The sequence below is a fragment of the Aggregicoccus sp. 17bor-14 genome, from assembly GCF_009659535.1.
Classification (GTDB): Bacteria; Myxococcota; Myxococcia; order Myxococcales; family Myxococcaceae; genus Aggregicoccus.
Genome location: NZ_VJZZ01000023.1, coordinates 1 through 57,671 on the forward strand (window position 1 = coordinate 1; position 57,671 = coordinate 57,671).

The window sequence follows — 57,671 nt, forward strand, 5'->3', positions numbered from 1 at the left end:
GGCGACGAATGGGTGTTTGGCGACTCCATCCGTAGCCTTCGGCGGTGTGGCTCGCTGCGCTCAACCCGCCGGCCCCTCGTCAGACCGACGGCCCCCCTTCAAAACTGCGAAACTCGAACTAAGAGCTCCTTTCAAAAATAGTCCCCGCCACGCTCGGCGGTGCGTTCGCCTCTGAGCGTGCGCACCGTCTGGGGCATGAGGCGGGAACTGGTCACCGATGCCCTCTGGAAGCGCGTGGAGCCGCTGCTGCCGCGCAAGCGGCGCAAGTCGCGGCGCGGCCGCCCGCGGTGCGATGACCGGGCGGCGCTGCGCGGCATTCTCTTCGTGCTCAAGACGGGCATCGCCTGGGAGGACTTGCCGGCGGAGGTCTTCGCGGTGAGTGGCATCACTTGCTGGCGCCGGCTGGATGCGTGGACGCGGGCACACGTCTTCGAGCGACTGCACGAGAAGCGTAACCGCCCGATTGCCGGCGTCCTGAGGCGGGGCGTGCGCGTGCGTTCTTGGGCGCATGCGACGACCTGGACCTGAGGAGTGGATGCAGCTGGTGGCCGAGTTTGCGGCAAGTGGCCTCGAGCAGAAGGAATTCGTGGCCAAGCACGATGTCTCGCTCGGCACCTTCCAATACTGGCTGTACGAGAAGTCCAAACGCGCCTCGGTGCAGCTGTCCAATTCGGAAGCCACGTCGCGGCCCGCCTTTCTGCCGCTGGAAGTCGTAGCGTCGCCCGCGCCGAAGGCGCGGGAGGAGATGGCGGGCCTCCTCGAGGCGCGCTGCGCGAGTGGCCTCGCGGTGCGCTTCGCCGTGGGCACCGACGTGGGCTACGTCGCGGCGCTGCTGCGGGCCCTCGCCTGATGCTGCTGGGCCTCTCCTCGGGCGTGCGCATCCTGCTCGCGCGCGAGCCCATCGACATGCGCAATTCGATTGATGGGCTCGCCGCCATTGTCCGCAACGGCTGGCAGGAGGACCTCTACGCGGGCCACCTCTTCGTCTTCGTGTCGCGCCGCGGAGACCGGCTGAAAATCCTCACCTGGGACGCGGGCGGCTTCGTCCTCACCTACAAGCGCCTGGAGAGGGGGCGCTTCCGCATGCCGCAGCTGAAGGAAGGCGTGCTGGGGGCGCAGCTGGACGCGACCCAGCTCGCGCTACTGCTGGACGGCATCGACCTCTCGCACGTGCGTCGGCCGAGCAAGTGGAGCCCACCGGACGCCCCGGCAGCGCCGCCGCACGGCGGCCTGTTGAAAGGGCAATGGCAGCGCTCCCCGAAGACCACACGTGCCCCTGGCGCGAAGAAGCCGAGAAGCTCAAAGACGAGCTCGGCGAGCTCCGCGCTCAGCTCGAGCAACTGCGCCGTCATGTCTTCGGGCGCAAGAGCGAGAAGATGCCGCCCATCTCGGAGGAACTGAGGAAGGAGCGCCCCGCACCCTCGCCCGAGGCGGTGAAGAAGACGCGGGCGGTTGCGCGCGAGGCCCTGGCCCAGAGTGCCATCACCGAGGTGGTGCACCACCGGGTGCCCGAGGAGGAGCGGCGCTGCCCGGCGTGCGGAGGCCGGGACTTGAAGCCGCTGGGCGAGGGCAAGAAGACTGTCGTGTACGAGTACGTGCCGGCGCGCCTGGTGAAGCAGGTGCACGTGCAGGAGACGCTCGCGTGCAGGTGTGGCGCGGGCGTCGTCACGGCCGCAGGCGCCCCCAAGGCCGTGGAGGGTGGCCACTATGGCCCGGGCCTCATCGCCCACGTCGTCACCGCCAAGGTGGCCGACAGCATCCCGGTGTACCGCCAGGCGAAGGCGCTGCGCCGCGCCGGAATTCCTCTGCACCGCAACACGCTGGGCGACTTGCTGCACACGGCCGCGCGTCAGCTCGCGCCTCTCTCCGCGCGGCTGCTGAAGCTGATTGCCCGCGAGGACGTGGTGCGCGCGGATGAGACGTACGGGCGCGTCCTCGCCGAGGGCAAGACGCGCCGCGGCTTCCTCTGGACGTTTCGCACGAGGTGGCTCGTGGGCTTTCGCTTCAGCCCCACGCGCAGCGGCGAGACGCCGCGCGAGGTGCTGGGCGAGACGAAGGGCTACCTCGTGGTGGATGGCTTTACCGGCTACAACGCCGTCACCCTGCCCGAGGGGCGCGTGCGCGTCGCGTGCTGGGCCCATGCGCGCCGCAAATTCTTCGACGCGCGTACCACCGCGCCGGCCGAGGTGGACGCGATGCTTGCCCTCATCCGCGCGCTGTACCGCGTCGAGCAGGAGGCGAAGGAGGCCGGCGTCAGCGGCACGCCCGTGCACCTGCAGATGCGCCTGCACCAGAGCGCCGCGGTGCTGCGCGACATCGACGCGTGGCTTGCCCGCGAGGCGCCGCTGCACCCGCCCAAGAGTCCCCTGGGCGAGGCCATCCGCTACACGCGCGGCCAGTGGAGGGCGCTTTGCCGCTTCCTCGAGCGCGCGGACTTGCCCCTCGACAACAACGAGTCCGAGCGCGCGCTGCGGCCCGCGGCCCTCGGGCGCAAGAACTACCTCTTCTTCGGCAACGACGAAGCTGGAGAGCACCTCGCCGACCTCTACGCCCTGGTGGCCACCTGCGAGGCGAACGGCGTGGACCCCCAGCGCTACCTCACCGACGTGCTGGTGCGCATCGGCACCACGCGCGCCTCGCGAATCGACTCGCTGCTGCCGCACCGCTGGTCGCCGAACACCTCGTAACTCGCGCCAAGCCCCCACCCGACTCCAAATCTCACGCATCTGGCCGAGCTGCTGCTCAGGTCGCGGCAGAGGAATGCGCGAAGGTCACGTCAGAGATCGGGCGGTTACCGAGAAGCTGCTCGACGAGTTGGGGGCACGCGGCCGCATCGACTGGAAGCGCGCAGCGTTCGACTCGGGCAGCGTCCGGGCGAAAAAGGGGGGCCCGAAACCGGGAAGAATCCCACCGACAGAGGGAAGAAGGGCTCCAAGCACCACGTCGTGACGGACCGCAAGGGCAGCCCGCTGGCCGTGCTCCTGTCGGCCGCCAACGTGCACGACATGAAGCGGGCGCTGCCTCTGCTCGACGCGATCTCGCCCGTCCATACCGGGCGCCGCGGGCGGCCGCGCAGGCGCCCCACGAAGGCGCACGGCGACAAGGGCTACGACTTTCCCATCATCCGCCGCGAGCTGCGCAGGCGCCGCATCATCCCGCGCATCGCCCGGCGCGGAGTCGAGTCCAGCCAGAAGCTGGGACGCCACCGCTGGGTGGTGGAGCGCACCCTCTCCTGGCTTCACAACCTCAAGCGCCTGCGCATCCGCGAGGAGCGCCGCGCCGACATCCACCTCTCGCTGATGCACCTTGGTTGCAGCCTCATCCTGCTGAGGCGGCTTACCAGGCATTATTGAAAGGAGTTCTAAGCCGCTGGGATCCACGGAGGGCCTGCGCACGCTCCTTCGCGGCGTGGCGGGCCCTTCGCGCTTCGTCCGGCGGCCTCCACCCAGGTGGGCGCCTAGAAGCGTGCAGCCTGCCAACCTTGTTCCGCGTGACCAGAATCCGCCGCACCGAGTATTTCGACGTCTGGGCCGGAGAGATGCCCTCCGCCGCTGAGTGCTGCGCACGGCGCGCACACCTGCGCGCCATGGGATGGCGGATCGTGGACGTTTCCGAGAGCTGGCCAGCATTCGAAAGCTGCGGCGCAAGAACACCACTCAAGACGAACATCGGCATCTACCTCAATCACGTCTTCGACTTCATCGAACTCGGTGACGTGCTCTGGGTTGGTGACCTCCTCACCGTGTGCCAGACACAGAAGTGCGCATGAGCGCGCCCTCTGTGAACGCGATCTACATCCGCACCTCAACGGCGGACCAAGATGGCGCCGCTCAGATTCACGCTCTGCGGCGGGCTTCTAAGGCTCGTGGATGGACGGCTCCGCGCGAATTCATCGACCTCGGGCACTCTGGGGCGAAGGCCAGCCGCCCGGCCCTCGATGCCCTCAAGCGGGCGGCACGCGCTGGGGAGGTGCGTCAGGTGATGGTCTTCGGGCTCGACCGGCTCGGACGCAGCCTGAGGGACCTACTCGTGCTCCTCGACGAGCTGGCGGCAGTCGGCTGCGCCGTCTCAGCCTGCGCGAGAGCATCGACCTCACCACGCCCACGGCCGGCTGCTGGTCCACATGATTGCAGCCCTCGCGGAGTTCGAGCGCGAGCTGATTCGTGAGCGCGTGCGCTCGGGCATCGCCCGGGTGAAGGCGACAGGTCGCACGCGGAGCGGCAAGGCGGTGGGCAGGCCGAGGCGCGAGGTAGACCTTGCCGCTGTTCACCTCCTCCGTGAGCAGGGGCGCTCGTGGCGGGAGATCGCCATCGCCCTCAAGGTGCCGAGCCGAACGCTCCGCAGGGCGTGCGGCTCCGCTGGGGCATAACCTGAACCTTTCGCCTCACCTACCTGCTCCGAAGGAGAAGCGAGCGCGAAATCGGACCAGGGTTTTGCCCCGGTACCGCCTACCCGCGACCTGCGGCACGACCCGGTGTTCTCTCCTGCTCGCGGAGGATCTCGACCGCCGAAAGGAACGGCTCGCCCGCTAGATTGAGCCGGCTCACCTTCGCGTCGAGCAGCGCAGGCAAGGTCAGCTCACCACTCAGGACAGTCCGAAGGTCCATCCCGTCAACGAGCACAATTGTCTTGTCAGGGTTCTGCTTGAGCACCGGAACGACGTTCTGGGTCCATCCCTCCATCGACAGGAAGAGGCCCATCGTCTGCCGCCCGGATCGGTTCACCTGCCCGAGGAGTCCATCGAGGTCCCGACCATCCGCCGGTGTCTGCCGCCAGCGGCACTCCACCAGGTAGAACCAGCCCTTGTAGTCGAAGGCGCCGTCGATCTGCTCCGCCCCATCGTTTCTCGTGAAGCTCTTGGTGGGACGGACCTCGTAGAGCGCTAGCAAGTCCGCTAGGAGCGTTTGCAGCTCGTAACCGCGCCTCTGACGGTCGGCCGAGGTGGCCATTTGGTCGAACCGAGTGAGGAGCCCTTCGCGCTGACGCTCGAATTCGCGGCGCCGGGCTCGCTCCTGCTCAACGCGCCGCTCCTCTGCTCCTGAGTCCGAGACTGCCGGCCGGGCGACTTCAAAGCCCGCTCGTCGCAGGGCATCGTCAAGCTGTGCGCAGAGATCGGCCTTGTTGTGCGCGAGCTGGTGCAGGAAGAGCCGTACCCGTTCGGTCCTGACGGCAGGAGCCATCTCCTCGCGACCAACGGAGCAGAGCCAGTCGTAGATCCTCCGCGCCCGCGCAGAGCTGATGGACTCCACCGGAAATGAGTCCACGCGAATGCCCAGGACCGCATTTCCGTAGCGCTCGATCTCCTTGAGAACCGTTTCATACTTGAGCAGGTCCCCACTCTCGACTGCGAGGAGCCGGATGTTGGGCGGCATGAGATGCGGACTCCTCAGCAGTTGGGTGGCGGAGCACACGGCTGCAACGCCGCACAGTCTAGCTCCACCACTCCATGCCTGGCGCCATCAACACCGTGCTCGGACTGGACCGCCTCGGCGTGCCGGTGGTGTCCGTGCGCGAGCCCTGGCTGGACAACACGGGGCCTGTGCGCTCGCTGCTGGTGGCGATCTTCGGCTGGGTCGCGGAGCAGGAGCGCAGCCGGCTCATCGAGCGCACCCGGGCAGGGCTCGCCCGAGCACGTGCACAGGGCAAGCGGCTGGGGCGTCCACGGGCGTCGCAGTTCGCGCTCGCGAGCGCGGCGGATCTCGTCACCCCAAAGGAGTGGTCCGCCCGCGCGCTGAAGGTGCCCCACGGCAGGTGGGAGCGTACCGCCCTGCGTTCAACCCTCCAGCCGCTTAGGGTTGAACAGGGTTTTGGAGCATTGGCATCCCACACACACAAAGTTGAAGCGCTCTACGGAGTGCGTGCGCAATGGAATCCCTGCGGGCCAGGGTCGCCATGAATGCAACTATAACCATCTGCACATCCACCGACTCCCGGACCGCACCGTTTGGCGCAAACCGTAACTGCCGCGGGCATTCCGCCTCGCGTGGTCGCACCATGCGACCATAAGCACGATTCACCATCGGCGCATCCAAAACTGAAGGCGCAAGCTAGTCGCACAATCCCAATGGCCCACAGGGAACCAACCAAGGCGACAATTAGCAATAACGCCGCAATCCAAGCCCGCTCCCAAGGGCGACGCCTACCCACCAAAGCACTCGCTCGTAAGCCGTTCAGCATTGTTGCTCCAAACTGGCCACCAGTTGTCAGTCATCCACTGAGGGAAGCTGTCCGAAAACGGATCTGCGGCATACAACTTGTAAGCATGAAACGACTCATGGAGAATCGACTTTGCGAGCGTTTGGACCGCTAGGTCGCTTCCGCCCCAGCAAGCGTCGTCTCGGACTTCTATCCACGCGATGATTGGTCCCGCCGCGTACTGTCCAGGTGGCCCCAAGGGAGTCTGGGCGAAAGTATAGCCCCAGTGAACACCATTCTCGGTCGGCCGGGCCGTTGGGAACGGATTGCCGTTTGACTGATTTGTAGACAGGCCCGGATCCTTGACAATGAGGATTGGCAAGCCATCTCTGTCCCTCATAATCTCACACACTTTTTCCGGCACCTTCCCAGGGCACCCGCATTTTCTGAAGCCGCCTACGGCACATCCCGCGGCCTCCTTCGCTCGCTGAAGTGCCTTTGGCCAGTTAGGACACACTTCCTCTGGCGGACCTTGCAGCGTGTGACGCCCATTCGGGTCAGTATTTCTTAATGGGTTGTTTTTACCGTATCCATATACTGGCAGTGCGGCTGCCCTTGCTGCCGTCATAGCCAACGGCTCCGGCTGCAGGTACCGCCCGATGCTCGGGTCGTAGTAGCGGTTCCAGTTCTCGAAGAGGTCGGTCTCGGCGTCGTGGTACTGGCCGGGGAAACGAATGGGCGTGAAGAGAGGCTGCGCCCCCGTCTGGTATCGCCGGTACTCGTAGGCAGAGAACGCTGCGCCCATCCCCTTGCGGTCAGGCCCGCGTGCGTTGGCATCGCAAGAGCACGAGCAGGCACCAGGCTGCACTCCACAGCCACCCAGGCTCTTCAGGTAGAGGGAGACGCCGGAAGTGCCCGGCGTAACCCATGACGTCCATCCGTGTCGCTGGCGGGCCCCCAAAGAAGTCAGGACACCATTGGTTGCCGCATCACGCACCTCGATCGCGTCCGAGGGCGCGCCGGAGCACGCCTCTTTGGCGCAGCCGGCCTCGCAGTCGGTAGCGAGTTCCACCGCTTCGTAAAGCAGGCGCATTTGCAGTTGCGTTGCGGGCGTGCTCGCCACGGTGGGCTGCTTCAGGGTTCCACCGAAGGCGCCGCGGAACGTTCCATAGGGATGAGGGGTCTCGGCGCTGATCGCCACACGATTCACATGACCAAAAGCGTCGTGCTCGCCCACGCCAGTCACCCGCGCATTGGAATCAAGTGCGAGGACAGGCTTCCCCATCCAATCAGTGGCAAGCGCGTAGATTCCGCATGCCGCTCCTTCGCCAAGTCGAACACAGTCGGTCGTAGCGTCGGACTGACGGGCGTAGGAGCTATCGAGCAGGCCCCGAACAAGCGCGATCGGACGTCCACTCAGCCAGACGTACTCATCGGTAGGATGATTGGTCGCGCCAACGGCCGAGGTATTGCCAACATCCACGAGTAGGTCGTGCACGGTGTCGTAGAAGAACTCGTCGACCGCGCCGCTCGGATACACCTTTGCGCGTCGACGATTTTGCGCATCGTAATAGTAGCTGTATGCAGCTCCACCAATGGACGCCGTGCGGAACACGGTGTCCGATCCGCCGTTAGCGAGGTTGCCAGAATTGTTGAAGCTCAGGTCATTGAAGGGAATGCCCTGGCTATCGCGCGGACCGCCGATCCCGCTGAGGCGTCCATCCGCGTCGTAACTGTACTGGTAGTTGAGCCAGCCACTGCTCTGCGGGGCGCGAGCCGTGAGCCAATCAGGGTGGCTGACATCCGAACGCGACAGGGTCCAGGAGCGGGACTCCCCGCTCTCTGAAGTGCGGTTGCCACGTGCGTCGTAGGAATACGCTCGACTGCCGAACGAACCGCCAGCAGCCGACAGGGTACCGGTCGCTGCAGTCAAACGGAGCAACTTGTCGTAACTGTATGTCTCGGTCCGCGGAGTGGTCGCTCCGAGCAGGTGCGTGTCGGAGCGCACCACCTGGTCCGCCGTCCACGTGTAAAACTGGCGAAGGATATTGCCACTCCCCGAGCCCGGCACAAATGTCCCACCGACCCCAAGGTTGGTGACCCAGAGCGCCCGGGTGCGGCCGGTCGTGTCGGGCACCAACTGGCTCGCATCTGAGAGGGCCGTATAGGCCGGAGGCGTGTTCCCCGCCTGGCCGAGGGCGTACTCAACCCCGAGGACGTTGGTGCCCAGGTGGAGCTGGTAGCCGCGCAGGTCGCCGTAGGGCTCCCAAGCGAGGTGGCTGATGACGGTCACCGTTGAGGTGGCTCCGGCAGCGCCAAACGTCGTCATGCGGACCGCCTGTACTCGGTTGAAGAGCTCAGGGTTGGCACCGTAGTCGTAATTCACAACACGCCCGTACGGGTACTCGATGGACAACAAGTTCCCGTTGACGTCGTAGGCATAGCTCGTGTTCGGATTGTTGTACGCCGACGCGGAAGACCCAACCACGCTGCACCCAGACATCGCACCGGTCCGGATGCGAACCTCCCTCGTTGTACGTCCAGAAGCGTCGTAGCTGTACCAAGTGCGCCCGAAAGAGTCGTCTCTCCAGAGGAGGCGTCCCTTCGTATTCTCAAGCACGCCGCAGCCTGCAGGCATCGTCGCGGACGCGTCGTACGCCTGAGCGTAGAGAACTTCGCCGCCAGTTGTGAGGTTGGGATTCCGGTGCGTAAGCGCCGTAAGGCGGCCGAGAGAATCGTAGCCATACTCGAGGTAGTCTCGCGCCGACGTCGCCGCCATCGTGGGCGTCTGCTTGATGGTCGTGTTCCCCGCGGCGTCGTGAGCGTAGTTGACGGCCCCGCCACTTCCCCCAGGGATGCCCATGGCGGGGCTGGTCACCTTCACCAGCCCACCGAAGTCATCGAACTGATAGGCCGTGCTCGGCTGCGTGCAACTGGCGTAGGTATCGCTTCCACTGCAGCCGACCTTGACGCCAGACACGTTTCCTTGAGCGTCATACGCGAATAGGGTGCGCTGCGTGGGTACCTTATCCGACGGATACTCCTCGACTTGGACGAGTCGGTCCGCGCGGTCATACAACATCGCAGTGCAGTTGCCGCCTACCGCGGGCTGACCATTGGGGCCCGTCACCGCACACCACGAGGGGGGTGAATTGAAAGACGCACCGATGGCCGAGAGATTGTCGGCCGCGTCATAGCCCTTCTTGGCCGAGTAGGCCCCACTGCCCTCGCCCCATCCCTCGAGCGTCCGTCGACGGTGAGCATCGGCAGCGTAGGTGCGGACGCGACGCACCTCCCCATTCGACGCGATAAAGCTCTCCTTCTGCAGGGTGCCGTCTGGCCAGTACGCATACAGCACCTTCTCGCTGAACTGGGCACCCGCGGCGTCTGCTGCACGGGCCCGCCACTGCACCTTGTCGGTGAGCGTGCCCCCCACGCAACCCCAATTGTCGGTACCGGCTCGGTAGCACGTCACCTCGAAGTCGCCCTTAGGATGCTTCTCGGCTTCGATGTGCCCAGCGCTGTCGTAACTGTAAACGGTAAAGAGGGATGGAGCTCCTACCTGCGGGAATGGCTCACTCCTCCGCAGCAGCCGTCCGTTGGCCACGTAGCTGCTCACGCTCTGGCCATTCGGATCCGTCGTGGTCGTGACCTCCTCACCATTCGCGCTCGAATACGCATAGGCGGTGATGAGTGGGGACGGGAGATCCGTTCCGCCCACAGCGACGGACTGCAGCTTACCAGCGGAGGGCCATCCCGCGCTGTCAGGGAAATATGTATAGAGAGTCTTAGCGAAAGGCGCGGCCGTGCAGTCCGTATCCGCAGTGCTACCGACCCAGCATGGACCATGCATTTCGAGCGTTCGCCCATGAGGATCGTCTGTCCCACCAGGCAGCTGGCGCTTGAAATAGAAGGTGGCTCGCACCTTGGGAACCACGCTCCAAACGCCGCTGGTCGGGTCGAACGTCTGGGAGAAACCTGAATCGTACCTGGCCGCCAAGCGCCCATCCGCGTCGTATCGGTAGGTCGTGGCAGCATCGCCGCCAGGGACCAGGACACTATTCCGTGCGGCGCTCGAGACCTGCTGTGTGGTCTCCGGCGCATACACATATTGGTAACGGGTTTCCTCGAGCGCCGAGCCCCCGTCGGCATCCAGCGCGCCGCGCTTCTCACTGCGACGTTCCAGGGTCTGAACGCCCCCGTCCAGCGTCACCGCGACGTAGTCATAGGTCGTCCAACTGTTCCGTTTGTCCTTCTCAGCTACTACCGCGACCGAACCGGCATCCGCGAGTCGGGCGTACTCGTACCGTTGGGTGCCCGGACTACACGCGCCGGACGAAAGGCAGGAGTCCGTCACCTGATACAATTGACCGGATTCACCGCTACTGGCGAGCACATCGTACTCATGTGTCAGCTGCGCTTGTTGCGGATTGCCATTGCCAACACCCGCAATCAGGTCCGTCACGGTGTGCCGGACCACGCCACTGCCCGCACAAGTCCCGGGCACAGCACACGGAACATAACTCGGTGCGCTGATGGTGACGTTTTCCCCAGGGCCTGTGACGCTGGTCACATCTCCGCTGGACGAGTCGGTTCCATGACTTACAACTGGGAGCCCGCCCAGCTTCACGTCGATGCCGGCATTGCTGGCACCTCCATTGGTTGGGTAGCTGTACTCCTCGGAGCGACCGTCCGAATACGCTACAGTCAGGAGTCGGCCCGGGCGCTCAGAGCCCTGTTCCACCGTGTAGGAATAAGTGGCCAGCGGAGTGGACTCGACACCGCCTGCGTTAGGCATCCGCTTCAGGGCCCGCAGGACGCACTCCGGGCCCGAACCATCCAGACGGTCTAGCTGAACGTAATCAAAGCCAAGCGACTCGCCGAGAGGCAAGTCCACTCGCGAGAGGAAGGGGGCGACTGCACCGCCCGTGGAGCCAGCACCGCAACTCACGGAGGGAGGAGTGGCGGGGGGAGGAGTAGCATACGAAAGGGTGGCCAATTGCGCCCCCTTCGAGGACTTGATGCGCGTGAGGAAATACGCCGCTCCGGTCTTCCACTGAGCTGCATATTCGCGCTGCTCCCCGTTGGACAGGATGGCACGGAAGCCCTGGTTACCGAGGTATTGCAGGCGAACACGTTCGCTCAGGGCGGGCCCGCTGGCGACCGCCCAGCAGTTGACCGTCGAGCAGGGCCCGAAGGTCCATTCCGAGCCGCTCCCGAGCCGCAGTCGCCACGAGCCCGTCGCGACTTCGACGCGCTCGTACAAGCTGTGCGTCCACGCAGCTACCGTGCTGTTTCGCGGGTCCGAACCAAAGGGCTTCGGCATCAGCGCAGCGTTGGTGCTCTTGTCTGCAGGCAACTGCGAATGATACGTGCGGCTGAAGACGACCGACCCCTGCGCCATCGACGCTGTGTAATCGTCACGCCACACCACGCTTTTGCCGCTCGCCAAGTCAACGGGATCCCCATAGATCCCCCGCGGGCTGCCGTTCACTAAGCACTTATTGGCAGGACGCTCACGCTTGCAATCATCCTTCGGCTTGCAATAATTTTGCGGCGATCCGGTCTGGTACAAATGCCACATGTTATCAGCTTCAAACTTCGAATAAGTGCCGTAGGCACCCCTTTGCCAGACTCCTGGGCAGCCATCCGCCGTAAAACAATCACCGCCCTCAGGGGACGACGCATTGCAGAGGTCTCTACTGATGCCCGGATTGACAATTCTACAATATTGGTTATCAGGGTTGTTCCCGCAAAGAAAGACACCGCCGTTGCACTCTGACCCATCGCAGGGGCAGCTCCAAAAAAAGTACCTGCTCCCAATCTTTGGCCCAGTCGACGGGGATTTGCTTCCAATCGTCGGGTCGACGCTGGTCAGGTTTTTGTCGTAGTAGCAATCGTCATACCGGACTGCACACCACTCCGTTTGTGCGTGGGCGGCCCCCCCGGACAGTGCTACCAACGCCAGCGCGCAACGGAAGATCGGGGCAGCGAAATCAAAAAGTCTTTTGAGCGAGCGCACGCGAGACCCATCTTGATGTGAAGGCGAAGGAACCATCGAGGTGTCGGTTGGACGCGAAAACTTTTCGAGCAGGCTGGGCCGTGTCACTTTGCGCCCCCTGTCGTCGGTGTGCGCCAGGTGGCGGGGCGGGGCTGCCAGGATTGAGGCGGTACGCAGAGGCTGCCTCCCTCCCCCGGCACGACCTGCACACAGGTCCAGTCGTCGGCGCAGTCGCGAGGGAATTGACACCGCGCGCTACAGACATACCCTCCAGCGCGTCCAGGCGCGGCGCCAACAGCATTAGGCGTCTGAAGACAGACGCCTGAGGCGCAATCGCTCTCGCCTCCTGAAGAACATTCCTCCCCCATCTGCCGGGCGCGGCTTCCCGCCTTCAGCTCACGAACCTCAGAGACCACGGGGTGCAGGTGCTCTTCTCCTGTCGACCCAAGAGTGGACGACCCAACATTTGAGGTGCCCGAGCCACAGGCGATAAATGCACCCGCCAGCAGGCTCCCACAAATGATTGCACCAGTGCGGCTCAGGCGGCGGATGAGACTCTTCCTCTGAACTTGTCCGGACATCATCGCGGGCCTCACTGACAGGGCTTGCATGACAGACCCTCGTCTGCCGCACCGTTGTTGTTGTCATCACAGCCGTTGCACACTTCGGCGGATGTGCAGACGTTGGTCGTCGGCTGGCAGCTGCTGTTGCAGGCCAGGGTCGAGGGCACTCCGCACGAGGTGGTGCAGGCGATGGTCCCACTGCACCCTGCACAAGCGCTCCACTGGCCTGCGCCGCAGGTCTGGCTTCCTGCTCCGCTGCAGCCGTTGCTGCAAACCTGGGTCAGCGTATTGGGCGCTCCATTCCCAGGTGCGTTATCGACGACACCGTCCCCATTGTCGTCGCAGTTGTTGCAAACCTCAGCGCCCGTATTGCAGCCGCTAAGAGTTCCTGCGCTACAAACCTGGGTACCGCCCTTGCCGCATGCACTGCAGCTCTGGATGAAGCTGTAGGGAACATTGCTGCCGGACGCGTTGTCGACGACGCCGTCGCCGTTGTCGTCGCAGTTGTTGCACACCTCGGGTCCGGCGTTGCACGTCCCCAGCACGCCTGCCTTACAGGCCATCGCGCCGGTCTTGCCGCAGGCGCTGCAACTCACTGTGAGGCTGTAGGCGACGTTGCTGCCCGAGGCGTTGTCAACGACGCCGTCGGCGTCGTCATCACAGTTATTGCAGGTCTCTGGGACGGGATTGCAACTGCAGCTGCTGATGTATTTCCTCAGCTCCGGGTCGAAGACCCGGGTGCAGACCTGAGTTCCCTGGCAGCCATTGCTTTGCGTACAGCTCGCCGCTTCTGCGACGGAGCTCGCGAACATGGCAGATAAGACGACGGCCCAAAGGGCGCTCCACAAGCCACGGCTCATTCGTGCTCCGTGCAGCGACGGCCACGCGGGCACGCAAGGCCGCTCGCACATCGAGCGGGCGGTCGCTGGCGTCGGGAAGCTGACATGGAGAAACTGCGCAGGTCAAGCAAGACTGGATAGTCCAGAAACACGGACTAGGCCGTTATTGATGGAAAAAATTCGTACCGCTGCACTCGGAACCGCTTCTGGTCCCGCGGGGCGCAGGTCCGCGCTGCGCGCAGGCGTGCTCGCGGCGCGAAGTTCCACTGGCGGCCGGCCAGAGAGGGGTTCCCGCGCGACGGAAGGGACGGAGTAGCCGTTCGCCCCGCGGCTGATGCTTCTGCATCCTCGTTGCGAGGAGCTCAGCTGCTCTTGCGCCGCTCGGCCTCGTCCGCGGCGAAGAGCTGCTCGAGCTCCTGGCGGCCGCGCTGTGAGATCTCGGCGAGCTTCTTCTCATCCCCCTGGTGGCGGTAGGCGCGCAGCAGCATCGCCTCGTCCAGCTCGCGGAAGCGCTCGATGGACTCGCGCGCCTCGGAGTAGCCCATCGTGAGCTCCTCGAGCACCTCCTGCGTCATCTCCAGGCTCGCCGCGAAGGTCTCGCGCATCACGTGCACCACCCCCAGGTCCAAGAGTGCGTAGGCGTGCTGGCGGTTGCGCGCCCGGGCGATGATGGTCAGCTGCGGGAAGTGCTGCTTCGCCGTCTGCACGATGTGCACGCTGGCCTGCGCGTCGTCCACCGCCACCACCAGCACCTTCGCCTTGTCCGCGCGCGCCGCGCGCAGCAGGTCGAGGCGCGCCGCGTCCCCGTAGAACACCTTGGTGGTGCCGAAGCGGCGCAGGAAGTCGATGTGCTCGGAGTTGATGTCCATGGCGGTGAAGCCGATGCGCTTGGCCGCGAGCACGCGCGCCACCACCTGCCCCACCCGACCCATGCCGGCGATGATGACCGGGTTGTCCTCGGTGGCCGCCACGTCGAAGTCGCGCTTCTGCTGCCGGCGCGCGCGCAGGCGCGGCCGCACGAGCCGCTCGTGCACCAGGTAGAGCAGCGGCGTCACGCCCATGGAGAGGCTCACCACCACCACCAGCAGGTCCGCGAGCGCGCGGTCCATCACGCGCTGGGCCACCGCGAGGCTGAAGAGCACGAAGGCGAACTCTCCGCCCTGGCTGATGACCACCGCGAGATCCAGCCCGGACTCCTTGCTCCGCAGGCTCCAGCGCCCCAGCCCGTAGAGCACCACCCCCTTGAGCAGCACCAGCAGCAGCACCAGCGCGGCCACCCCCAGCGGCCGCGCGGCGATGAGCCCGAGGTTCACGCTCATCCCCACCGAGAGGAAGAAGAGCCCGAGCAAGAGCCCCTTGAAGGGCTCGATGTCCGCCTCCAGCTCGTGCTTGAACTCGCTGTTGGCCAGCAGCACGCCGGCGAGGAAGGCGCCCAGCGCCGGGGACAGGCCCACCTGGCTCACCCCCACCGCCGTGCCCAGCACCACCAGCAGCGCCGTCGCGGTGAACAGCTCCTGGCTGTGCGTGTTCGCCACGATCTTGAAGAGCGGCCGCACCACGAAGGGCGCCCCCAGCACCACCGCCGCGAGCACCCCCACCACCTTGAGCCCCACCACCCAGCCCGGCGCGCTGCTGGGCGCCGCGGCCCCCGCGCCGCCGTCCGCGAGGAAGGGCAGCAGCGCCAGGATGGGGATGACCGCGAGGTCCTGGAACAGCAGGATGCCGAAGGCCGCGCGCCCGTGGTCCTGGGTGAGCTCGTTCTTCTCCGCGAGCAACTGCAGCGCGAACGCGGTGGAGGAGAGCGAGAGCCCCAGCCCCGCCACCAGTGCCGGGCGCCAGGAGAGCCCCAGCGCCATGCCCACTGCGCCCAGGAGCAGCGCGCTCAGCAGCACCTGCGCGCCGCCCAGCCCGAACACCCCGCGGCGCAGCTCCCACAGGCGCGAGGGCTGCAGCTCCAGCCCGATGAGGAAGAGCAGCAGCACCACCCCGAACTCGGAGATGTGCATCACCGCCTCCACCTCGCCGATGAGGCGCAGGCCCCAGGGGCCGATGACCGCGCCGGCCGCGAGGTAGCCGAGCACCGAGCCCAGCCCGAGCCGCTTGAAGAGGGGCACGGACACCACGGTGGCCGCGAGGAAGATGAGCGCCTGCTGGAGCCAGGACATGCCGCCCTCATTGCACGCCCGGCCCCGCGGCCACAACGCTCGCGCGGCGCGCCTAGAGCGTGAGCACCAGGGTCGCGCGCTCCTCGCCGCCCTCCCGCGTGCACTGCAGCACGGGCTGACCGAGCCGGCGCACCCAGTCCGCCCAGTAGGGCTCCTGCAGCAGCGGGTCGTCCGCGAACACCGCCTGCAGCCGCCGCTCCGGGAGCCCCGGGGCCTGGATGTCCAGGTGCACGTGCGCGGGGATGTGGCGCGCCTGGCCTCCCAGGGTCACGGTCCACGGATAGCGGCCGGGATGGATGGTGCGCAGGACGAAGGCTCCCTGGGCATCCGAGCGCAGCCAGGCGGAGAGGCGCGCGTGGGGTTCGTCCATGGGGCGCTCGCGCGTGTAGTGCCCCTGCGCGTCGGTCTGGTAGGCGTGCACCTGCGCGCCCGCCACCGGCCGTCCGTCGCGCGTCCTCAGGCGCACGGTCAGCTCGAGCCGCACGCCGGGCTCCGTGGCCGGAGCGAGCTGCACGGGCGCAGGCGCGCGCGCCGCCGCGAGCAGCAGCGCGCCGAGCAGCAGGACGGGGCTGGACATGGGGCGACCCTCCTGGGGAGACGTAGGAGCGTAGCGCGAGTGCAGGTACGCTCGGGCGCGTGAACGTCACGCCCTCCCGCCCCTACTCCCTGTCCCGCGGCCGCGCCGTGTGGATGGGCCTGCTCGCCTTCCTGCCCCTGGCCTTCCTCGGGCTTTTCTTCGTGGCCTTCTTCGGGATGGCGCTGAGCGACTTCGCGCGCGCCCAGGGACACGGCGGCCCGCAGCCCGAGCTGCCGCTCTTCTTCCTCCTCGTGTTCTTCCCGCTGCAGTGCGTGTTCATGGTGGCCTGGGTCACGAGCATCGTGCTCTACGTGCTCGACCTCTTCCGCAACCCGCACGTGCCCGACAACCTGCGGCCGGTGTGGGCCATCCTCTTCTTCTTCATGGGCATGCTCACCCTGCCCGTGTACTGGTTCCTCTACCTGTGGCAGCCCTCGGGCCGGCCGCCGCTCGTGCCCGGACCGGAGGCGGTTTGATGCTCGACCGGAGGTAGTCCCGATGGACGCGAACCTGCAGCTCATCCAGGAGGCCTACGCGGCGTACGCGCGGGGCGACGTCGCGGCGGTGTTCTCGCTGCTGCACCCGGACGTGGAGATCCACCAGACGCCCCTGCTTCCCTGGGGCGGAGACCACCGCGGGCACGCAGGCGCGCGCACCTTCTTCCAGCGGCTGGGCGAGCACACCCAGGCCGTGCCCCAGCCCGAGCAGTACCTCGCGGCCGGCGACGACGTGGTGGCGGTGGGCCGCCTGCGCGGGCGGGCGCGCGCCTCGGGCCGCCCCATCGACCTGGCCATCGTGCACGTGTGGACCGTGCGCGAGGGGCGCATCGTGCGCTTCACCGCGTACATCGACACGCCGGCGATGCTGCAGGCGCTCGCCCCCTGACTAGGGGCGCCTCGGAGGCAGAGGGGGATCAGCCGTCTCGAGCGCCCGCTCTGCGACTTCGTGGATACCCAGCGCCCGTTCATAGGTATCCGGCCCCTGAGCGCCCCCCGTCGATGTGGCTCCCCCTACGAGGTCCACTCGCATCCGCTGGCCGCAGCCGTAGGAAGTGAACTCGGCGCGGGTGCGCTGCGGGGTTCCGTTGGGACACGACCACTCCAGCACCGCGGAGTAGCCAGTCGTGGACTGGCAATCCGAAGGCACCTCGGGTCGGGTCGACGCAGCGACGAGCTCGCGCATCAGCGCCTCGCCCTCGGCGCGAGTGAGCTGGCGCTTCACTTCGACCGGGCCATCGCCCACATCCCGCTTGCCGTGCAGTGCGGCACCATCCGGGGCAAGCTCGAGGACGAGCGAGCTCTGCGTTCCGCCGAAGCAGCCCTGGATCCCGAAGTCCACCTTCACCGAGGCCCTGGGCGAGGAGACCGCGCAGTCGAAGGGCGTCTCCCAGTGCGTCTGCGTGCTCTCGCTCCCACCTCCGGGACGCCGCCCCGAGGCGACGGTGAAGTCATACGCTTCGAGGGCGTCGGTGGTGGGCTCCCAGCGATGCCCTGCGTCTCGCGAGCGAAGCAGGCCTCCGCCGGTCAGCTCGGCGAAAACCCTCCCGTCCGCGAGGAAGACGATGTCGCGTACTGGAGTGCGCGGGAGGCGTCCCACCCGGTACCAGGTGCGGCCTCCATCCTGGGTGGCGGCGACCTGGTCTCCTGCCCAGCCGAGCCAGCTCTGCGGCGTGCGCTGCGCGAGTCCTTCCAGTTGCGTCAGCGTGCCGCGAGGGCGCGTCAGGAGCGGCCCCGCTCGCGTCACCTTCCCCGTCACTTCGAGCTGCAGTCCTTCTGGATGCGGGCTGGCGATGACGTCGGGTCCCACGATCCAGGCGTCCGCAAACGATGGAAGCCAAGCCGCGAGCGGAAGGCCTGCGGCACTTGAGGTCACCACTTGACGGCCATCCGGCCTCGTCGAGACGTATCGCCCGCTCTCCTGCTGCCTCCCGATTGGCTGCCATGTCTTGCCGCCATCGTCGGTGCGGAAGAGACCATCCGAGCCGCCAACCCAGCCGATGCTCCGCGTGAGGCGCAGGACGTGACGCAGCTCGGGAGGCAAGCCCGGCGTGCCGGCAAAGAGTACCCGCGGCGCCTGCTTCGGCGGCGTGAGCGCCGCCCAGGTCTCACCACCATCCTCCGTCTTCCAGAGCGTTCCTTGCATGCCCGCGGCCCAGCCGCTGTCCGGCGTGAGGAACGAGAGAGACATGCATCGGTCCTCCCCGTTGAAGGGCGACGCCTTCAGCTCAGCCCACCGAGCTCCCGCGTCATCGCTCCGGTAGATGCGCCCCGAGGAGCCACACACCCAGGTCCGCGCTCCGCTTCGCTCCAATGAGTAGACCCAGAGGGGCTCGGGCAGGGGCACCGCCTTCCAGGTCCGCCCAGCGTCGACGGTGCGAAGCACGCGCGCCCCGATGTAGCCGGCAGCAACCCCCACATCCGGCGAGTACCAGGCGAGGAAATCCAACGTGCGCAAGGTCTCCCCCTCGGCCTCCAGCGCCTTGCCGAGAGCAGCCTGCAGCTCGGTGGCGGGTTGCCAGGAGTGGCCCGAATCCTCACTGCGCAACACCTGCACGACGGACCCCTCAGCAGAGCCCGTTTCCGGATCGATGCGCCGCGGTGCCAATGCCCACCAGTCCTGCGGAAGGCGAGCGCTGACCAGTCGGGGGCGGACGTGGAGCTCCGCGACGCTGAAGTCGACCTTGGGCAAGGGGGGCGGTGAAGCTGCGGTCAGGAGAGCAGCCACTGCAGCGGCGCAGGCGAACGTCATGGGTGAAGCCTCCGTGGTCGCCATCCTCGCTGGCCCTCCGTGGAGATTCTTCACCGTGTCTTCATGGCTCCCACATTCGTTCGGCAGCAAGCGATGCCCTGCGCCGTACAGAGGGCCCCACGTGTCGGCCCGGAGGCCCCGCCTGCTCTCCGCACGTGCAGACGCAATCGGGTTGCACATACATCCCCCCACCTATCTGGGCGCGGGGGCGGTCGGGTAAAGGGGCGCGGCCCCTTCCCTCCCGAGGTCTCCCGTGTCGCACCTCCGTCCCCTGCGCCACTGCGCCCTGCTCGCGCTGCTGCTCCTGCCCCTGCTCGCCTGCTCCGGTACCGAGGACGCACAGGCCCCGGCGCGCTGCGGCGACGCGAAGGTGGACAGCGGGGAGCGCTGCGACGACGGGAACACCCAGGGGGGCGACGGCTGCAGCGCGGACTGCCGCTCGCTCGAGCGCTGCGGGGACGGGGTGCTCGAGACGGCGCGCGGCGAGGTCTGCGACGACGGCAACACGGTGGCCGGCGACGGCTGCAGCTCGGACTGCCACTCGAACGAGTCCTGCGGCAACGGCACGGTGGACACGGCGGCCGGCGAGGCCTGTGACGACGGCAACACCGTGGGCGGCGACGGCTGCAGCGCGGACTGCCGCACCCGCGAGGGCTGCGGGAACGGGGTGAAGGACGTGGGCGAGGTCTGCGACGACGGCAACGCGAGCAACGAGGACGACTGCCTCACGGCCTGCGTGCTCGCGCGCTGCGGCGACGGCCAGGTGGACCGCGCGGAGCCGGGCGTGGAGGCCTGCGACGACGGCAACACCGAGACCGAGACCGAGTGCCCCTACGGCACCGACCACTGCACCCGCTGCGATGCCACCTGCGGCGCGAAGCTCGAGCTCACCGGCAACGTGTGCGGCGATGGCGTGACCGCCCCCGGCCACGAGGCCTGCGACGATGGCAACACCACCACCGAGACCGCCTGCCCCGATGGCGTGGCCAACTGCACCGCGTGCGACGCGTCCTGCGGCACCGTGCTCCACCTGACGGGCTCCGTGTGCGGTGACGGCCAGGTGAGCGGCGGCGAGGCCTGCGACGACGGCAACACCGTGAGCGAGGCGCAGTGTCCCTACGGCGAAACGCAGTGCAGCGCCTGCAACGCCAACTGCAGCGCCGTGCTTCAGCTGACGGGCAACTTCTGCGGCGACGCCAAGGTGACCGACAGCGAGCGCTGCGACGACGGCAACACCGTTACAGAGACCGAGTGCGCCTATGGGACGCGCACCTGCACCACCTGCAACGCGACCTGCAGCACTGCCCTGCAGCTCACCGGCCGCTTCTGCGGCGACGGCGCGAAGAACGATGCCTCGGAGGTCTGCGACGACGGCAACACCGTCACGGAGACCGAGTGCCCCTATGGCGTCCCTCGCTGCGACGCCTGCAGCGCCACCTGCGGCGCCGTGCTCAGCCTCACCGGCCGCTACTGCGGGGACGGCGCGAAGAACGACCCCCGGGAGCTGTGCGACGACGGCAACAATATCGACGAGACCGAGTGCCCCTACGGCACGCGCACCTGCACCACCTGCAACAGCACCTGTTCCGGCGTGCGCTCGCTCACCGGCGGCGTCTGCGGCGACGGCGTGAAGAACGGCCCGGAGGAGTGCGACGACGGCAACACCGTGAACGGGGACGGCTGCAGCTCCGGCTGCACCATCGAGCACACCTGCGGCAACGGCATCCTCGAGAAGGGCGAGGCCTGCGACGACGGCAACACGGTGACCGAGACCTCCTGCCCCTACGGCACCGCGAGCTGCACCGCCTGCAACGCCACCTGCACGGGCACGGTGAGCCTCACCGGCCCGGTGTGCGGCGACGGCGTGAAGAACGGCCCCGAGGCCTGCGACGACGGCAACACGCTCGCCTGCGGCACCTGCAGCGCGAACTGCCTCATCGTGCAGCTGGCCCCGGCGACCGGGAGCATCGTGACCGTGGCAGGCAGCAGCGTGCTCGACGGGGAGACCGTCACCCTCGTCGACGGGTTCCTCGGCGGCGCGCGCGTCTTCGAGTTCGACCGCAACGGCTCGGTGACGCAGGGCCGCGTGGGCGTGAGCGTCACCACGACCTTCACGGCAGACCAGGTGGCAGCCTCGCTCGCCGCGGCCATCAACGCCCAGACCGGGGACTTCCGCATCGGCGCCACGGCCTCCGGGACCACGGTGACGGTGACCCAGAAGCAGGACGGCAGCCTCGGCAACCGCGCCATCACCGAGACGGTCGGGGCGGCCGGCTTCAAGGCAACGGGCCTGAGCGGCGGCGCCGGCTACGACTGCACCGCCGGCACCCGCTGCACCCGCAGCGAGGATTGCGACTTGTCGCTCGTGTGCTCGGGCGGCACCTGCACGTCGCCCTGAGCCGGGGCGTCTATCCCTCACCCCGACCCTCTCCCAAAGGGAGAGGGGACATTGGCGCAGCGCAGCACGCGTCCTGAAAGGTGAATCACCGTTCATGTTTTTTCGGGCTGCGCTTGCCTCCTGCGGGCGGAGGGCGTTTCATCCGCGCCATGAAGTTCCTGCGCGACCTCCGCTCGGTGCTGACGCTCACGGTCCTGGTGGCCGGGCTCGGCTACTTCGTCGACCTCTTCGACATCACGCTCTTCGGCGTGGTGCGCACCGCGTCCCTGCACGACCTTGGCATCACCGACCCCCGCGAGGTGCTGGACTCGGGCGCCTTCATCTACAACTGCCAGATGGTGGGCCTGATGCTGGGCGGCCTGCTGTGGGGTGTGCTCGGCGACAAGCGCGGGCGCCTCTCGGTGATGTTCGGCTCCATCCTGCTCTACTCCTTCGCGAACCTGGCCAACGCCTTCGCCTGGAACGTGACGAGCTACGGAGCCTGCCGCTTCCTCGGCGGCGTGGGGCTCGCGGGGGAGCTGGGCGCGGCCATCACGCTGGTGGCCGAGAGCCTGCCCAAGGACAAGCGCGGCCTGGGCACCACGCTGGTGGCCACCCTGGGCATGCTGGGGATCGTGGCGGCGGCGCTGCTGGGCCAGCACCTGCCCTGGAAGGCGGCCTACGTCACCGGCGGCCTGATGGGGCTCGCGCTGCTCTTCGCCCGCTTCAAGGTGAGCGAGAGCGAGCTGTTCAAGAAGCACCCGGGCGCAGCCGCTCGCGCGAACCCGCTGCTGCTGCTGCAGGGCGGACGCTTCCTCAAGTACCTCAGCTGCATCCTCATCGGCGTGCCCATCTACTTCACCACCGGCGTGCTCTTCACCTTCGCGCCCGAGCTCACGCGGGGCCTCAACGTGCAGGGGACGGTGACGGCCGGTGACGCCATCCTCTACGGCTCCATCGGCCTCACGCTGGGAGACCTGCTCGCCGGCCTCTTCAGCCAGGCGCTCAAGAGCCGCAAGCGCGCGGTGGGGCTCAACCTGGTGGCGGGCTTCGGCCTCATGCTGGTGTACGGGCTGGTGCCGGGCCTGACGAGCACCGCCATCTACGTGCTCAGCTTCTTCATCGGCATCACCGTGGGCTACTGGGCGGTGCTGGTGACGATGGCGGCCGAGCAGTTCGGCACCAACATCCGCGCCACGGTGGCCACCACGGTGCCCAACTTCGTGCGCGGCTCGGCCGTGTTCGCGGTGATGGGCTTCAAGGCGCTCAAGGACCACATGCCGGTCTCCAGCGCGGCGCTGCTGGTGGGCAGCATCTGCTTCGGGCTCGCGCTGCTCGCGCTCACCCGCATCCAGGAGACGTTCCACCACAGCCTCGACTACGAGGAGAGCGCCGCCGAGCCGCACGCGGCCCGCAGCAGCACCCGCGCCGGCTGAGCCCTACGGCGCGAACAGCGCCTCGAGGGCGGCGAGCGAGCCCTCGTGGGTCATCACCCCGAAGTGGTTCGCCTCCACGTCCACGCGCCGGGCGTGGGGCACCTCGCGCCCGAAGCGCTCGTAGTCCTCCGCGCGGATGACGAAGCCGCCGGGGCCCATGCCCTGCGCCGCGCGCAGCACCAGCGCAGGCGTCTCCTTGCGCAGGCTGCCCCAGTGGCTGCGCGCATCGTGCGCCTTGCCGTACTCGAGGTCCTCCTTCACCACGGCCATGTCGGTGCGCGCGCGCACGCCGCCCTCGGGAGCGCGGGTGAGCTCGTAGCGGTAGTGCCGCTCCCACACCTCGTTCCAGGGCGCGACCACGCCGGCGTCTCGCACGGCCGCCACGTACGCGTCCTCGGAGGGGAAGGTGAGCCCGAGCCGGCGCAGCCCGTCTCCGATGGGGCCCAGCGCCGCGGCCTCCGGCGGGCCCAGCGCGTCGATGAGCGCCACGCGGCTCACGCGCGCCGCATCGAGCGAGAGCAGGGCGAGGCTCACGAAGGCGCCCATCGAGTGGCCGATGAGGCCGAAGCGCTCGGCGCCCAGGGCGCTCGCGGCATCCAGCACGTCCTGTGCGTGGTTCGGCCAGCCGTGGCTGCCGGGGGCGCCGGAGGGGCTCTGGCCGCGTCCGCGCAGGTCCAGCGCCACCACCTGCAGCCCTCGCGCGGCGAGGCGCGGCGCGATGGCACCGAAGCTCAGCGCGTTGGCCGAGAGGCCCGGGACACAGAGCACCAGCGGGGCGCCGGCCACACCGTAGCGGTGGGCGTGCAGCGGGCCGCGGGGCAGGGAGAGGTCGAAGGCGGAGGGCGTCATGCGTGCGTGCCCGCAAGAGGACCACGCCTCCCCCTCTGCTTCCACGCCTCTCTCCAGAAAAGTGCGCAGGGTGGACGGGGGGCCCCTTGCCGCGCTGCGCGAAGGTCCTCTCAGATGGGCGCCCATGCACGCGTCCGCCGCTCCGCTCGCCGAGGCCCCCACCCTGCCCGCTGCGTCCGCCGCCGTTCCGTGGACGCGCCTGCACCGGGTGGGCTTCCGCTTCACCTTCAGCTACCTGCTGCTCTACCTGGCGCCCTCGCCGGTGGACATGGTTCCCGGCCTGGGGCCCCTGTTCGAGGCATACGGGCACCTGTGGGAGTGGGGGGTGCAGCGCGTGGGCGTGGGCCTGCTGCACCTTCCCGCCCCCATCCCCAACACCCCCAGCGGCAGCGGAGACCGGCTCTTCGACTGGGTGTGGAACCTCAGCGTGCTGCTGCTCGCGCTGCTCGCGACGCTCGCGTGGTCGCTGGTGGACGAGCGGCGAAGGGACGCGCCGCGCGCCTACCCCCGCGCGGCGGCCTTCCTGCGCGTGTACCTGCGCTACGCGCTCGCCACCATCCTGCTCGGCTACGGGCTGGTGAAGGTGTTCGCGCTCCAGATGCCCGCGCCGGACGTGGCGCGCCTCACGTCCACCTATGGCGAGAGCTCGCCCATGGGGCTCTTGTGGACCTTCATCGGCGCCTCCACCGGCTACCAGATGTTCTGCGGCGCGGCGGAGACGCTCGCGGGGCTGCTGCTCCTCTTCCGGCGCACCACGCTGCTGGGCGCGCTGCTCGCGGCGGGCGCCATGGCCAACGTGGTGGCGCTCAACTACTTCTACGACGTGCCGGTGAAGCTGTACTCCTCGAACCTGCTGCTCTTCTCGCTGCTGCTGGTGCTGCCGGACCTGCGGCGGCTCGTGGACGTGCTGCTGCTGCAGCGCGCGGTGGCGGCGCCGCCGCCCCTGCGCACCCCCTTCGCGGACTGTCGCGTGGAGTGGGCCTCGCGCGGGCTCAAGGCGCTGGTGGTGGGCGGGCTGCTGGTGCTGATGGTGAAGGGCAACGTGGAGCGCCGCGCGACCCAGGGCGCGGTGACGCCGGAGCTCGCGCCGCTGCAAGGGCTGTGGAAGGTGCAGGCCTTCGAGGCCTCCGGCGTCGAGGCGGCCACCCCGCCCTGGGGTGAGCTCGCGGTGGGCCCCTACCGCACGGGCCTGCGCGCGGCGGACGGGACGTACTGGCGCTACGGCATGAAGGTCGAGAAGGGCACGCTCACGCTCGCGAGCGCTCTCGCACCGAAGCAGGCGCCGCTCACCTGGGCGCAGCCGGACCCGGAGCACCTGGTGCTCGAGCGGCCGGGCCTGCGCGTGCGGCTCGAGCGCCAGTCCCCGCAGTTCCTGCTCACCACGCGCGGCTTTCACTGGGTGAGCGAGGTCCCCTACAACCGCTGAGGGCGCTCGCGCCAAGACCGTTGCGGCCTCCCCCCCGGCCGGGGCAGAACCGGGGCATGCAGACGCTCTACTTCATGTCCCCTCCGGGCCCGACCTGGGCCCTGCGCGGCCGCGCGAACTTCCGCTCGCGCGAGGCGGCGCCCGCGGACGCAGCGGGCGCGCGCGCCGAGTGGCTGCGGCTCGCGCGGGCCATCGAGGCGCGCGGCGGCACCGTGGTCGCGCTGCCCAGCCCCGACGCCGCCCTCACCGGCCTGCCCTACGCCGCGGAGTGCGGGCACGCGCTCGCACGCCCGGGCCAGTCGCCCCTCTTCCTCCTGCCGCGCATGAAGGGCGCGCACCGCCAGCCGGAGCGCGAGCACTGGGCGCCGCTCGCGCGCGCGATGGGCTTCGAGGTGGTGGACCCGGGCGCGGGCGTCTGGGAGGCGCAAGGCGACGTGGCCGAGTTCGACGGCTGCACGCTGCTGTTCTGGGGCGGGCGCACGGACCGCGAGGGGCACGAGGCCGCGCGCCGCCACTTCCCCGGCGAGGTGCTGGAGCTGCAGATCCGCGAGCCCGCCTTCCACGGCAACATGGCGCTCCTGCCCCTGCCCGCAGTGGACCGGCTGCTGGTGTGCCCGGAGGTCATCGTGCCGCAGGACTACGCGGCGCTGGAGCGGCGCTTCGGCCGCGAGCGACTGCTGCCGGTGAGCGAGGAGGAGATCCGCAGCTACGCGACGAACGGGCTGCCGGTGGGCAAGGACTGGCTCGCCCCCAGCGTGGTGCCCGAGCGGGTGCGCGCGCTCGTCGCGGCGAGCGGCATGCAGGTGGTGCCCCTGCCGATGGTGAACCTCTGCGAGAAGGGCGGCGGGGCCAGCCGCTGCCTCGTGATGGTGGCGCGCGTGGACGGGGTGCAGGTGCCCGAGGCGAACCGCCTCGCCACGGTCGCGCGCGAGCTCGAGGCATGAGCGCGCTCGCCCACGCGGCGGAGGAGTTCTTCGCGCGGGAGCCCGAGCTCTCGCTCGCGGCGCTCGGCTCGCGCGAGAGCCGGGGCGCGCTGGACCTCTTGCCCTGCGGGCGCGGCGTGGAGTTCCTCGCGGCCGAGGAGCACGGCGCGTGGGCGCAGCAGTACCTCACCCTGAACCAGCACGCCTTCGGGCCGCTGGGGCTGCCGCGCTGGGTACTCAGCGACCTGTACCTGCTGCCCTCTGTCGTGGGGCTGGTGCGCGCGCCCTCGCGGCTCCTGCGCGAGGACGTGCAGCAGAAGCTCGCGCTGCCCCCCGAGTCGCTCGCCATCGCCGCGGCCTACGTGGCGGTGCCCGCGCTCACGCCGGGGCTCTTCGCGGGCGTGTCGCTCTTGAGCTTCCTTCCCGGCGCGAAGGCGAGCGCGTGGGTGAAGACGCTCACGCTCAAGATGCTGGGAGCGCAGCGGCTGCGCGGCGTCACGCAGTGGGACAGCAGCGCAGTGCGCGTGCACACGCGGCTGGGGCCGATGCGGCTGGTGGGGCGCGCGCCGGGGAGCCACGAGTACGCCGAGCGCACCTTCGTGTACGAGACCGACCTGCGCACGGAGGACACCTGGGCGCGCTGCATGCGCCGCGAGCTGCAGCTGCCCCACACCCGGCGCGTGCGCACCGACGATGCGTCCACGCTCGCGGCGCTGCTGGACCGCGCGCAAGGGGGAGAGCCGCTCTACCTCGTGCCCCCGGGCCTCGACGACGGCCACGTCCTCGTCCACGAGGGCGCGCTGTAGCGGTCGCAGCGGAGCTCAGCGGCTCGCCTGCTCGGCACGCGGGCCCTCGCGCAGGAGCCCGAGCGCCTCGTGGGCGAGGGCGGGCGGCACGGTGTGCGGGCCGTCGAACTCGACGTAGCGCACGTCGTAGCCCTCGTGCTCGAGGCGCGGCACGAGCCGGCGGCTGCAGGCGCCGATGGGCAGCACCGCGTCGCGCGTGCCGTGGCTCACGTAGATGCGCGGGTGGCCGCGGCGGGCGGCGGGCGCCATGAAGCCCGGCGAGAAGGCGAGCACGTGGGTGAAGAGCGTGCCGTTGGTCAGCCCCAGCGAGAGCGCGTAGGAGGCCCCGTCGGAGAAGCCCGCGATGGCGAGGCGCTCCGGGTCCACGCTGCAGCGCGCGAAGACCTGCGCGAGCGCGCGCTCGAGGAAGGCCACGTCGGCGCCGAAGTCGTCGAGGATGAGATCCCAGGTGGGGCCGCGCGAGTCGGGCGCGAGCACCAGCAGCCCGGCCTCGTCCGCCCACGCCCGCAGCACCGAGAGCCCCTGGGCCGCGTCGCCTCCGGCGCCGTGCAGCATCAGCGCGAGGGGGGCGGGGCGCTCGGGCCGGTAGCCCACCGGTACGTAGAGCAGGCCGTCGCGCGGGGAGCCGAGCCCGAGCGACTGCACGCCCGCGGGGAGCGGCTCGAAGGGGCCGGGGTGGCGCGCGGGGCGGACGGAGAGCCGGCCCTCGCCCTGCGCCTCGGTGTTGGTCATGCGGGGCACCTCTGTGCTCTTGAACCCCGCCGCGGGGGCCGGCCTCTTCCGCGACCCGCGGGGCCCGGCTGCCCGCACGCTCTCGTGACGGACACGCGGCGCGGGGGCGCGCTATACCGCCGGCCCATGGCGCCAGAGGAGCTCGAGACAGAGGACGCAGAGGCGGTGCGCGTACCCCACGAGCCGCTGCTGCGCCTCTTCCTGCGCTTCTTGCGCTTCGGCCTGCTCGCCTGGGGTGGACCGGTGGCGCAGATCGCCATGGTGCGCCAGGAGCTGGTGGAGGAGGAGCGCTGGGTGAGCCGCGCCCACTTCAACCGCGCGCTCGCGCTCTACCAGGTGCTGCCCGGCCCCGAGGCGCACGAGCTGTGCGTGTACTTCGGCATGCTCTCGCGCGGGCGCGTGGGCGGGCTGCTCGCAGGGCTCGGCTTCATGCTGCCCGGCTTCCTGCTGATGCTGCTGCTCAGCTGGCTCTACGTGCGCGCGGGGCTGGAGAGCGCGTGGGTGAAGGCGGCGTTCGCCTGCGTGGCGGCGGCCGTGGCGGCGCTCATCGTGCGCGCGGTGCACCGCATCGGGCAGCACGCGGTGACGAGCCGGCCCCTGTTCGTGCTCGCGCTCGTCGCCTTCGCGGGGCAGCTCGCGGGGCTGCCCTTCCTCCTCACGCTGGGCTGGGCGGGCGCGGCGGCGGCGGCGCTGATGGCGAGCGGGCGGCGCGGGACGCTCACGCTCGTCACGCTCGGGGCGGCGGTGGCCGGCGCGGCGTGGCTGCTGTGGGAGGGCGGCGTCCGGGTGCCCCAGGAGAGCGTTCACGCCGCCGCCGCGAGCGCCCCGAGCGCGTGGCGGCTCCTGGGCAGCGGGCTTCGCACCGGGCTGCTCACCTTCGGCGGCGCGTACACGGCGATCCCCTTCCTGCGCCGCGACGCGGTGGTGACGGGCGGGTGGATGACGGACGCGCAGTTCCTGGACGGCATCGCGCTGGGCGGCGTGCTGCCCGCGCCGCTGATCATCTTCGGCACCTTCGTGGGCTACGTGTCGGGGGGCCTCTGGGGCGCGCTGGCCATCACGGCGGGCATCTTCGCGCCGGCCTTCGGCGTCACGCTGCTCGCGCACGACGCGATGGAGCGGCTGCTGCACCGCGCCGGCGCTCGCCACTTCCTGGACGGCGTCACGGCCGGCGTGGTGGGCCTCATCGCCGCCACCGCGCTGCTGCTCCTTCCGGGGACGCTCCAGAGCCCGCTCACGGTGGGCGTGTTCGTGCTCGCGCTCGCGGCGCTGTTCCTGCTCAAGCACAAGCTCGCGCCGCTCGCCGTGCTGGGGTGCGCAGCGCTGGTGGGGCTCGCGGCGCATGCGCTGGGCACCGGGTGAGGAGGGCGCCCACCTTGTCGCGGCCTCGCGCGGCTCGATAGCCTCTCCGCGCTTCCATGGATTCACAGCTCCCCTCCCCCTTCGCCTCCGCGTCGCACTGCAGTGCTCACCCCGACGTGCCGGCCCTCGCCATGTGCGTGCGCTGCCAGACCCTGCTGTGTGGGGCCTGCCGCCGCCTCGATGGCACGTGCCGCTCGCACTGCGCCACGTGCCTCCCCGCGGCGACGGAGCTGGCCGACGTGGGGACGCGCTTCGTCGCCAACCTCGTGGACAGCTTCTGGGTGGGGGGCGCCGTGATCGCCGGGCTCGTCGTCGACTTCATCCTGAACCATGAGACGCTGGCGGAGGAGCGGGCGTGGTTCCCGTGGTGGATGCTGCTCGCCACGGTGGTCGCCGTGGGCGTGCAGCTCGCGGTGATGCACCGCACGGGGCAGAGCATCGGCAAGCGGCTGCTGAGGATCCGCGTGATGCGCATGGACGGAAGCCCCGTGTCCCTCGCGCGCCTCGTGTTCGTGCGCAACCTGCCCTTCTTCGTGGTGAACCAGCTGTGTGGCGGCATCCTGGGCCTCGTGGATGCGCTCTGCATCTTCGGCGAGCAGCGCCGCTGCCTCCACGACCTGTTCGCCGACACCCAGGTCGTGGTCGTGCCTCCGCCGACTCCTCCGAGCGTGTAGGGCGCTCTGCTCATGGCCCTTCGATGACCGCGCCGCGCGAGTACCGCTTCTCCGTCACCCGGGACGACGAGGTCGCCATCTCGACCTCGCCGGACCATGTCCCGTGGTCGCTGCGCCCGGCAGCGTCGGGGGACGCGCTGCTCCTCGACGAAGGGGGAAAGGCTCGGCTGGCAGTCCGACGCCTGCGGCGCTTCCCGCGCCTTCGCTACGTGCTGCTCGCGAGGGATGAAGAACTCGGAACCATCGAAGGCCTGGACATCCTGCGCACGCGCTACCTGCTGCGCTTCAAGAACGCACCGGACCGTGAGCTCCACACGCCGATGTTCTCCGCGCGTTTCGGCGTCTTCGCGGGCGATGTCACGCGTGCCCGCATCGTGATGCTCCGCGAGCACCTGTGGGCCATCCTCTTCGAGGAAGATGAGGACCGCCCCGAGCTGATCGCTGCGCTGGCCCGACTGCTCTACGCGCGGTGGCACTCCGAGTAGCCGGGCCGGGGTACGCTCGCGCCTGTATGGGACTCCTGAGCAAGCTCTTCGCCCGCAAGCCCACCCCGTCGCTTCCCGCTGCGCCCTCCCCTGCTTCCGATCCGCGCGCTCTGTTCCGCGCCCACGTGGAGGCGGTGCTCGGCCGCGAGCCCGGCGTCGACCGCGTGGCGCCCCACCGCGAGCACGCGGGGCTCGTGGTCGAGCATGGTGGCCAGGAGCACGTGCTCTTCCTCGACAACCTCTTCGCCGAGACGCGCGAGCTGTCTCCCGAGGAGCGTGACGCGGCCATCCGCCACTTCCTCGCGGCGATGCTCAGCGGCAGCGAGGTCGACAGCGAGGACTGGGAGGAGGCCGCCCCGCGGCTGCTGCCGGTGCTGCGCCCCGCCTCCTACGGCGTGAGCCTCGAGGTGCCCGAGCCCGGCCGCGAGCTGCTCGCGCGCCCCGCGCTCGACGGCCTCATCGAGGCGCTCGTCGTGGACCTGCCGCGCAGCGTGGCCTACACGCAGCGGCGGCACCTCGAGGCCTGGGCGGTGGAGGGGCCGCGCGCCTTCGAGGTGGCGCGCCGCAACCTGGAGCGCCTGCGCGACGTGGGCATCGAGCTCTACGAGCAGCGCCCCAGCCCGCTGTGGCACGTGGCCTCGGGCGACACTCACGAGAGCTCGCGGCTGCTGCTGCCCGGCTTCCTCGCCTCCTTCGCGGGGCGCGTGGAGGGCAGGCCGCTGGCCATCGTGCCGGAGCGCGCCACGCTGCTCATCGGCGGAGACGCACGCCCCGAGACCGTGCGGCGCCTGTGCGAGATGGCCGAGCGCGAGTACACGGCGTCCTCGCGCAGCATCTCGCCCGCCGTGTACACCGTGGACGCCGCCGGCCGGTTGGTGCCCTACCTGCGCGCTGGCGACGACGCGCTCGCCCAGCGCGTGCGCACGGGCCACGCGCAGCTCGCGCTCGCGGAGTACGCGGCGCAGAAGGCGACGCTCGAGAAGCAGCTCGCGAAGAGGGAGGTGGACCTCTTCGTGGCCAGCTTCAAGGTCCTCGAGCGCAAGAGCGACGGCCGCCCCGTGAGCTACTGCGTCTGGCCCGAGCACGTGCATGGGCTGCTGCCGCGCGCCGAGCTCGTCGCGATGACGCCTCAGGGTGAGAAGCTGCGCTTCGTGCCGTGGAGCGCCGTGCAGCAGCTCGCCGCCGCGAGCCTCGAGCCCGTGCCCGGGCTGTGGCCGCCGCGCTTCCGCATCCGCGCCTGGCCCCCGCCGGACGTGCTCGCGCAGTTGCTCGCCCGCGCCGTCGCGCTGGAGGACTACGCGGGAGAGTGAGCCGCCTCGAGCCACTGCGCGGCCTCGGCCCACAGGCTGTCGCGCGCCTTGTCGCGAAAGAAGCCGAAGTGGCCCAGCTTGCGCAGCCCCGCCTCAGCCGGTGACACGCTGCGCACCTCGGCGCGTGCGTTCGGATAGCGCGAGACGAGCCACTGCACGCCGGTGAGGGGGGCGTATGCGTCGTCGGTGACGGCGTAGCTGCGCAAGGGGGCGCGCAGGCGCGCGTAGCCGGGCGCACTGCGCACCTCCTCGTCCGCGAGGAAGTAGCCCGGGTGCCGGCCCCAGCGCGCCCACTGCTTCGCCACGCCCGCCGGCAGGTCCTCGCCCTGCCCGAAGCGGCGCATGGGGAGGTAGCCCAGCAGCGCCGTCATCCCGGGGATGAGCGCGTACCAGGTGAAGAGCATCACCCCGCGCCCCGCGCCCCGCCACATCCCCCAGTAGCCGCCCTGGCTCGCCACCAGCAGCACGCCCGCGAGGCGCTCGAGGCGCTCGGGCGGCGCGAGCCCCAGCACCTGCCCGCCGACGCTGTGGCCCACCACGCGCTGGGGCACCTCCGGGTGGCGCTCCGCCATCCACGCGAGCGCGGCCGCGAGGTCCTGCGTCCCCCACTGCGCCATCGTGGCCTCGTAGCCGCGCAGCCGCTCGGGCGCGGACTCGCCCACGCCGCGGTAGTCGAAGGTGAGCACCGCGTGGCCCCGGCCCGCGAGGTACGCAGCGAAGGGCGCATAGAAGCGGCGAGGCACCCCGGTGGCCGAGGCCAGCACCACGGCTCCGCGAGCGGGCCCCTCCGGCAGGAAGTGCGTGGCCGCGAGCACCTGGCCGTCGGCGGCGCGCAGGTGCACCGGCTCGGACGTGTGGGACTGCATCGTCGCGCTCCCTCTCCTCGTGGCTGGCATGCCGCGGCGCGGCGCGCCATCGGTCATCGGGCGGTTGGCCAGCGGCACGCGCCCCCGCCTAGCCTCCCGCTTCACCATGACGATGTACACCGAGTCGCTGCGGGCCTTCCTCAAGCCGGTGCTCCCCTATCTCGACGACGCCTCGGTGTCCGAGATCATGATCAACGGCCCCGAGGACGTGTGGATCGAGCGCAAGGGCAAGCTCACCCGCACGGACGCGCGCTTCACCGCGGAGGGCCTGGACGGCGCCGCGCGCAACATGGCGCAGTTCGTGGGCCGCGTGCTCAACGAGGAGCGCCCGCGCCTGGACGCGCGCCTACCGGACGGCAGCCGCATCCACGTGGTGCTCGCGCCCGTCGCGCGCAAGGGCACCACCATCTCCATCCGCAAGTTCTTCAAGGACAAGCTCACCATCGACGCGCTGCTGAAGTTCAAGTCGATGACGGCGCAGATGGCCCGGCTCATCGAGGCGGGCATCGCCACGAAGCTGAACATGGTGGTGGCCGGCGGCACCGGCTCGGGCAAGACGACGCTGCTCAACATCGTCTCCAGCCTCATCCCGGACGACGAGCGCATCCTCACCATCGAGGACTCGGCGGAGCTGCAGCTCAACCAGACGCACCTGGTGCCCTTCGAGAGCCGCCCGCCCGACAAGTTCGGCAAGGGCGGCGTGGACATGGGCGACCTGCTCGCCAGCGCGCTGCGCCTGCGCCCGGACCGCATCGTGGTGGGCGAGGTGCGCGGCGGCGAGGCCTTCCACCTGATGCAGGCGATGAACACCGGCCACGGCGGCTCGCTCGCCACCACGCACGCGAACACGCCCACGGACACCCTGCGCCGGCTCGAGAGCCTGTGCCTCATGTCCGGCGTGGACCTGCCCATGGTGGCCGTGCGCGCGCAGGTGGCCAGCGCCATCAACCTGGTCATCTGCTGCGAGCGCCTGCACGACGGCAGCCGCAAGACGACGCACATCTCCGAGGTGCTGCCGCTCAACGACAAGGGCGACTACCGCACCCAGGACCTCTTCGTCTTCACGCCCGTGGCGAAGGACGCCGAGGGCCACGTGCTCGGCTACCACGCGCCCACCGGCATCCTGCCCACCTTCCTCGCGCGCGCCCGCGCCTACGGCTTCACCGACCTGGACGAGGCCTTCTTCGACCCCGCCACCTACGGCCTGCCGCCGCCGCCCGTCTTCCACGCCGGCGCCGCACACCAGGTCCGCTGGGCTCCCTCGCTGCGCCACCGCGAGCAGGGCCGCCCCGACCCCGAGCACTTCCAGGACGCCTGGCGCGAGCTCGAGCAGCGCCTGCAGGCCGAGGCGCGCGGCGAGGAGATCCCGGCCCCGCGAGCCCAGGTGCAGGTGGCCCCTTCGTTCCGCCAGGACGCGCAGGCCGCGGCCTCGCCCCCTGCCCCGAGCGCTCCGCCGGTTCCCGTCCATGCCGACGCGGTGGGGGCTTCCTCGCCGAAGGCGAGCGGGGCCCCGCGGGGGTCGGCGCCGGCGCCCATGGTGAGCGAGGCCGGGGCGATGGCAGCCGCGCCTTTCCGTGCAGTCGAGACCGAGCGCATGTCGGCACCGCCCGTCGCGGTGAGTGAGCCCGTCCCCGCCTTCACGCGCAGGGAGACCCCGCAGGACGTGGCGCCGCCGGTCGCCGGGACTGCGCCCGGCCTCACGCGCGGACCGACGCCGCAGGAGTCTTCGCTTCCCGTCGCGGCGAGTGCAGATGCCCGAGCGCCCGTGGCGGCGAGCGATGCCGCGAGGCCCTCGCCGCCCGTCGCCGTGAGTGCGGATGCGCAGGTCGCCGCCCCTCGCGTCCCTCCGAGCAGCCCTGCGCGTGAGGCCGCGCCGCCCTCGGAGAAGACGGAGATCCGCCCCGCGCCAGTGCGCCGCGCCGCGCCGCGCGTGCCGGACGACATGGACGACGACCGCACGCCGATGCCCACGCCCAATCCGCTGCTCGCGGGCGCGGCCGAGGAGAGCACGGTGCAGCTCGCGGACGAGCTGCTGGACACGCGTCCGGCCGCACCCGCGCCGCCGCGCCCGAGCCTCCCGCCCCGCCGTCCGCCTCCCGCCCGCGGGGTGACGCCGGTGTTCGAGGACTCGCCCTCGCTACAATCGGAAGATCCGGAGAAGACCGCGATTCGCCCGGCCCCTCAGCGCCCGCGGCGTTGAGGAGCGCTGCGCATTTGCACTCCGAGAGGAACCGAACTGCGACCAGCGGTGGACGTCGTGCAGCCGTCTTCGCGGCACTTCGAGGAGGAGCGGCTACAGTGGGCGCGTGCTCGCACCCGTGCTCGTGACGCTCGCCCTCCTCGCACAGGCTCCGGCCGCGGCTCCACAGGCTGCGCAGCCCGCCATCACCCTTCACGTCCTCGCGCTCGAGGCGGCGGGGGTGCCGGCGCACGTGGTGGAGTTCTGCCAGGAGCACCTCTACGGCGAGCTGCAGCGCCAGGGCTTCACGGTGCTGCGCGCGGACGCGAGCGGCGCCGAGCGGGCGCGGGCGCGGGCAGTCGTGGTCGGCGAGCTGGTGCTCTTCCCGAGCGGCTTTCGCGTGACGGCGCGGGCGCGCGCGGCGGATGACGGGCGCGTGCTCGCGGAGCACGTGACGCAGAACGTCCCCGAGCAGCGCCTGCTGGACGCGCTCACCGAGGCCGTGAACGCGCTCGCGCCGCAGCTGCGTACGCGGCTCGCGCCCGCCCCGGTGCCGCTCGTGGCCCCGGCGCCGCAGGCCGAGCGCCCGCTGCGCAAGTGGGCATGGATTCCCGCGGCAGGCGGCGCGGTGCTGCTGGGCACGGGCACGGCCTTCCTCTTCCAGGCGCGCTCGAAGCAGCGCGAGCTGGAGGCCCCGCAGGGGAGCGGCGAGCCCGTGGACGGCGCCGCGGTGGCGAGCGCGGGCGAGCGCGCACAGACGCTGAGCCGGGTGAGCTACGGGCTGGGAGGCGCGCTGGTGGCCGCAGGCGCCGCGCTCTACTTCCTGCCCGTGGAGCGGCTGTGGGGCGGCGGCGTGAGCGGGCCGGTGCGCCTGCAGGTGGCGCCCGGGGGCGTCGCGCTCAGCGGGGTGCTGCCGTGAGGCTGCCGGTGAGGATGCTGCTCGTGGCCTCAGGTGCTGGCGCGGCGCTCGCGCTCGCCTGCTACGACTTCGACGCGAGCCGCGCCCGCTGCGAGGCGCCCGGCGGCGCGTGCGTCGAGCCGCCCGTCATCACCGTGGACCCGAACTGCACGCCCACCGGTCCGGATGTCCCGGACGACGAGTTCGTGGACAGCGACTGCGACGGCGTGGACGGCGTGGCGGACGCGGGGCTCTTCGTGGACCCGGTGGGCGGCGACGACCTCGCGGCCGGAACTCCCGAAGCGCCCATGCGCACGCTCGCCGCGGCGCTGCAGCGCGCCCAGGGCGCGGGCAAGGGCGTGCTCTACCTGGGCGCAGGCGCCTTCAACGAGGGCGAGCTCGCGCTCGCGCAGCCCGTGGCGCTCTACGGCAGCTACGCGGGGCGCGCGGGCCACTGGGTGCGCGCCGGCAGCAACGTGAGCCACCTGGACGGCGGCGCCACTGCGCTCACCGTGCGGGACGTGGACGGCGGCGTGACGCTCGACCACCTGCTGCTCAGCTCCGCCAACGCGCAGCTTCCCGGCCAGCCCTCCATCGCGCTGCGCGTGCTGCGCGCGGGTGCAGTGACGGTGCACCAGAGCGAGCTGTCCGCGGGCGCGGGGGCCGCGGGCGCTACGGGCGCACGGGGCGCCGACGGACCACCGGGCGGCGCGGGCGCAGATGGCGGCAGCGCCACTGGCTCGAACTTCGGCGGACCTGGCACGGGCGCACGCTTCGGCTGCGGGCTCGATGCGCCCTCGGGCGGCGGCGGTGGACTCGGCGGCTCACAGGCGCCCGGGAGCCGGGGAAGCCAGGGACGGCTTGCCTCGGGCAACCAGGTCACCCCTGGCGGCGATGGCGGAACGACGGGCTCGGTGAATTGCCTGATCCTTAGCCCCAAGTGCGACTGCACCGGGAACCCGGGAGGCCTCGGTGCTTCCGGTGCTCCCGGCACGCCCGGAGCTGCTGCGCCAGGCGGCAGCGGGCTCGGTGAGCTCACGAGTGACACTTGGCTCGCCTCGAATGCTCCGCTCGGCGACCCCGGCGGCCCGGGAGCGGGCGGAGGCGGAGGCGGAGGCGGAGGCAGCTGCGACATCAGTCCTGCGGTGGCAGCAGCCGGTGGAACAGGTGGTGGTGGTGGTGCAGGCGGCTGCGGCGGCGCGGGCGGCAATGGCGGACAGGGCGGCGGGGCGTCCATCGCGTTGCTCGTGCTGGACAGCCACGTGACCCTTGAGTCCGCCACGCTGCGAACCAGCACGGGTGGCGCAGGCGGAGCCGGAGGCTTGGGTGGCGATGGCGGCACGCCGGGTCCAGGTGGTTTCGGAGGCGCAGGAGGACACATCGACGACGCGCCCAACTCGGACAACAACCGCTCGTACACGACGACGGGCGGCGCGGGCGGAGTCGGCGGCCGCGGCGGACAGGGCGGCGTGGGCGGCCCGGGCGGCGGCGGCGCCGGTGGCCCCTCGGTGGGCGCCTGGTGCAACGCGGGCGCGAGCCTCACGACCCGAGGCAAGAGCGTGGTGCAGCGGGGCGCGGGCGGCGCAGGTGGCGCTGGGCCCGGCAACCCCGGTGACGCGGGCGTCTCGGTAGATGCGGTCGGGTGCTCGCTCTAGCCCCGTCCCCCACTGTCCGGCCTCTGACAGGCGGGGCAGTGACGGGCGGGGGCGCCCGGCCGCCTGCCTGCTTGGCTTGGCCCGCGTAAACGCGCGAGAGTGGCCCCTTCTCTCCCCCGGATGACTCCCCTTCCCTCCTGCCTGCGCTGTGGCACCGCCCTCTCCGGGGCTGCCTGCGCGTGCATCGAGATGGGCGCCGACATGGGCGCCGCGGTGCCGTGGGAGCCCATCCCGCCCGCGTCCTCCGCAGGCCCCACGCAGGTGCGTCCGCGCGAGGACCTGGAGCAGCTCGCGGTCCTCTCCCTGCAGCAGCCGCTCGTCCTGCACGACCCACTCGTGGGGCTGATGCTGGGCGACTACGAGCTGCAGCGCTGCGTGGGCACCGGCGGCATGGGGCTGGTGTACGAGGGGCTGCAGCCGCTGATCGGCAAGCGCGTGGCGGTGAAGGTGCTGCGCCCCGAGCTCGCCAACGACGCCGAGCAGGTGGCGCGGCTGCTCGCCGAGGCCCGCGCCGTCAACGCCATCCGCCATCGCGGCATCATCGACATCTTTGGCTTCGGGCGCCTTCCGGACGGCCGGCAGTACATCGTCATGGAGTTCCTCGAGGGCAAGGCGCTCGACGCCCGGCTCGCCGAGGCGGGGCGCCTGCCGCTGGAGGAGGCGCTGGGCATCGTGGACGAGGTGCTGGCGGCGCTCGGCGCGGCGCACGACGCGGGCGTGGTGCACCGCGACCTCAAGCCGAGCAACATCTTCCTCGTGGAGCAGCCGGACGGCAGCCGCTACGTGAAGCTGCTGGACTTCGGGCTCGCCAAGCGCGGCGAGGTCCCGCGCGGCATGACGCCGCAGACGCGCATGGACATGGTGGTGGGCACGCCGGAGTACATGGCGCCGGAGCAGGCCCGCGGCCAGGCCGTGGGCCCGATGACCGACCTGTACGCGCTCGGGGTGCTCACCTTCGAGCTCGTCACCGGCCAGCTGCCCTTCAGCGGCGCCTCCGCGGTGGACCTGCTGCTGCAGCACGTGGACGCCCCTCCGCCGCGCCCCTCCTCGCTCGTGCCCGAGCTCACGCCCGCGCTCGATGCCTTCGTGCTGCAGATGCTCACGAAGGACCCGCAGCAGCGCCCCGCCTCCGCGCACGCCCTGCGCGAGCAATTGCAGCGGGTGCGCCTCGGCGCCGAGCAGCCCACCTCCACGGTCCATGCCGTCAGCGCGGTCCCGCAGGCGCCGCGTGCCGGACGCCGCACCCGGGTCTTGGTGGGTGCTGCGGCAGCAGTGCTCGCAGTGGGCGCGGTCGGACTCGGGCTCGCGTGGCGCGCGCAGGGAGCTCCTGCACCTGCCGTCGCTGCTGCACCGAGCACACGCGCGATGGCTGCAGGCGAAGGCACCGCGAGCGCACAGCACCTGCGCACTGCACCTGCGTCAGACGACAACACCGCGAAGGCCGCTGGCCCGAGCGCTGCGACGCCCCCGGGCGCAGGCGCTGCGGACCCGCGGCCTGCCACTGCCTCGAACGCTGCGGGCCTGCAGCCGGCTTCGACCGGGGGCTCTGTGAAGCGCACGCGCCCTGCAGCGGCCGAGGTCATCGCGCAGGCGCCCGCAGCACGCGCCGCTCCCGCGCAGCGCAGCGTCCCGCGGGCCCCTGCGCCCAAGCCCGAAGCGGGCCCCAGCTTCAGCACCCTGCTCGCGCGCGTGGAGGGGCTCGAGCGAGACCTCGCGGCGCGCGCCGGCAGCGGCGAGCCGCTCTCGCCCGCCGCCGGCACCACGCTCGCGCGCCTGCGCCGCGAGGTGGAGCTCGCCCGCGAGCCCTCCGTGCGCCAGGAGCTCGCGGGGAAGCTCGGGGACTGGGAGCGGCTCTTCCTCGGACGGCACTGAGGGGCGCCCCCTCTCCCAGAGGGAGAGGGAGGACACGGTGGCTAGCGGCGCTTCTCGCTGAGGGCGCGCAGCTCGGCCTCCTTCGCGCGGTGCTCGCCCGTGGGGTCGGACGGGGCGAAGTCCTCGGCGTCGAACACGCGGCGGATCTCGATCTCCGCGTCCTCGCCGGGCATCGGGTCCGGGCAGCGCTTCACCCACTCGATCGCCTCGTCCATCGACTTCACCTGCCACAGCCAGAAGCCGGCGATGAGCTCCTTCGTCTCCGAGAAGGGGCCGTCGATGACCTTCTTCTGGCCGCCGGAGAGGCGCACGCGCACGCCCTTGGAGCTCGGGTGCAGCCCCTCGCCCGCGAGCATGACGCCGGCCTTCACCAGCTCCTCGTTGAACTTGCCCATCGCGGCCAGCAGCTTCTCTTCCGGGAGCACGCCCGCCTCGGAGTTCTTCGTCGCCTTGATCAGCACCATGACTCGCATTGCCGTATCTCCTCTGAGGTCCGACCGTCCGTCCTCTGCCAGGACGACGTGCGAGCGTGAGCGGGATCGACACGGCCCGCGACTATTTTTCCCGGCCGGCCTGCGCACCGCGTCTGCCCCCCGGGGGAGCGGGCAGCGACCGGGAGGGACGGTTGCACGCGGGTGGCCGCCCGCGGCGCGCGACGGGGAGGGGCGAGCGGGTTAAAAGCCCCGGCGTGGACACCGCCTGGCATACCGTCACCGTCGCCGCGCTCTTCCCCGCCGCCGACGGGCTCACCGAGCTGGTGCTGGACCTGCGCGGCACGCCCCTGGTGGGCACCCACCGCACGCCGGGGCAGTACGTGAGGCTCGCGCTGCCGGGCGTGGGCGAGTCGCACTTCGCCATCGCGAGCGCCCCGGTGCCGGGCGGCAGCCGCTGGGACTTCCTGCTCAAGGGCGGCAGCAGCGTGCCGGACGCGCTGGTGCAGTTGCCGCTGGGCTCGGCGGTGCGCGCGCGCGCGCCCGAGGGCGAGGGCTTCCCGCTGGAGGCCGCGCGCGGGCACGACCTGCTGCTCTTCGCCACGGGCTCGGGCATCAGCTCCATCCGCTCGGTCATCGACAGCGTGCGCCGCGAGCGCGCGGCCTTCGGCCGGGTGACGCTGTACTTCGGCGTGCGCACCCCCAGCGCCTTCGCCTACACGAACGAGCTGCACGAGTGGGAGGCCGCCGGCATCCGCGTGGTGCGCACCGTGAGCCAGGCGGGCGCGAGCGGGTGGCAGGGCCTCACCGGCTACGTGCAGGCGCACCTCGCCAACGAGGACTTCGAAGAGCGCGTCGAGAGCGCGGTGGCCTTCGTGTGCGGACAGGCCTCCATGGTGGAGGGCGTCACCGGCGCGCTCGAGGCGCGGGGGCTCGCGCGCGAGCGCATCCACCTGAACTACTGAGCGAGCGCCGGCGCGCGGTACGCGACGTCGTAGAGCACCGCCGCGGGGTCGCTCTCCTGCGTCACCGTCTGCGGCGTCCACGCGGCCACGCCCAGCCTGCGCCCGTCCGGGCTGAAGCGCACCTGGCGCACGCTGAAGCCGAAGGTCTCTTCCGCGCGCGGCGCCTGCGCTCCTTCGGTGAAGACGAAGAGCCGCTTGTCCCACCCGCCGCTCGCCACGCTGCGCCCGTCCGGAGAGATGCCCGCGGTGGAGACGACGCCCGCGTGGCGCGCCCAGCGCTGCAGCACACGGCCGCTCCTCGCCTCCACGAGCAGCGCGGCATTGCGCGCATCGGGCGGCTCGACGAGCCCCGCGCGCTCGCGCTGGTACACCTCCACGGTGCGCTGTGCGCGCGTCGCCGAGAGCGCCACCCCGAGCCGCTCTCCGCGTGCATCCACGCTCAGGTCGTTCACCGGGCCCTCCAGCGCCACGTCCCCGCGCGCGCGCAGCCGCAGCCCGCGCGAGGGCGCCTGCGCAGGGGCCCCGCGCAGCGCGAGCTGCACCTGGCGCGCGGCCTCGTCCACCTGCATCTCCACCCGCTCGGCGAAAGGGGCGCCCAGCACGCCCTGCGCGCCCGCGGGCACGCACGCGTCACACACCACCACCTCGAGCCCCTCGAGCCGCAGGCCCTTGAAGCGCAAGCCCAGCCCACGCGCCACGCGCACCTGCGTGCTGCCCAGCGGCGTGGGCAGCACCCGCGTCTCCGCGAGCGCTCCCACGTCCAGCCCCGCCGCGCCCGCGGCCTCCGCCGTGACGAAGAGCGCCGGGGCACGCAGGTCCACGGCAAAGGGCAAGCTCACGCGCCCCTGCAGCACGCCGCGCACCTGGAGGTAGCCCCCCGCGCGCTCGAAGGCGAGCCGCGCGCGCGCTCCCTCCAGCGCGCCCTCCTGCGCCTCCCAGCTGCGCAGGTGCCCGTCCCACCCGCCCGAGTACAGCGTGCCGTCCGGCGCGAAGTCCAGGCCGCGCACCTCGTCCGCGTGGCCCTGCACCTCGTCCACGAAGGCGAGCCCCGGCACCTCCAGCACCGTGAGCTGCCCCGCCGCGCTGCCCACGACGAGGGCGCGGCCCTGCGGGTGGAAGGCGACCGAGACCAGCGGCCCGTCCAGCAGCGCGCGCGAACGCTCCTCGCCGCTCTCGGCGTCGTACAGGTGCACCTGCCCGTCGCGCCCCACCGCCGCGAGCAGGCGCCCGTCCGGCGCGTACGCGAGCCCCTCCACCTCGAAGTCCACCGGGCCCACGCTGCGCTCGCGCGCGCGCTGCGGCGCGCGGTCCTCCCCGAGCGCCCACTGCGAGAGCCGGAAGTCCTGCGCCGCGAGGTGGCTGAAGGCGACGCGGGCCGAGCCCGGGGCCCACGCGAGCGCATAGGTGAAGTCGCTGCGGTCGAGCACCGCGGGGCGCGAGAGCCCGGCCACCTCGCCGGTGACGAAGTGGCCCGGGCCCGCGGCGGCGAGCGCGCGGGTGAGCTGCGGGGAGAGCGCGGGCGGCGCGTGGGCGCAGCCCGCGAGGAAGGCGAGGAGGAGCAGCAGCGCGGCGCCGGGGCCGCGCTCCCTCACGAGCCGCTCGCCGAGGCGTGCGGCGCGGGCGACTCCAGCTCCGTCACGCCCTTGCTGTCGATGCCGATGAGGAACAGCGGCTTCTGCGCCTCGCGCTTCGCATCGAAGGTGGTCTTCCCGGTGGCGCCGTCGAAGTCCTTGAGCGCGGCGAGGTCGTCGCGCAGCGCCTCGCGGGTGGCCGGGTGCTGCTTCTCGATGACCTGGCGCAGCATGCGGCCCGCGTCGTAGCCCACCGCCTCGAGCAGGCCGGGGTCGCGCCCGTCGTTGGCCTTGCGGAAGGCGGCGACGAAGCGCTGCGTGGCCGGCCGCGCGCTGTCCACGAAGAAGCCGTCCACGAACACCGAGCAGGTGACGAACTTGCCGCCGCGCTCCAGCAGCTCGGGCAGGCCGCTGCGGCCCTTGGGGCTGCTCCACTGGTTGGTGCCGAAGAGCGTGACGGTCTTGAGGTCCTCGCGGCCGGTGGTCTTGCGGATGCGCTCCAGCTCGCGCGGGTCGCAGGCGTTGGTGACGATGTCCTCCACCGCGAGCGCGGGGGCCACCAGGCTCACGCGGCGCCAGTCGTCCGGGATGAGGATGCCCTCGAAGTCGATGACCGGCGGCAGGTTGCCCTTGAGCTTCTCGATGGCCTTGCGGCGGCGGAACGCGTCCTGCGCGCCCTCGACCGCGTCGCGCACGCCCTCCACGTAGTCGGTGCGGTCCTCGAGGTAGTAGCGGCCCACCAGCTTCTTCGCCTCGGTGGTGAAGGTGGTCTGGTCGAAGCCGTAGCTCTCCGCGCCGCGGATCTGCCCGCCGCGCTGCACCACCTCGTCCCAGAAGTCGTTCGCCAGCTCCACGCCGTAGGGGATGTTCGGGTAGAGCACCGCGAAGCTCTTCATCCCCTTCTGGCCCATGGCGTAGTCGGCGATGGCGCGCGCCTGGGCGGTGTTGGTGAGCATGTTGCGGAACACGTGCGGCCCGATGTCCGTGATGCCCTCCTGGCGGGTGAGGGTGAGGATGGGCAGCTGCAGCTCCTCGGCGACGATGGCGGCGCGCTTCGCGTCGTCGCTGAGCAGCGGGCCCACCGCGGCGATGGCGCCCTCGTCGAAGGCGAGCTGCTCCACGGCCTGGCCGGCGAGGTTCGCCTCGCCCTGCGTGTCCTTCACCACCAGCTCCACGTTGCTGCCCTGCAGCGCGAGCTGCATGCCCTTGAGCACCGCCTCGCCGAAGGGCTTGTAGCGGCCCGTCATGGGCAGCAGCACGCCCACCGTGTTGGGGCGCACCTCCACGCGGCGGGTGGCGCGCGCGAGCAGCTCGCGGGCCTGCGGCGCGTAGGGGCTCTGCGGCGCCTCCTGCAGGAAGCGGTTGAGCGTGCTCTCGAGGTTGTTCCAGTCGCGCAGGTGGTTGTAGATGCGCGCGAGCTTGAAGGTGAGCACCGGCCACGCGGGATTCTTCGGCGACAGCCCGTCCGCCACCTTGGCGATGTCCAGGAAGTCCGCGCGGCCCTCCACCAGCTGCTCCACGCGGGCGACGGCGGCGTCGCGCTCCGGGCCGTCCTTCGCCTCGCCCGCCTGCTGCACGGCGAGCGTGAGCGCGGCGGTGTAGAGGCCCGCGCCCTCGGCGGCGCGCATGGCCTGCTCGGTGAGCTGCTTCTTCTCCGGGCCTTCCGCGCGCTCGGCGAGGCTCGCGAGCGTCTGGTACGCATCCCGGTAGGCGCCGCTCTCCAGCGCCGCCTGGCCGAGCCGGCGCTTCGCGTCCTGCGCCTGCGGGAAGAGCGGGTTCTCGAAGAGCAGCTCGTTGAAGCTCTTGCGCGCGTTGACGTAGTCCTGCGAGTCGTAGAACAGCACGCCGGCGCGGTAGAGCGCCTCCTGGCCCGCGGTGGTGGCCGGGTAGGCCTTGCGCACCGAGAGGAAGAGCTGCGCGGCCTGCTTCGGCGGCGCCGTCTCCGCGCTCGCCACCGCCTGCTGCAGCGCGGCGTCCGCGGCGGGGTCCTTGCGCGCCTGCACGCTGGGGCGGTCCGGGAAGGGGCTCGCGGGTGGGCGCGTCTGGTCCTCCGACCCGGGCGCGCTCGCGCCTGGCTTCGACGCGGTGTTGCTCGCCGGCCGCGGACAGGCGGGCAGGAGCAGCGCGAGGGCAGCGACAAGGCTGGCGCTGAGCGTGGTGCGGAGGGTGCGGCGCAGCGGGGCGGTGGGGTCCACGTGGGCTTCCATGGTGGCGGGTGGCATAGCAGCGGGGGCGCCGCCGCGTCGACAATCGCGCGGGGCCCCCACGCCTGCGCTGTCCGCCGCAGGCATTTGCAGCGCCCGTGCCGCACGCCGCTGCGGCCCTCCGGACACGGCCCCCGCCTGCCGCAGGGCATCCGGGCAGGCGGGCGCTCCCTGACGGACGTCCCCGCTCGCCGTGCCTACCGTTCAGGCTTCGGGGGAGCTTCGGAGAGGGTGGCCCGGGTGATCCGCTTTGGACCAGCAGGCTGGAGCTACAAGGACTGGGACGGGGTCGTGTACCCCAAGCCCAAGCCGCGCGGCTTCGACCCGCTCGCCTTCCTTGCGGAGCACTTCGACGCGCTGGAGGTGAACAGCACCTTCTACCACCCGGCGAGCGTGAAGAGCGCCGAGGCCTGGCTCGAGCGCGTGGAGGGGCGGCCGGACTTCCGCTTCACCGCGAAGCTGTGGAAGCGCTTCACCCACGAGCGCGACCAGGCGTGGACCACGGGCGAGGTGCGCCAGGCGCGCCACGCGCTGGACGTGCTGCACGAGGGCGGGCGGCTCGGCGCGGTGCTGGTGCAGTTCCCCTGGTCCTTCCGCCGCAACGACGCGAACCGCGACTGGCTGGACAACGTGCTCACCACCTTCGGCGACCTGCCGCTGGTGCTCGAGGTGCGCCACGCCTCGTGGGCCGCGGCGGACTACTACGCGGAGCTCATCGAGCGCGGCATCGGCTTCGTGAACATCGACCAGCCGCTGTTCAGGAACTCCCTCGCGCCGAGCGCGCGCGCCACCTCGGCGGTGGGCTACGTGCGCGTGCACGGGCGCAACTACAAGGACTGGTTCCGCGAGAAGGCGAGCCCCGTGGAGCGCTACGACTACCTGTACAGCGCCGCGGAGCTGCTGCCCTGGGCGGAGCGCACGCGGGAGATCGCGAGCCACCCGCGCACCGAGGACGTGTACGTCATCACCAACAACCACTTCCGCGGCAAGGGCGTGGCGAACGCGATGATGCTGCAGTCGATGGTGACCGGGCAGCCCGCGCACCCGCCCGCCACGCTGCTGCGCGAGTACACCGCCGCGCTCGCGCCCTTCACGCAGCGCGGCGAGAGCGCCCCGGCCCTCAGCTGACGCGCCGCGCCCATGCGGGCAGGCAGGCATCCGAGAGGTAGGACGCGTGCGCCCAAGGAACCACCGCGCGACGGGCGCGGGGCTTCCGGTAGTCTGCAGGTCCAATGGCCGAAAAGCTGGGCGCGCTCCTGGTGCGCAAAGGACTCGTCTCCCCGAAACAGATCGAAGAGGCGCTGCAGGTGCAGCGCATCTACGGCGGACGGATCGGCACCAACCTCGTCGAGCTCGGCTACCTGTCGATCGAGGCGCTCGCGCAGGCCCTCGCGGAGCAGAGCCGCTACCCCAGCGCGAGCGAGGCGGACTTCGAGGCCGCGACCCCCGCCTGCACCGGCCTCATCACGGCGGAGCAGAGCGAGAAGCACGGCGCCTTCCCCATCGCGCTGGACGGGCGGCGCCTGCGCGTCGCGCTGCTGAGCCCCGACATCGAGCACCTGGACGCGCTGGGCTTCATCACCGGGATGCGCATCATCCCGATGGTCGCGCCCGAGCTGCGCCTCTTCTTCCACCAGGAGCGCCGCTACGGCGTGTCGCGCGCCGCGCGCTACATCCGGCTCGCACCCGAGGCCGGCCACCCCCCCGCGCAGCACGTCGCGCCCGCGGCTCCTGCCGCGTCTGCCTCGAGCTCGGTGTTCGGCCAGCTCGGCGCGCACGAGTTCCTGAGCAGCGACGGCGAGGAGGATCCCTTCGCCCCGGCGCAGCCCAGCGCGCCGCCGCCGCCCCCGCCGCCGCGTCCGACGGGCGTGCACGCCGCCACCCCCGCGCCGTCGGCGCCGCGGCCCGCCGCGCCGCCTCCGCCCGCTGCAGCGCCGCCGCCTGCCGCGGCGCGGCCGCCGCCCTCGCTCACGCCGCAGGCGCCTCCCGTGCTCGCGCCGCAGTCGCCTCCGGTGCTGGGGGCTCCGCCTGCGCCGCAGCCGCCAGGCCCGCGGCCCACGGGCGTGCACGCCGCCATCCCGGCACTCGCGCCGCAGCCCCCGCCTGGCGCCGCCCCCCAGCGGCCCCCGCAGCCCGGCGCCGCGCCACCGCCGCTCGCGCCTCAGGGCCCTGCGCCGCGGCCGGGAAGCGCATCGCCGCCGGTCGCGCAGGGAGCCGCTCCGGCACAGGGCCCTGCAGCGCAGCACGGCCTCACGCCGCCGCACGGTGTGGCAGTGCCGCAGGGCCTCACGCCACAGCCGGGTGTTGCAGCACCGCACGGCTTCACGCCGCCGCACGGTGTCCCCGTACCGCAGGGCATCGTGCCCCCGCGCAGTCCTGCGCCGCAGCCGGGCCCTGCTGGGCAGCAGGGCGCCATGCCGCCGCCGGGCGCTGCACCGCAGCTGCGCCCCACCCCGCCGCCAGGCGCCACGCCTCCGCCGGGCTTCGCACCCGCGACTGCGGGCACTCCGCCGCGCGCTGCTGCACCCCAGGGCGTCGCGCCCACGCCGGGCGCCGCACCGCAGCCTCCGCCGGGCGTGGCACCGCCCCCGGGCGCAGCGCCGCGTCCGCCGCAAGGGCCCGCGGTGGCGCAACCTCCGCCGGGCTCCGTGCCGCCGGGCGCCCAGCGGCCGCCCCCTCCCGGCCCCACCGCGCCGCAGCGCCCGGGGCCTCCCACGGGTGCGCCTGCAGCACCGGGCGCAGGTGCGATGCAGCCTCCGCGCAGCGGAGCACCCGCACCGATGGCCGCAGGTGCGCCTCCCGCGCCCATGCCGGGGACGGCTCAGCCTCCGTTGGCCCCTGCGGGTCCCGCGCGTGCAGCAGCGCCTGCGTCGCAGCCTTCGCCAGGTGCAGCGCCGCTCGGCCCGCCCGGCGCTCCGGCCGGAGCGCCGCCCCGCACCTCCACGGGTGAGCGGCCCGCCGCGGCCGGGGCCCCCACAGCTCCGCCCAGCGAGCCGTCCGGTGCGCCGCGCGTCTCCGGCGCCGCGAGCCCCGCTGTACCCGCAGCCACTGCGAAGGCACCCGCGGCCCCGCTCGCTTCGCCGGCGGGACAGGAGCGGGCCACCGGGGCCGCGTCCTCCGCTGCGCCGCCGAACGACCCGGGTGCAGGCGCGCCCGCCGCTCGCGCCAGTGCGCCCTCTGCTGCGGGAGCTGACGCCAGCGCCCCGCCGGCGCAGCCCCCCAGCGCATCGCTCCCCACCGCGGCAGCGCCGAGCAGCGCAGCGCCGCTCGCGGCCGAGCCCTCCACGCCGTCCGGCGCATCGCCTGCACCGCCGACCGCAGCGCCGGCCCCGTCTGCGCAGCCCCCTGCTGCGACCGCGCGCGGCGAGCAGGCGCCGTCCTCGACGCCTGCGTCCAACTCCGCGAGCGCCGCTCCGGCACCCCGCGAGACGCCTGCACCGGCCGCGAGCGCTGGGCCGCCCGAGGCTCCTGCACGCCCCACCTCGAACACCGCGACGACCGGGCCCGAGCTGCCCGCAGTCACGGCTGCGAGCACCGGGGCGACGGCGTCTGCGTCGCCTGCCGCCGCCACGGGTGAGGGTGCGCCGAGGCCCGAGGCGCCTTCCCCTGCCGCAACGAGCGCGGGGCCGGCGCCGTCGGAGTCGCCTGCACCCGCCGCGGTGGGCGCAGCGCAGACGCAGACGGAGTCGGCTGCCTCCGCGGCCGCGAGCGCGGAGCCGATGGCGTCCTCGACGCCTGCCCCGGCGCTCGCGAGCGCCGGGTCGACGGCCTCCGAGGCGCCCGTCCCCGGGGGGACGCGCGCAGAGCCGACGGCGTCCGAGCTGCCCGCCGCCGTGGCGAGCGCAGCGCAGACCTCGTCCGAGGCGCCCGCCGCGGTCCTGAGCGCCGCGCAGACCCTGTCGGAGCCGCCTGACGCCGCGGTGGCGCCCCTCGAGCCGATGGCGCGCGAGACCGCTGCCTCGAGCGTGGTGCCAGCGCCTGGGGCACACGCCGCTGCCGCCTCCGCACCCGATGCGCCGGCGACGTCCGGGTCGAGCACCGCGAGCGAGCCCCCGCCCGCGCAGCCTGCGGAGGCCGTCGCGAGCACCGAGGCTGCGGCCTCCGCACAGCCTGCGCCCACCGCGGTGAGCGAGCCCGAGCGGCCCGCACGCGCGGGTGCACTGAGCCCGGAGCCCTCGGCGGTCGCATCCGGCACCACGCCCTCCCCCGCCCTGCCCTCCTCCGGCGCGCCCCCCTCCGCGCAGGGCACGGCCACGCGCGCCTCGAGCAGCACGCCCCCACGCCCGGCCGCGCAGACGGGCACGTCGGCACCGGCGAGCGCCACCTGGTCCGTGGCGGTGACGTGGAGCAGCGAGCGCAGTGCGCCGCCCGCGCCCGTGCCTCCGACTGCTTCCACGGTGGTGGTCGCGGTGCCGCTGCCGAGCGCGCCCAAGAGCCCGCCGCCCGCAGCAGCACCGCCTGCGCCCGCGCCGGCCACCGAGGAGCGCATTCCGCTCGCGGAGCCATGGGAGATGGCCCAGTGGCAGCCGGTGAGCGAGCCTGCAGCCCCCGGGGGCGCGGAGCCGCCGCTCGAGCTCGCCGAGGATCGCTGGCAGCTCGCCTCGGAGCCCGCGGCAGAGGGCGCCGCCTCGGCGCCCGGGCTGGAGCACGACGACGCGCCGGTGCCCGTGGCCGCGGCGTGGGAGTTCATCCAGTGGCAGCAGCCCACGGCCGAGACACCGGCTCCTGCCGAGGAGCCCCTGGCGCTCGCGCAGCCGTGGGAGTACGCCGGCTGGCAGGCGCCGCCGGAGCCGCCGCCTCCCGAGGAGCAGGCCGCCGTGCTCGCGCAGCCGCTCGCGGAGGGCCCCTACGAGTCGCTCGCAGAGCCGCTCCCCACCGGAGCAGAGACCGCGCCGACCGAAGCCGCGCCGACCGAAGCCGCGCCGGCCGGAGTGGCCGCTGCCGAAGCCGCCGCACCGGACGCCGCGGCGGCCTCGAGCGAGGGCGCCTCGGACACCTCGCCCTACGGCCTGCGCACGCTGAGCGTGGAGGACGCGAAGGCGGAGCTCACGGGCGAGGAGCCTCCGAAGGACCCCGAGCCGTCCTGAGCGCGGCGGACGGCCGGGGCCCGCAGGCCGGGCTCAGGCCTTGCCGATGACCTTCTTGAGGAAGCCCCAGAAGCGCCCGCCGCGCTCCTTGAGCTCCTCGGCGCGCTTGTTCTCGGCGGCCGTCACCGCCTCGCCGCTGAACTTCAGCTGCTTCTGCAGCTCCTCGGGGCTGTAGCGCGTGGCGAGGCTGGCCTTCACCTCCTTGCGCGTGGACAGCTCGCGCGCCTCCACGTGCAGCACGCACTCCGAGTCCAGCTTGAGGGTGACGGCGACCTTCACGGTGCCGCGCGGCGCGCGCGGCAGGCCCTCCATGCGCACGGTGCCCAGGTACTCGTTGCCGGCGACGTGCGTGTCCTCGCCCTGGAAGACGGAGAACTCGAGCACGGTCTCGTCGTCCACCTGGGTGGCGATGGAGAAGGAGCGCTGGGCGGGCAGCGGGGTGTTGCGCTCGATGACGCGCTTGAAGCCGCCGCCGGGCAGGCCCACGCCCACGGTCATGGGCAGCACGTCGATGAGCACCACGCTGCTCACCTTGTCCACGCTGCCCGAGTAGAGCGCGGCGCCCAGCGCCACGGCCTCGTCCGCGTTCACGCTGGCCTGCGGGCTCTTGCCGAACACCGTCTTGAGGGCCTCGCGCACCATGAGCATGCGGCTCATGCCGCCCACCAGGATGACGTCGTCGATCTCCGAGGGCTTGAGCTTCGCGTCCAGCAGCACGTCGCGCACCACGTCCAGCGAGCGGGCGACGAGGCCGCGGCACACCTCGTTGAGCTCCTCGCGGGTGACGGTGCAGCGCAGGTCGCGCGGGGCGCCGCCGGCGGGGTCCATCATCAGCATGGGGATGTGCACGTCCGTGCTGGTGCGCTCGCTGAGCGCCATCTTCGCGCGCTCGGCGGCGTCGGTGACGCGGCTGAGCGCGATGCTGTCGCCCTGGAAGGGGACCTTCTGGTCCTGCTCGAAGCGCTTGAGCAGGTAGTCGACGATGAGGTTGTCGAAGTCCACGCCGCCCAGGAAGGTGTCGCCGCCGGTGGCGAGCACCTCGAAGACGTTCTGCTCGATGCGCAGCACCGTGGCGTCGAAGGTACCGCCGCCCAGGTCGTAGACGAGCACCTTCTTGGAGAGCTCGCGGTTGAGGCCGTAGGCGAGCGCGGCCGCAGTGGGCTCGTTGAGGATGCGCTCCACCTTGAGGCCGGCGAGCGCGCCCGCCTTGCGCACCGCCTCGCGCTGCGGCTCGGAGTAGTAGGCGGGCACGGTGACCACCGCGCGCTCCACCTTCTGGTTGAGGTGCTGCTCGGCCATCTCCTTGCACTCGCGCAGGATGAGGCCCTGCACCTCCTCGAGGCTGAGCACGTGCTGGCGCAGCCGCACGGCGGCGCGGCCGCTCGCGTCCGGGCAGATCTCGTAGTGGAAGCGCTCGCGCACCTCCTTCACCGTGGCGCTCTCGTACGGGCGGCCCACCAGGCGCTTCGCGCCGTGGATGGTGTGGTTCGGGTTGAGCAGCAGCTGGCTCTTGGCGCGGTGGCTCACCATCAGCTTGCCCTGCGCGGTGAGGCTCACCACCGAGGGGATGGTGTTGTAGCCGTCCTTCGAGCGCAGCACCGTGGGGCGGCCGCCGCCGAGGATGGCCACGCACGAGTTGGTGGTGCCCAGGTCGATGCCGATGACCGGCCCCACCCCGGCGATGCTCGCGGGCGGCTGCAGGAACACCGTGGGCACGCTGCCGTCCGCGCGCAGCGGGGGCGGCGGCGCAGGGGCCGGGGCGGGCGCCGCGGGCGCGAGCACCGTGGGGGCCACGGTGGGCACCGCGGAGGCGCCGGGGCGCGGCGCCTCGCGGCGGATGGAGGGCAGCGCGCCGGCCGCACCCGGCGCAGGCGTGGCGCGATGGGGGCGCGCGGGCGGCGGCGGGGGCGGAGCGCGCTTGCCGGGGCGCTCGTCGAGGTCCAGCTCCAGCGGGGCGTCCTCGTTGAGGCCGTCGAGGTCGAACTCCACCAGCCCGCTGGGGCCCGCCTTGGCCGCGGGCGCTGCGGCGGGCGCGCCGGCTCCCGCGAGCTCCAGCTCCAGGGCGCTCTCGGCGTCGGGCTCGGCATCGGGCTCCAGATTGAAGTCCGGCAGCGGCACCTCGGCGCCGCTCAGGTCCAGCTCCAGCTCCAGCGGGCCGCTCTCTGCCAGCTCGTCGTGCGGGGCGGCGGACGGGGGCGGCGTGGAGGCGATCAGCTCCTCGAGCGGGATGTCCACCGTGTTGGGCGAAGCAGGCGCGAAGTCCTCGAGCTCGAAGGCCGGCGCGCTCGGCGCGGGCGGCGGGCTCGCGAACAGGTCCTCCTCGCCGAAGAGGTCCGCGAGCTCCGCGTCCGGCTTCGGCGTGGGCGGCGGCGCGGGGCGCAGCGCGGCGGCGGCCGGACGCGCCGGGGCCTTCACCGGAGCCACGGCCGGAGCGACGACCGGAGCTACGGCAGGAGCCACCCCGGGAGCCGCGAGGGGCGTGAGCGGCGCGATGCCCGGCAGCGGCGCGATGCCGGGCACGCGCGGCGGCGGCGTGGGGGTGGCGCTGGAGGAGGCGGCAGGCGCGCCGTAGCGCGCCTTGAGCTCGGCCTCGAGCGAGGCGGCGTCGAGGGGTTCGGGCTCGAGCTCGCTCTCGGAGCGCTGCGCGAGCATGCGATCGATGAGCGTGCGCGTGGCGTCGTCCACCTCGGTGAACTGCACGCCCATGCCGGGCGCGCCCGCGAGGTCGCCCACCTGGCGCGTCCAGCGCACCACCGCCAGGCCGCGCATCACGCGCACGCCGCCGGCGATCTGCACCTCGAAGCGCACCGGCGTGCCCACCGGCTGCGGCTGCCGCGAGCGGATGAACATGCCGCCGGGGCTCAGGTTGACGGCGAACTCCTGCGCAAAGGTGCCCACGTCCGGGTGCTTCAGCTGGACGAGGAGGCCAACGGCTTTGCGGTCTGTCTTGCGGTTGCCTGGATCCACGGCGCTGGAACTTATCCGGCTTGGCGCACGAAGACCCGCCCCGATTCTCGGGCCCCACTGCCTGCACGGCAGGCGGGCGCGCCACACCTACACGCTGCCACCCGGGCGCCCCGCGGCGCGGCTCAAGACCGCGGCTTGAAGAGGGTGTCGCGGTAGTGCGCGAGCTCGGCGAGCCCCGCGCGCAGGTCGCTCAGGGCGGTGTGGGCGGCGGGGGCCTTGCGCGGCTCGGGGGTGCCGGGGAACCACGCGCGCTGCAGCACCTTGAGGCTGGAGACGTCCAGCTGGCGGTAGTGCAGGTAGCGGTCCACCGCGGGCATGTGGCGCACGAGGAAGGCGCGGTCGGTGTGGATGGAGTTGCCGGTGAGGATGCCCTCGCCCGGCGCGCAGTGGCGCGCGAGCAGGGTGAGCACGTCGCGCTCGGCGTTGGCGAGCGACACGTCCGAGGCGCGCACGCGCTCGAGCAGGCCGTTCTCGGTGTGCATGCGCCGCACCACCGGCTCCATGCGCGCGAGCACCTCCTCGGGCTGCCACACCACGCGCTCCAGCTCCGCCACCGGCTGCAGGTCCCCGCCGGTGAGGATGACGCCCACCTCGATGATGGCGCAGCTGTTCGGGTCGAGCCCGGTCATCTCGAGGTCGAGCCACACGAGGCAGGGGGAGAGCGAGGGCATGGGAGGTCCGGGGAAGGCGGGGAGAGGGCCGGTGTATCAGCGCTGCGGCGCGGATGCGACGAGCGCGGCCTGCGCGGCGGCCACGCCCGCGCCGGGCGCTGCGCCCTTGTAGCCCACGCGCGCGAGCGCCCGCTCCACCGCGCCCACCGTGGCGAGCACGTCCGAGGCGTTCACCGCGTTCATGTGGCCCACGCGGAAGTAGCGCGTCTTGAGCTCCGGGTGCAGGCCGCCCGCGAGCACCACGCCCTCGGCGCGCGCCGCGGCCACCAGGCCCGCGTCCACCCCTTCCGGGTAGTAGAGCGCGCTGAGCGTGTTCGCCTGCAGCGGCTCGCGCGCGGGCAGGGCTTTCAACCCCAGCGCGCTCCAGCCGGCGCGGAAGGCGCGCGCCATGCGCACGTGACGCGCGAAGCGGGCCTCCATCCCCTCGGCGAGCAGCTGCCCGAGGCTCACGTCCAGCGCGCAGACGAGGTTCACCGCGGGGGTGGCGAAGTACGAGGCCTTGTTGCCCTCGTAGGCCTCCATGATGGGCAGCCACTCGGCCCAGTCCGCGTACACTGAGGCCACTGGCCGGCGCCGCGCACGCCACGCCGCCAGCGCGCGCGGGGACGCGGTGAGCAGCGCGAGCCCGGGCGGCACGCCCACCGCCTTCTGGCTCGCGGTGAAGTACACGTCCGCGCCCCACGCGTCCTGGTGGAAGGTCTCGCCCGCGGTGGCGCACACCCCGTCCACCACGCTCAGCACTCCGTGCGCGTGCGCGAGCCGCACCAGCGGCTCCACCGGCGCGAGCACGCCCGTGGAGGTGTCCACGTGCGTCACCGTCAGCACCTTGAAGCGGCCCGAGGCGAGCGCGCGCTCCACCTCGGACACGTCGGGCGCGTCGCCGGGCGCCGCGCGCACCTGCACCACCTCTGCGCCGTGGCGCTCGAGGATGCGCGCGAGCCGGTCGCTGAAGTAGCCCGTGTTCACCACCAGCGCGCGCTCGCCGGGCTCCACCAGGTTCGCCGCCGCCATCTCCATGGCCAGCGTGCCGCTGCCGGCCACCACGAAGGGCTGCGCGCTCGGGGCGAGGCAGACCTCGCGCAGCCGCGCGAGCGCCCGGCCGAAGATCTGGATGAACTCGGGCGCCACGTGGCTCAGCGTGCGCCGCGCGAGCGCGCGCATCACCTCCGGGTCGAACTCCACCGGACCGGGGATCATCAGCAGCTCTCGTTCCGACACGGGCAGGCCTCCTGGGCAGACGCAGGGATGGAGGAGGGCAATCTATGCCCTCGCCCCCCGGGGTCCACTGAAGTCCACGCCTGGGTGACGCGCAGCGTTGCTGGGCGGCACCGGGCGCACCGCCCTCCAGGCGCCCTCCCGGCTGCTCCCCCGGCGCGGGAGGGAGCTCGGGAGGCGGTCCGGGTTGGCCCGCTGTCCGCGAGTGCACACGTCAGGAGTCCACCCCGCTTCGTGAGCCTGGAGGCCCCATGCGCGTGCACCACCTCAACTGCATCTCGGAGTGCCCGCTCGGCGGCGCGCTGATGGACGGCCACAGCCACGGCCTGCGCGCGCGGCTCTCGGTGCACTGCCTTGCCCTGGAGACGCGCGAGGGCCTCGTGCTGGTGGACACGGGCTTCGGGCTGGGGGACGTGTACCACCCGAAGAAGCGCCTGAGCCGCGTGTTCCTCGCGATCAACGCGCCCGAGTTCCGCGAGGAGATGACGGCGCTGCGGCAGCTGGAGCGGCTCGGCTTTCGCGCGAGCGACGTGCGCCACATCGTGATGACGCACATGGACTTCGACCACGCGGGCGGTATCGAGGACTTCCCCTACGCCCGGGTGCACCTGCTCGAGCGTGAGCGCGCGGAGGCGCTGCGCCGCCGCACGCTGCTGGACCGCATGCGCTACCGCCCGCAGCAGTGGGCGCACACCCAGCGGCGCTGGACGACGTACAGCGCGGGCGAGGGGGACACCTGGTTCGGCTTCGACGCGGTGCGCGCGCTGGAGGGCGTGTCGCCGGACGTGGCGGACGAGCTCCTGATGGTGCCGCTCGTCGGCCACACGCTGGGCCACACGGGCGTCGCCGTGCGCAGCAGCGAGCGCGGCTGGCTGCTGCTCACCGGAGACGCCTACTTCTGGCACGACGAGCAGGACCCGCGGCGCCCGCGCTGCACGCCGGGGCTCGCCGCCTACCAGTGGGTGATGGACAAGGACCACCGCGCGCGGCGCTGGAACCAGCGGCGGCTGCGCGAGCTCACCGCGCGCCACGGCCACGAGGTGCGCGTGTTCTGCTCGCACGACCCCTACGAGTTCGAGGCCCTCTCGGGCCGGCCGCTCGGCACGCCGCTGGGCGCAGGGCCCCGGCGCGGCGCGCTGCCGCCGCGCGCGCCCGCCCCCGTGCGCATCCCGTACGTCCCGCGCGCGCCCGCCCCCGACGCACCGCACGCCTGAGCGCGGCGCTCAGGGCCCGAGGCGCGCTGCCGCCTCGGGCGGGCGCAGGATGAGGAAGGGCAGGCTCTTCCAACCGCGCAGCTGCAGCAGCTGCTTGTCCTTGCTCACCAGCCACCGGGCGCCCGCGCGCGCCGCGAGCTCGAGGAACTTCTGGTCGTCGCGGTCCGCGCAGCGCGGCAGCTCCCCACGTGCACCCTGCTCGGGGCCCATCGGCGGCGCCACGCGCACCAGCGCCCCGTAGCGCGCGAGGAGGGCCGCCTGGGCGGCGGCGTCCAATCCGAAGGAGGCGTAGCCCAGCACCTGGCGCAGCTCCTCGAGCGTGCGTGCGTCCGCCCACGCCTCGAGCGCTCCCTCCTGCAGGGCCGTGAGGAGCGGCCGGGCCTGCGCGTCGTCGAAGACGAGCAGGTCCAGCACGACGTTGGTGTCCAGCACCACGGCGAGCCGCTCGGGCATTGCGCGCGCGGGCCTACCAGCGGCGGTACGGCGGGGCGACCGGCTCGGGAGGGGCCGGCACGGGCTCCATCATGCCCAGCGCGAGCAGCCGCTCCACCGCGGCCTTCACCTCCTTCGCCGTGGTGCCGCAGCCCTCGAGGCTGCGGGCAGCCTCGGCGAGCGTGCGCTCTCCGTCGGCGAAGTCGGCGAGGAAGAGTCCGTCCTCGGCCTGCAGCCCCAGCGCGGCGCCCCAGCCGCTGCGGGCCGCGTCGAACTGGGCACGCCCGCTGCCCGAGCGCGCCTGCTGGATCATCTCTGCGTACGCGGCCGCGGCCTCGGCGCCGCGAGCGGAGAGGCGGAACTTCTGGGCCCTGCCGAAGCGCACGCGCTCCGGCTTGTCGTCGTCCTGCACACCACACCTCCCGCACGCCGTCGAAGCGTCCACCTGTGTCATGCGCAGAGGGCGCGAGCAAGGGGGGCCGCGCCGTGCGCCTTGTGCGCCTGCCCTGCGCGCTGCTCTAGTCGAGCGCCTCCCCACACCCCGGATGCCTGCGAATGAAGAAGCCGACCTCTCCCGGTGACGCCTCGCTCCCCTCGCTCAGCCGCCGCACGCTGCTGGGCGCCACCGCCGCTGCCGGCGCGCTCGCCGCGCTGGACGTGCGGGCCCAGACGCCGGCGCCGCAGCCTGCGGCTCCCGCAGCTCCGGCACCTGCGGCCGCCGCCGCGCGCTTCGAGCTCGAGGAGGTGACGGTCGCCGAGCTGCAGGCGCGCATGCAGGCGGGGCGCGAGAGCGCGCGCTCGCTCACCGAGAAGTACCTCGCGCGCATCCGGGCGCTGGACCGCACCGGCCCGCAGCCCCTGTGCTCGGTCATCGAGCTCAACCCGGACGCGCTCGCGCTCGCCGAGCAGCTGGACGCGGAGCGCAAGGCGGGCAAGGTGCGCGGGCCGCTGCACGGCATCCCCGTGCTCATCAAGGACAACATCGCCACGCTGGACAAGATGCAGACCACCGCGGGCTCGCTCGCGCTGGTGGACGCGAAGCCGCTGCGCGATGCGCACGTGGCCGAGCGCCTGCGCGCCGCCGGCGCCGTGCTGCTGGGCAAGACGAACCTGAGCGAGTGGGCGAACTTCCGCTCCACGCACTCCTCCAGCGGCTGGAGCGGACGCGGCGGGCAGTGCCGCAACCCGTATGCGCTGGACCGCACCCCGTCCGGCTCCAGCTCCGGCTCGGGCGCGGCCGCCGCCGCGAACTTCTGCGCCGTCGCCGTGGGCACCGAGACGGACGGCTCCATCGTCTCGCCCTCCGCCGCCAACTCGCTGGTGGGGCTCAAGCCCACCGTGGGCCTGGTGAGCCGCGCGGGCATCATCCCCATCTCGCACACGCAGGACACCGCGGGGCCCATGGCGCGCTGCGTGGCGGACGCCGCGGCGCTGCTCTCGGTGCTCGCGGGCGTGGACCCGCGCGACAAGGCCACCGCCGCGAGCGCGGGCAAGGCGCACCCGGACTACACGAAGTTCCTCGACCCCAAGGGGCTCGAGGGCGCGCGCATCGGCGTGCCGCGCGAGCGCTTCTTCGGCTACCACCCGGACACCGATGCGCGGGCGAACGAGGCGCTCGCGGTGATGAAGGCTCACGGGGCGGTCATCGTGGAGCTCAAAGAGCTGCCCAACGCCGCGAAGCTCGACGACGCCGAGTTCGAGGTGCTGCTCTTCGAGTTCAAGGCGGACCTCGAGGCCTACCTCGCCGAGCTGGGCCCGCAGTCGCCCGTGCGCACGCTCGCGGACCTCATCACCTTCAACGACAAGAACCGCGCGAAGGAGATGCCCTTCTTCGGGCAGGAGCTGTTCGAGCAGGCGCAGAAGAAGGGCCCGCTCAGCGACCCCAGGTACAAGAAGGCGCTCGAGACCTGCCGCCGCAACGCGCGCATGCTGGGCCTGGACGCGGTGCTGAAGAAGCACCGGCTGGATGCGCTCGTCACGCCCACCCAGGCGCCTCCGGGCCCCATCGACCTGGTGCTCGGCGACCACTGGCTGGG

At 71.9% G+C, this 57,671-nt stretch carries 43 protein-coding genes and 3 pseudogenes (1 of these 46 running past the window's edge); 29 read left to right on the forward strand and 17 right to left on the reverse strand.

The annotated features are described in order from the left end of the window. Window positions 1–195 precede the first annotated feature (195 nt). From FGE12_RS28565 to FGE12_RS31100, 8 genes and pseudogenes are all read left to right on the forward strand, one after another. A pseudogene (locus FGE12_RS28565) lies at window positions 196–444 on the forward strand (transposase); the annotation flags it as partial. Window positions 445–535: 91 nt separating this feature from the next. Further along, on the forward strand, window positions 536–850 hold the full coding sequence (locus tag FGE12_RS28570; protein ID WP_153869819.1) for an IS66 family insertion sequence element accessory protein TnpB: 315 nt from the start codon (window positions 536–538) through the stop codon (window positions 848–850). Further along, complete coding sequence (tnpB, locus tag FGE12_RS30545) at window positions 850–1,401, forward strand: IS66 family insertion sequence element accessory protein TnpB (RefSeq protein ID WP_228531188.1); 552 nt, start codon at window positions 850–852, stop codon at window positions 1,399–1,401. The genes FGE12_RS28570 and tnpB overlap by 1 nt, the downstream gene beginning before the upstream one ends. Continuing rightward, the gene (locus tag FGE12_RS28580) at window positions 1,341–2,687 is read left to right on the forward strand and encodes an IS66 family transposase (protein ID WP_228531194.1); all 1,347 of its coding nucleotides are present in this window, start codon (window positions 1,341–1,343) and stop codon (window positions 2,685–2,687) included. Before tnpB ends, FGE12_RS28580 begins: the two co-directional genes overlap by 61 nt. Then, a pseudogene (locus tag FGE12_RS28585) lies at window positions 2,611–3,353 on the forward strand (IS5 family transposase); the annotation flags it as partial. The gene FGE12_RS28580 and the pseudogene FGE12_RS28585, both read left to right, overlap by 77 nt. 128 nt (window positions 3,354–3,481) lie before the next feature. Further along, entirely contained in the window at window positions 3,482–3,769 is a 288-nt protein-coding gene (locus FGE12_RS28590) for a hypothetical protein (RefSeq protein WP_153869822.1), read from the forward strand. Further along, the gene (locus tag FGE12_RS31095) at window positions 3,766–4,167 is read left to right on the forward strand and encodes a recombinase family protein (protein WP_153869823.1); all 402 of its coding nucleotides are present in this window, start codon (window positions 3,766–3,768) and stop codon (window positions 4,165–4,167) included. The genes FGE12_RS28590 and FGE12_RS31095 overlap by 4 nt, the downstream gene beginning before the upstream one ends. Continuing rightward, window positions 4,109–4,369 (forward strand): annotated as a pseudogene (locus FGE12_RS31100) (recombinase family protein); the annotation flags it as partial. The gene FGE12_RS31095 and the pseudogene FGE12_RS31100, both read left to right, overlap by 59 nt. A gap of 79 nt (window positions 4,370–4,448) precedes the next feature. Here the strand turns inward: FGE12_RS31100 and FGE12_RS28605 are convergent. After that, on the reverse strand, window positions 4,449–5,372 hold the full coding sequence (locus FGE12_RS28605) for a hypothetical protein (RefSeq protein WP_153869825.1): 924 nt from the start codon (window positions 5,370–5,372) through the stop codon (window positions 4,449–4,451). Between the two features lie 74 nt (window positions 5,373–5,446). Here FGE12_RS28605 and FGE12_RS30815 point away from each other — a divergent pair, with 74 nt between their 5' ends. Beyond that, the gene (locus FGE12_RS30815) at window positions 5,447–5,896 is read left to right on the forward strand and encodes a recombinase family protein (protein WP_153869826.1); all 450 of its coding nucleotides are present in this window, start codon (window positions 5,447–5,449) and stop codon (window positions 5,894–5,896) included. Between the two features lie 243 nt (window positions 5,897–6,139). Here FGE12_RS30815 and FGE12_RS28615 read toward each other — a convergent pair whose 3' ends face one another. The 4 genes from FGE12_RS28615 to FGE12_RS28630 all read right to left on the reverse strand — a co-directional run bounded on the left by FGE12_RS28615 (window position 6,140) and on the right by FGE12_RS28630 (window position 16,280). Further along, window positions 6,140–11,629 (reverse strand): RHS repeat-associated core domain-containing protein, encoded by a 5,490-nt coding sequence (locus FGE12_RS28615; RefSeq protein WP_194798374.1) that lies wholly within the window; start codon window positions 11,627–11,629, stop codon window positions 6,140–6,142. A 1,099-nt stretch (window positions 11,630–12,728) separates the two neighbouring features. Further along, entirely contained in the window at window positions 12,729–13,559 is an 831-nt protein-coding gene (locus tag FGE12_RS28620; RefSeq protein ID WP_153869828.1) for a hypothetical protein, read from the reverse strand. A gap of 341 nt (window positions 13,560–13,900) precedes the next feature. Next, window positions 13,901–15,703: a monovalent cation:proton antiporter-2 (CPA2) family protein gene (locus tag FGE12_RS28625; RefSeq protein ID WP_153869829.1), complete on the reverse strand. Its 1,803-nt coding sequence runs from the start codon at window positions 15,701–15,703 to the stop codon at window positions 13,901–13,903. Window positions 15,704–15,755: 52 nt separating this feature from the next. Then, complete coding sequence (locus FGE12_RS28630) at window positions 15,756–16,280, reverse strand: hypothetical protein (RefSeq protein ID WP_153869830.1); 525 nt, start codon at window positions 16,278–16,280, stop codon at window positions 15,756–15,758. 59 nt (window positions 16,281–16,339) lie between these two features. On the opposite strand from FGE12_RS28630, the gene FGE12_RS28635 reads away from it, so the two are divergent. Continuing rightward, window positions 16,340–16,756 (forward strand): hypothetical protein, encoded by a 417-nt coding sequence (locus FGE12_RS28635; RefSeq protein ID WP_153869831.1) that lies wholly within the window; start codon window positions 16,340–16,342, stop codon window positions 16,754–16,756. A 22-nt stretch (window positions 16,757–16,778) separates the two neighbouring features. After that, entirely contained in the window at window positions 16,779–17,165 is a 387-nt protein-coding gene (locus tag FGE12_RS28640; protein WP_153869832.1) for a nuclear transport factor 2 family protein, read from the forward strand. On the opposite strand, the gene FGE12_RS28645 is transcribed toward FGE12_RS28640, so the two are convergent. Beyond that, window positions 17,166–19,028, reverse strand: a complete 1,863-nt coding sequence (locus FGE12_RS28645) for a hypothetical protein (RefSeq protein ID WP_194798375.1) — start codon at window positions 19,026–19,028, stop codon at window positions 17,166–17,168. 253 nt (window positions 19,029–19,281) lie between these two features. Here FGE12_RS28645 and FGE12_RS28650 point away from each other — a divergent pair, with 253 nt between their 5' ends. Both FGE12_RS28650 and FGE12_RS28655 read left to right on the forward strand, forming a co-directional pair. Beyond that, entirely contained in the window at window positions 19,282–21,426 is a 2,145-nt protein-coding gene (locus FGE12_RS28650) for a DUF4215 domain-containing protein (protein WP_153869834.1), read from the forward strand. A 149-nt stretch (window positions 21,427–21,575) separates the two neighbouring features. After that, a complete protein-coding gene (locus tag FGE12_RS28655) occupies window positions 21,576–22,841 on the forward strand; it encodes an MFS transporter (protein WP_153869835.1) in 1,266 nt (421 codons plus the stop codon). 3 nt (window positions 22,842–22,844) lie between these two features. Here FGE12_RS28655 and FGE12_RS28660 read toward each other — a convergent pair whose 3' ends face one another. After that, window positions 22,845–23,690 (reverse strand): alpha/beta hydrolase, encoded by an 846-nt coding sequence (locus FGE12_RS28660; protein WP_153869836.1) that lies wholly within the window; start codon window positions 23,688–23,690, stop codon window positions 22,845–22,847. 124 nt (window positions 23,691–23,814) lie between these two features. Here FGE12_RS28660 and FGE12_RS28665 point away from each other — a divergent pair, with 124 nt between their 5' ends. From FGE12_RS28665 to FGE12_RS28675, 3 genes are read left to right on the forward strand one after another with little or no spacing between them, the layout of a single operon-like run. Next, window positions 23,815–25,116 carry a hypothetical protein gene (locus FGE12_RS28665; RefSeq protein WP_153869837.1) on the forward strand — a complete coding sequence of 434 codons (1,302 nt, stop codon included), beginning with the start codon at window positions 23,815–23,817 and terminating at the stop codon, window positions 25,114–25,116. Window positions 25,117–25,172: 56 nt separating this feature from the next. Further along, the gene (locus tag FGE12_RS28670) at window positions 25,173–26,060 is read left to right on the forward strand and encodes a dimethylarginine dimethylaminohydrolase family protein (RefSeq protein WP_228531189.1); all 888 of its coding nucleotides are present in this window, start codon (window positions 25,173–25,175) and stop codon (window positions 26,058–26,060) included. Continuing rightward, window positions 26,057–26,845: a hypothetical protein gene (locus FGE12_RS28675; RefSeq protein WP_153869838.1), complete on the forward strand. Its 789-nt coding sequence runs from the start codon at window positions 26,057–26,059 to the stop codon at window positions 26,843–26,845. Before FGE12_RS28670 ends, FGE12_RS28675 begins: the two co-directional genes overlap by 4 nt. A gap of 15 nt (window positions 26,846–26,860) precedes the next feature. On the opposite strand, the gene FGE12_RS28680 is transcribed toward FGE12_RS28675, so the two are convergent. Further along, the gene (locus tag FGE12_RS28680) at window positions 26,861–27,577 is read right to left on the reverse strand and encodes an alpha/beta hydrolase (protein ID WP_153869839.1); all 717 of its coding nucleotides are present in this window, start codon (window positions 27,575–27,577) and stop codon (window positions 26,861–26,863) included. Between the two features lie 126 nt (window positions 27,578–27,703). On the opposite strand from FGE12_RS28680, the gene chrA reads away from it, so the two are divergent. From chrA to FGE12_RS28700, 4 genes are all read left to right on the forward strand, one after another. After that, window positions 27,704–28,939, forward strand: a complete 1,236-nt coding sequence (gene chrA, locus FGE12_RS28685; protein ID WP_153869840.1) for a chromate efflux transporter — start codon at window positions 27,704–27,706, stop codon at window positions 28,937–28,939. A gap of 239 nt (window positions 28,940–29,178) precedes the next feature. Beyond that, window positions 29,179–29,613, forward strand: a complete 435-nt coding sequence (locus FGE12_RS28690; RefSeq protein ID WP_194798376.1) for an RDD family protein — start codon at window positions 29,179–29,181, stop codon at window positions 29,611–29,613. 23 nt (window positions 29,614–29,636) lie between these two features. Continuing rightward, the gene (locus FGE12_RS28695) at window positions 29,637–30,098 is read left to right on the forward strand and encodes a hypothetical protein (RefSeq protein WP_153869842.1); all 462 of its coding nucleotides are present in this window, start codon (window positions 29,637–29,639) and stop codon (window positions 30,096–30,098) included. A gap of 26 nt (window positions 30,099–30,124) precedes the next feature. Next, window positions 30,125–31,408 carry a DUF1444 domain-containing protein gene (locus FGE12_RS28700; protein WP_153869843.1) on the forward strand — a complete coding sequence of 428 codons (1,284 nt, stop codon included), beginning with the start codon at window positions 30,125–30,127 and terminating at the stop codon, window positions 31,406–31,408. On the opposite strand, the gene FGE12_RS28705 is transcribed toward FGE12_RS28700, so the two are convergent. Beyond that, window positions 31,393–32,274, reverse strand: a complete 882-nt coding sequence (locus tag FGE12_RS28705; protein ID WP_194798377.1) for an alpha/beta fold hydrolase — start codon at window positions 32,272–32,274, stop codon at window positions 31,393–31,395. The genes FGE12_RS28700 and FGE12_RS28705 overlap by 16 nt on opposite strands. 106 nt (window positions 32,275–32,380) lie before the next feature. On the opposite strand from FGE12_RS28705, the gene FGE12_RS30555 reads away from it, so the two are divergent. From FGE12_RS30555 to FGE12_RS28725, 4 genes are all read left to right on the forward strand, one after another. Next, the gene (locus FGE12_RS30555; RefSeq protein ID WP_228531190.1) at window positions 32,381–34,474 is read left to right on the forward strand and encodes an ATPase, T2SS/T4P/T4SS family; all 2,094 of its coding nucleotides are present in this window, start codon (window positions 32,381–32,383) and stop codon (window positions 34,472–34,474) included. A gap of 106 nt (window positions 34,475–34,580) precedes the next feature. After that, window positions 34,581–35,372, forward strand: coding sequence for a hypothetical protein (locus FGE12_RS28715; RefSeq protein ID WP_153869845.1), 792 nt, complete (start codon window positions 34,581–34,583; stop codon window positions 35,370–35,372). A 14-nt stretch (window positions 35,373–35,386) separates the two neighbouring features. Then, on the forward strand, window positions 35,387–37,006 hold the full coding sequence (locus FGE12_RS30745; RefSeq protein ID WP_153869881.1) for a hypothetical protein: 1,620 nt from the start codon (window positions 35,387–35,389) through the stop codon (window positions 37,004–37,006). Window positions 37,007–37,195: 189 nt separating this feature from the next. Then, complete coding sequence (locus FGE12_RS28725) at window positions 37,196–38,878, forward strand: serine/threonine-protein kinase (RefSeq protein ID WP_153869846.1); 1,683 nt, start codon at window positions 37,196–37,198, stop codon at window positions 38,876–38,878. 41 nt (window positions 38,879–38,919) lie between these two features. Here the strand turns inward: FGE12_RS28725 and FGE12_RS28730 are convergent, their stop codons facing one another. Then, window positions 38,920–39,351, reverse strand: coding sequence for a YciI family protein (locus tag FGE12_RS28730; protein ID WP_153869847.1), 432 nt, complete (start codon window positions 39,349–39,351; stop codon window positions 38,920–38,922). 215 nt (window positions 39,352–39,566) lie between these two features. Between FGE12_RS28730 and FGE12_RS28735 the strand changes: the two genes are divergently transcribed. After that, entirely contained in the window at window positions 39,567–40,274 is a 708-nt protein-coding gene (locus FGE12_RS28735) for an NAD-binding oxidoreductase (protein ID WP_370459190.1), read from the forward strand. Here FGE12_RS28735 and FGE12_RS28740 read toward each other — a convergent pair. Then, on the reverse strand, window positions 40,268–41,866 hold the full coding sequence (locus FGE12_RS28740) for an aspartyl protease family protein (protein ID WP_370459192.1): 1,599 nt from the start codon (window positions 41,864–41,866) through the stop codon (window positions 40,268–40,270). The two genes, FGE12_RS28735 and FGE12_RS28740, sit on opposite strands and share 7 nt — an antisense overlap. Then, entirely contained in the window at window positions 41,863–44,052 is a 2,190-nt protein-coding gene (locus tag FGE12_RS28745) for a penicillin-binding protein activator (protein ID WP_153869848.1), read from the reverse strand. The genes FGE12_RS28740 and FGE12_RS28745 overlap by 4 nt, the downstream gene beginning before the upstream one ends. Window positions 44,053–44,289: 237 nt before the next feature. Here FGE12_RS28745 and FGE12_RS28750 point away from each other — a divergent pair, with 237 nt between their 5' ends. Further along, complete coding sequence (locus FGE12_RS28750; RefSeq protein ID WP_194798378.1) at window positions 44,290–45,177, forward strand: DUF72 domain-containing protein; 888 nt, start codon at window positions 44,290–44,292, stop codon at window positions 45,175–45,177. A gap of 104 nt (window positions 45,178–45,281) precedes the next feature. Next, window positions 45,282–49,136 (forward strand): hypothetical protein, encoded by a 3,855-nt coding sequence (locus FGE12_RS28755; RefSeq protein WP_153869849.1) that lies wholly within the window; start codon window positions 45,282–45,284, stop codon window positions 49,134–49,136. A gap of 33 nt (window positions 49,137–49,169) precedes the next feature. Here the strand turns inward: FGE12_RS28755 and FGE12_RS28760 are convergent, their stop codons facing one another. The 3 genes from FGE12_RS28760 to FGE12_RS28770 form a co-directional block, all read right to left on the reverse strand. Beyond that, window positions 49,170–52,103 carry a TIGR02266 family protein gene (locus FGE12_RS28760; RefSeq protein ID WP_194798379.1) on the reverse strand — a complete coding sequence of 978 codons (2,934 nt, stop codon included), beginning with the start codon at window positions 52,101–52,103 and terminating at the stop codon, window positions 49,170–49,172. A gap of 122 nt (window positions 52,104–52,225) precedes the next feature. Further along, a complete protein-coding gene (gene orn / locus FGE12_RS28765) occupies window positions 52,226–52,774 on the reverse strand; it encodes an oligoribonuclease (protein WP_153869850.1) in 549 nt (182 codons plus the stop codon). 36 nt (window positions 52,775–52,810) lie between these two features. Then, window positions 52,811–53,971 carry an alanine--glyoxylate aminotransferase family protein gene (locus tag FGE12_RS28770; RefSeq protein ID WP_153869886.1) on the reverse strand — a complete coding sequence of 387 codons (1,161 nt, stop codon included), beginning with the start codon at window positions 53,969–53,971 and terminating at the stop codon, window positions 52,811–52,813. A 269-nt stretch (window positions 53,972–54,240) separates the two neighbouring features. Here FGE12_RS28770 and FGE12_RS28775 point away from each other — a divergent pair, with 269 nt between their 5' ends. Beyond that, the gene (locus FGE12_RS28775; protein ID WP_153869851.1) at window positions 54,241–55,203 is read left to right on the forward strand and encodes an MBL fold metallo-hydrolase; all 963 of its coding nucleotides are present in this window, start codon (window positions 54,241–54,243) and stop codon (window positions 55,201–55,203) included. Window positions 55,204–55,212: 9 nt separating this feature from the next. Here the strand turns inward: FGE12_RS28775 and FGE12_RS28780 are convergent, their stop codons facing one another. Both FGE12_RS28780 and FGE12_RS28785 read right to left on the reverse strand, forming a co-directional pair. Then, a complete protein-coding gene (locus FGE12_RS28780) occupies window positions 55,213–55,656 on the reverse strand; it encodes a putative toxin-antitoxin system toxin component, PIN family (protein WP_153869852.1) in 444 nt (147 codons plus the stop codon). 13 nt (window positions 55,657–55,669) lie between these two features. Continuing rightward, window positions 55,670–56,047 (reverse strand): hypothetical protein, encoded by a 378-nt coding sequence (locus tag FGE12_RS28785; protein ID WP_228531192.1) that lies wholly within the window; start codon window positions 56,045–56,047, stop codon window positions 55,670–55,672. A 143-nt stretch (window positions 56,048–56,190) separates the two neighbouring features. On the opposite strand from FGE12_RS28785, the gene FGE12_RS28790 reads away from it, so the two are divergent. Then, window positions 56,191–57,671 carry the 5' portion of an amidase gene (locus FGE12_RS28790; protein WP_153869854.1) on the forward strand. Its footprint extends 211 nt past the window's final position, so 1,481 of the gene's 1,692 nt are visible here — the first part of the coding sequence; it begins with the start codon at window positions 56,191–56,193; the stop codon falls past the right edge of the window.

Excerpts from the sequence above, each read along its gene's own strand:
- FGE12_RS28570 (WP_153869819.1), top strand. The coding sequence starts at position 536 with ATGCAGCTGGTGGCCGAGTTTGCGGCAAGTGGCCTCGAGCAGAAGGAA.
- tnpB (WP_228531188.1), top strand. The coding sequence starts at position 850 with ATGCTGCTGGGCCTCTCCTCGGGCGTGCGCATCCTGCTCGCGCGCGAG.
- FGE12_RS31095 (WP_153869823.1), top strand. The coding sequence starts at position 3,766 with ATGAGCGCGCCCTCTGTGAACGCGATCTACATCCGCACCTCAACGGCG.
- FGE12_RS28605 (WP_153869825.1), bottom strand. The coding sequence starts at position 5,372 with ATGCCGCCCAACATCCGGCTCCTCGCAGTCGAGAGTGGGGACCTGCTC.
- FGE12_RS30815 (WP_153869826.1), top strand. The coding sequence starts at position 5,447 with ATGCCTGGCGCCATCAACACCGTGCTCGGACTGGACCGCCTCGGCGTG.
- FGE12_RS28620 (WP_153869828.1), bottom strand. The coding sequence starts at position 13,559 with ATGAGCCGTGGCTTGTGGAGCGCCCTTTGGGCCGTCGTCTTATCTGCC.
- FGE12_RS28625 (WP_153869829.1), bottom strand. The coding sequence starts at position 15,703 with ATGTCCTGGCTCCAGCAGGCGCTCATCTTCCTCGCGGCCACCGTGGTG.
- FGE12_RS28630 (WP_153869830.1), bottom strand. The coding sequence starts at position 16,280 with ATGTCCAGCCCCGTCCTGCTGCTCGGCGCGCTGCTGCTCGCGGCGGCG.
- FGE12_RS28640 (WP_153869832.1), top strand. The coding sequence starts at position 16,779 with ATGGACGCGAACCTGCAGCTCATCCAGGAGGCCTACGCGGCGTACGCG.
- FGE12_RS28645 (WP_194798375.1), bottom strand. The coding sequence starts at position 19,028 with ATGACGTTCGCCTGCGCCGCTGCAGTGGCTGCTCTCCTGACCGCAGCT.
- FGE12_RS28655 (WP_153869835.1), top strand. The coding sequence starts at position 21,576 with ATGAAGTTCCTGCGCGACCTCCGCTCGGTGCTGACGCTCACGGTCCTG.
- FGE12_RS28660 (WP_153869836.1), bottom strand. The coding sequence starts at position 23,690 with ATGACGCCCTCCGCCTTCGACCTCTCCCTGCCCCGCGGCCCGCTGCAC.
- FGE12_RS28665 (WP_153869837.1), top strand. The coding sequence starts at position 23,815 with ATGCACGCGTCCGCCGCTCCGCTCGCCGAGGCCCCCACCCTGCCCGCT.
- FGE12_RS28670 (WP_228531189.1), top strand. The coding sequence starts at position 25,173 with ATGCAGACGCTCTACTTCATGTCCCCTCCGGGCCCGACCTGGGCCCTG.
- FGE12_RS28675 (WP_153869838.1), top strand. The coding sequence starts at position 26,057 with ATGAGCGCGCTCGCCCACGCGGCGGAGGAGTTCTTCGCGCGGGAGCCC.
- FGE12_RS28680 (WP_153869839.1), bottom strand. The coding sequence starts at position 27,577 with ATGACCAACACCGAGGCGCAGGGCGAGGGCCGGCTCTCCGTCCGCCCC.
- chrA (WP_153869840.1), top strand. The coding sequence starts at position 27,704 with ATGGCGCCAGAGGAGCTCGAGACAGAGGACGCAGAGGCGGTGCGCGTA.
- FGE12_RS28695 (WP_153869842.1), top strand. The coding sequence starts at position 29,637 with ATGACCGCGCCGCGCGAGTACCGCTTCTCCGTCACCCGGGACGACGAG.
- FGE12_RS28700 (WP_153869843.1), top strand. The coding sequence starts at position 30,125 with ATGGGACTCCTGAGCAAGCTCTTCGCCCGCAAGCCCACCCCGTCGCTT.
- FGE12_RS28705 (WP_194798377.1), bottom strand. The coding sequence starts at position 32,274 with ATGCAGTCCCACACGTCCGAGCCGGTGCACCTGCGCGCCGCCGACGGC.
- FGE12_RS30555 (WP_228531190.1), top strand. The coding sequence starts at position 32,381 with ATGACGATGTACACCGAGTCGCTGCGGGCCTTCCTCAAGCCGGTGCTC.
- FGE12_RS30745 (WP_153869881.1), top strand. The coding sequence starts at position 35,387 with ATGCTGCTCGTGGCCTCAGGTGCTGGCGCGGCGCTCGCGCTCGCCTGC.
- FGE12_RS28725 (WP_153869846.1), top strand. The coding sequence starts at position 37,196 with ATGGGCGCCGACATGGGCGCCGCGGTGCCGTGGGAGCCCATCCCGCCC.
- FGE12_RS28730 (WP_153869847.1), bottom strand. The coding sequence starts at position 39,351 with ATGCGAGTCATGGTGCTGATCAAGGCGACGAAGAACTCCGAGGCGGGC.
- FGE12_RS28745 (WP_153869848.1), bottom strand. The coding sequence starts at position 44,052 with ATGGAAGCCCACGTGGACCCCACCGCCCCGCTGCGCCGCACCCTCCGC.
- FGE12_RS28755 (WP_153869849.1), top strand. The coding sequence starts at position 45,282 with ATGGCCGAAAAGCTGGGCGCGCTCCTGGTGCGCAAAGGACTCGTCTCC.
- orn (WP_153869850.1), bottom strand. The coding sequence starts at position 52,774 with ATGCCCTCGCTCTCCCCCTGCCTCGTGTGGCTCGACCTCGAGATGACC.
- FGE12_RS28770 (WP_153869886.1), bottom strand. The coding sequence starts at position 53,971 with ATGATCCCCGGTCCGGTGGAGTTCGACCCGGAGGTGATGCGCGCGCTC.
- FGE12_RS28775 (WP_153869851.1), top strand. The coding sequence starts at position 54,241 with ATGCGCGTGCACCACCTCAACTGCATCTCGGAGTGCCCGCTCGGCGGC.
- FGE12_RS28780 (WP_153869852.1), bottom strand. The coding sequence starts at position 55,656 with ATGCCCGAGCGGCTCGCCGTGGTGCTGGACACCAACGTCGTGCTGGAC.